We start from the raw sequence: 57,671 nt of genomic DNA on the forward strand, positions 1-57,671 counted from the left end.
CACTTTTCACATAAGTGAAAAAGTTAGTTTTTTAATGAGCAGGGCGAATTAAAACCCTTCACTTAGCTCGACAAATTCCGGTTTATCAGGATAAATTTGGAGATTGCAATTTTAAAGTTTCAAGTTGTCTATCTATAGTACGAGTTTTATGTGAATGGAGGATATAATATTGAACAGATTAACTAAATTTTCTCTTAAAAATATTTTTGTTATATTTCTTATAATAGTACTTATTGCAGCTGGAGGGCTTTATTCAGCAAAGACTATAAATATGGAATCTATGCCTAATATAAATATACCGGTTGTAACAGCTGTAACTATATATCCAGGAGCATCACCAGAGGATGTTGCAAATGATATATCAAGGCCAATTCAAAAATCAGTTTCAGGTATAAAAGGAGTACAGGATGTAAGGACTACATCAAATGAAAATGTATCTATAGTAATAGCTCAATTTGATTATTCTACTGATATGGATAAGGCAGAAAAAAATGTAGAGGATGCTGTTAATAAAGTTAAACTTCCTGACAATGCTAAGAAACCAACAATTTCAAGAATAAGTATGGGAAGCGCTCCTGTAATGACGTATTCTATAGAGAGCAGCAAAAACATAGACGAACTTACCAAAACAGTTAATGATAAAATTGAACCAAAACTTAGTGGGATTTCAGGAGTATCAAGTGTAGATGTAGAGGGAACTTCTAAAGATGATATATACATAAAGTTAGATAATGATAAGCTTAAGGAAAATGGTCTAACAATTTCAGATGTAAAGACTGCACTGCAGGGAAATAATATATCTTTTCCGGCAGGTAATGTAAACATAGGTGATAGTACACTTCCAATACAAATGACTAAAAAACTTTATACAGTTGATGATGTAAAAGCTATGCCTATAGCAGTGCTTCCAAACCAAACAAAAGTTGTGGGAGAAGCTTTCCAAAAAGTTCAAGGTGGAATGACTCAATTAGGACAGGCTGTTGGCCAACTTGGTCATGGTATGGGACAATTAGGTCAGGCAGTAGGACAGCTTGGACAAGGCATGGGACAAATGGGACAGATGGTTGGAGGAAATACAGAGGCCATTGCAATATTGAGTCAAATGCAAAAAGCACAGGCTCAAATAATATCTGAGCAGGCAATTTTAAGTAATCCAAATTCATCCGTTAAGGACAAAGCAGTAGCACAGGCAACAATATCAGGTGCACAAACTGCACTTCAAAAGGTTCAGGAGCAGCTTGATAAGCTTATGAGTGAACAGGTGCAAAATGGTAAAGCACTAACTAGCGAAGCAAAGGGTTCATCATCTTCAACGCCTTCAACATCAACGCAGGCAAGCAGTAGTTCAAGCTCAAATAGTGGCGCTTCTAATAGTTCAAGCTCTTCTATGCAGGTTAAAGTTATTTACCTTAAAGATGTAGCGACAGTAACTAGAGGGAATGCTGATGAAACCTATTTTATAAGATCTAATACAAAAAACAGTATAATAATGAATGTTTATAAAACTGATGATGGAAATACTGTAAATATTGCTAAGGATGTAGAAAGTTCTCTTGATGATTTACAAAAATCAAACAGCGGAATTAAATTTAACAAGATAAATGATTCTTCAAAGTATGTTAAGGATTCTGTAAATGGAATGGTTAGAGAAGGTGTTCTAGGAGCTGTCTTTGCAATAGTTGTTATAGCTATATTCCTTAAAAATATAAGAGCAACTATAATAGCTGTAGTTTCCATACCACTTTCAATACTTATAGCATTAATACTTCTTCCTAGGCTTGGAATAACCTTAAATATAATGTCTCTTTCTGGAATGGCGGTAGCAGTAGGACGTATAGTTGATGATTCTATTGTTGTCATTGAAAATATTCACAGGCGAATTTTAAAGGATGATGTGCCGAAAGACAAGGTAGTTCAAGTAGCAACGGATGAAGTTTCCTCTGCAATAACTTCTTCTACAATAACTACCGTAGCAGTATTCTTACCACTGGCTATGATAAGCGGAATAGTAGGAAAGATATTTGTTCCATTCGCATTAACAGTTGTAATATGTATTCTAGCATCTCTTTTGGTTGCATTAACAGTTGTTCCTGTAATGAGCAGGCTTATGATATTGAATGAAAAACCAAAGTCAGAAAAGAAAGAAGGAGCTGCAGTAGGATTATATAAGAAGGTGCTTAGCGGAGCACTTAACCATAAAGCAGCAGTTATGGGGATTTCAATAATTATATTTGCGTTATCACTTTTTCTCATTAAGGGTGTTGGAGTTCAATTCCTGCCATCTGATACATCCAATGTGCTAAATGGGACAATAACCATGGCTCCAGGAACTTCCTCAGAAAAGACCAACGAAGAAGCTTTGGAATTTGAAAAGTATTTAGTAGGGAGAAAAGATGTTAAAACTGTAGTGAGTTCTATTGGAGACAATAGTTCAAGTTCATCTTCAGCTGGGTCTATTCAAGGGAGTAATGCAGGTAAACTGACTATAGTTCTTAAGGATGGAGTTAAAAATGATAAAGTAGCAAATGAAATCATAAAAGAAGCTTCAGAAATGTCCAATAAAGATGTTAAGATTTCTGTTGCTGCTCAAAGTCTAACTAGTGGCGGTAAGGATAATGTTGAAATACTAGTAAACGGAAACAACATAAACGATATAACAAAAGCTGCAAATAAGGCTACAGAAGCACTTAAAGGAGTGAAGGAACTTACAAATGTAAGCAATACTCTTTCGGCTAAAAAACCAGAAATTTCTGTGGCTATAGATAGTGCTAAGGCCGCTAATGAAGGCCTTTCACCAATGATAGCAGCTGGAATGGTCCAAAGCATTATGAATTACAACAGTGTTACTACAATACAATCAGGAAAAAATAATATAAATGTGTACTTGGGATATGATACTAAAGATATTAACTCTTTAGATAAGGTGAAATCAATTCAGCTTCAGGGAGTATCGGGAAATTTTAATTTAAGCGATATAGCAGAGGTTAAGATAGCAGATGGACCTGTAAGTGTAGCTGAGCTCAATGGAAACCAGTATGCCTCAGTTACAGCGGATATAAATGTAAAAGATACTCAAGAGGCTTCTAAAAAAGCTATCGATACAGTTAAGGCAGTTAAAGGAATGCCAAATGGAGTTACCTTCACTCAAAATGGAAGTTCTAAAAGTATAAGTGATAGCTTCTCTCAAATGGGTATGGCAATGCTTGTAGCAATATTCATGGTTTATATAGTAATGGTGCTTGCCTTTGGAGAACCTAAAGCACCGTTTGCAATACTATTTTCACTGCCATTTGCAGCAGTGGGAGCCATATTCGCCTTACTTATAACAAGAGAGCCACTAAGTATTCCGGGACTTATAGGAATGCTCATGCTTATAGGAATAGTTGTAACTAATGCTATAGTTCTTTTAGATAGGGTACAGAGCAACAGAAAAAAAGGAATGAAGGTAAGAGAAGCTCTGCTTGAAGCGGGTTCTATAAGGATAAGACCTATATTTATGACAGCAATTGCAACGATAATGGCACTTATGCCACTTGCAGCAGGTTTTTCAGAAGGAGCGGTAATTTCTCAGGGACTTGGTATAGTTGTTATAGGAGGTCTTGTGATATCTACAATGCTTACACTTATAATAGTTCCTGTAATGTATAGCATTCTTGAAAAAGATTAATATAAAATTTAATGATTATTGTGTTTTTAAGTGTATTTGGTATTTTATCAATACACTTATTTTTTATGTTTAATGATATAATAATTTTATTACATAAATTAAAATGATATTAATTATATGACGTTAGTAATTTTAAACACTATGCATATAATGTGGTTTGCAAGATTGGAGGAAGTTATGTATAAAATTTTAGTAATAGAGGATGACAAAAAGCTTTGTAAATTTACAGAGGAATATCTTACAAGGTATAATTATGAAGTTTTTAATATAAATGATTTCAAAAAAGTTGAGGAAGAATTTGAAAAGATAAAACCAGATCTTGTACTTCTTGATGTTAATTTGCCTTACTATGATGGATTTAATTTGTGCAGAATATTTAGAAGAGAATCAAAAGCTCCAATAATATTTATGTCTGCTAGAGACAGTGAAGGTGAGCAAATAAGAGGACTTGAAATTGGGGCGGATGATTATATAACAAAGCCATTTAGCTTTGAACTGCTGCTTGCAAAGGTTCAGGCATCCATTAGAAGGACATATGGTGAGTATTCAGAGGATAGTTTGCAGGTTTTTACGGTTAATGGTATAACTTTAGATAAAAATACGTTTAAAATGAGCTATAAAAATAAATCTATAGATATCACTAAAAACGAACTTAAGCTTATAAGTAAGCTTTTAAAAAACGTAGATAAAGTTGTTACTAGAGAAGAACTACTGGAAGAGTTATGGGATGAATCTTCCTTTGTAGATGATAACACACTTACTGTAAATGTAACAAGGGTGAAAAATAAACTTAGTGAAATAGGTATAGAAAATGCTGTTAAAAATAAAAGAGGCATTGGATACTACATAACTTTTTAGAAGTAAATATTACATTATGTTAGGAGTTTTTAAATGTACAAAAAAATCATTAAAAACTTTTTAAAGGAGAATATTTTTTATAGTATAAGCTTTTTTTTAAGCTCAGGAATAATACTTTTTTATTTTTATGTTTCTAGGAATATAACAGACTTTTTTTATCCACTTCTTCTCGTATTTTCTATATATATTATTTTTATAACTGAGGAGTGGTTTAAATATTATAGATTTAATGTTAATTTAACTAGAGGAGTAGAGAGAGAATATTATAATCTTGAGGCAGCGACTCCAGAACAAAGGATGGCCCAAGAGGTCATTTTTAAGATACATAAAAAGTATGCAGAAGAAATAAGCAAAATAGATTATAGAAATTCTGATATAAAGTATTTCATTTCTCAGTGTATTCACAACATGAAAACACCTGTTTCTGTAATAAATTTAATAATTCAAAGAGAAAAAGATAATGTAGATAAAGAAGTTATAAAAAATCTTCAAGAAGAAAATTACAAAATAAAAAATGGTTTGGATCAAGTACTGAATGTAATAAGATTGGATCAATTTTCAAGAGACTATGAGCCAGAGGTAGTTGATCTTGTTGTGCTTGTTAAAAGGATAATCAATTCAAGAAAAAATCAGTTTATATATGGAAATGTATTCCCTAAAATTGAATTTAATATGGATAAAGCTTTAGTACTTACAGATAAAAAATGGAGCAGTTTCATAATAGATCAAGTGGTTTCAAATTCAATAAAATATTCTAAGATAAATAGGATAGGATATATTTTTTTTAATATAATTAGGGATGATAATAAGACACATATGATTATAAGAGATGAGGGTGTTGGAATACCTCAATATGACTTAAAGAGAATTTTTGAACCATTCTTTACAGGAGAAAATGGAAGAAAATTTGAAAATTCTACTGGAATAGGACTTTATATCTGCAAAAAGATAGCTGATAATCTTGGACACGAAATATCAGTTGAATCAGAGGTTGGTGAAGGTACTTCTGTTAAAATCACGTATATTTCCAAGGAAATTCTTTAATACTTACAAAAATGTAAGTCAATATTAATATAAAAAGATTTGTTATATTAAATAACTTTTTTATAATATATCTATAATATTTTTTATGTAAAGGATGTGAAATTTTGTACGTACTTCAAGCAGAAAATATAACAAAGGTTTACGGTGGAAGGCTTGAAATTAATTTAAATAATGCCTTAAATGGAATAAGTTTAAATATTGAAGAAGGAGAGTTTACTGCAATTATGGGTCCTTCAGGAAGCGGAAAAACAACTCTTTTAAATATATTAAGTGGTATAGATGAAGCAACCCTTGGAAATGTAAAGATAATGGGTAAGGATATAACCAATATTACAAGAGATGATATGGCTATTTTTAGAAGGGAAAACTTAGGCATAATATCTCAAGACTTTAACTTGATTGATGATTTGACTTTAGAGGAAAATGCCATTTTACCTCTTTTTATAAGAGACAATGTTGATGAAGAAGGTATAAGGAATAAAGTAGAGCAGCTTTTTAAGTTTTTTAATATATGGGAGGAAAAAGATAAATACCCTTATAATGTATCTGGAGGTCAGCAGCAGAGAGCAGCGGCTTGCAGAGCACTTATTACAAATCCTAAAATAATAATGGCAGATGAGCCCACAGGAAATCTGGATTCAAAGGCTGCTACAAAATTTATGCAGTATATGCAGATGGTAAATGAAAATAGAAACAGCACTATAATAATGGTAACTCATGATTCTTATGCAGCAAGTTTTTGTAAAAGGGTGCTTTTTATAAAGGATGGAAAAATGTATACGGAAATTTATAGAAAAGAAGGAAAAAAGGATTTTTTTAATAGAATATTAGATTGTCTTGCCATAATCTGTGGTGAAGTAGATGAAATATAAAAAGGTTTTATTTAAAAGTTTAAAGATTAATTTTTTTAGATATGTAAGTTTTATATTATCTGTAGGTTTTGCTATAATGATAAATTTTATATATTCTGCGGTAATTTTAAATAGTTATATTTTAAAAAATAATGAAAGTATCTTTATAAACGATATAGTAAGGCTTTCTATCATATACATAATGATGTGTATCTCCATATTTATTGTATATTCCTATGATAACTATATGAAATGGAGAACAAGTGAATTTAAAACATTTATCTTGCTTGGAATAACTAAAGTTGAATTAGAAAGGCTGCTTTTAATAGAAAGCACTATATTACTTACTACAGCCCTTATTTGGGGCACTTCTTTTGGTAGAATATTTTCTAAAATATTTTTTCTTTCAATAATTAAGCTGTGCGGACTTAAAAATGTACCTTTCGAAATTACATATAAAAACTATATTAATGTGCTTATATTATTTTTTTGGATATTTATATTGATAGTTCATAAGGTCTGTAGAATTTCTAGACTTCTTGATGCTAAAGAAATTTTAAGGTATAAAAATAAGCCTATACCAATGAAAAGTAAAAATAGAAAGCTAGAAATACTTATAGCAATACTAATAGCATGTGTACTTTATAAAAAAATGTCGGCACAATTTTCTAAAAGTATGGAGTTTTATGTTACAAATGTTTTTATAAGTATGCTTGTAGTTTATTTATCTTTTAATCCATTTATATGGCTTGTAAATAAGGCAATTAAAAAAAACAAGTTTAAAAATTATATACAAATAAAAAGTATTAAGAGTATATTTGATACGGGCCGCAGTCTTACATTTTTGCTTGCATTTTTAAGTTTTATGGTTATATCCTATGTTAGAATTAATTACATATATAATTTACAATATAGAAATATGGATACTTTACTAATGGCTAATAGAGTGGATTTTATATCCTTCACATATACTTTTACTGTGATTTTATGCTTTATTATTTTTTCAACTATAATTTTTTATAAGGCATCCTTTGGGATACGCATGGTGAAAAAGTTATATGATAAACTGTTTAAAATAGGAATTACCCAAAATGAGTTTAAAAAGCTCATAGCAGTTAAATTATGTGCTGCTTTTTTTGGGCCGCTTGTGTTGAGCTTGCTTATGAGTGTAGTATATATTGAAATTTCAAATTTAAAGTTTGTTTTTTCTTTTAAGACAATGCTTATTTATATATTATACTTTTTGATGCTTTTAATGGGGTGCTTAGCTGCTAAAAGAAAATATGAAGAGGAAATTTTTAAGTAAGCGAATATTTTTTGAGTTTGGTAAGACACTATTTATATTAAGAATTATGTTAAAAAATACTTAAATAGAGCAGGTGGAAGATATGATAGTTGTTTACCATGACGTTGGGGGAGCACATTCAACAGCCGCAGCGGCCAATATGCATATAAATAAATTACCAATGGATAGGATCCCTACAAAGGAGGAACTATTAAAAATGCCTACCTTTGACAAGATAACAAAAACGGATATGGGGCACCTTATTTATATTGGTGATGATGAACATAAAAATAAAGTATACACACTAGCAAGACAGTATAAACCAGACTTGGTGATACCAGCAATTAAGGATATGTACTCTATTTTGGAACCTAATATGGATGAGCTTATGATAGTTGATACTATGCCAACTGTAAATTTACTCATGAAAATAGGAGGTTTTAGTTCTAGAAGACTACACTGGGTTAGCTTTGGAAGACCTATTGTAGTTAAGGGAACTCAGCAGGCTTATATGGATATAGTCAATATAGTCAAAGGGGTAAAAAATAATTTGAAGAATTATATAAAAAGTAATTCTTAATTATTATATAGGTTAGTGATATAATATAAAAAATTTAATAAATTAGGGGGCCAATTCATGATTTTTAGGACAGTAAAAAAGGAAGAATTAGACTATATTTTTAAGCTTGGATATAAGGTTTGGAGCAAAAATAGAACCTTTGAAAAGTATTGTTTAGATAATGGTAAGGAAGACGAATTTGGGACAAGATATGCCTTGGAGGAAAATGGTGAAATAGTAACGTCTATAATATTGCTTAAATTTAAGCCAATTGAAGGTATCAGTGCATATGGAATAGGATCATTTGTTACTCCGGAAAAGTTTAGAGGTAAAGGATATGGACAAGCACTTTTGCAAAAAACTATTGGAACTGTATATAAAGAAAATCAAAGTGTAATTTTTCTCCACAGTGATTTAGAGCCTTCTTTTTATGAAAAGTACGGTTTTAAAGTATTGCCTGATAAATTTCAGAAATATGGCAAAAGCGTATATATGGCATATTGCAGCAAAGAAGTATGGAATAAAATAGTTGTTTTGGATGCAAATCAACTACCAAAGTATTTCTAAAGCGTACAATTCACAATAGTAGTTAAATTTCCTTCATTTCACCATAGAAAAAATTTGATTATATTACATATCTTTTATGGTGAAATGATGGAAGAAGTCAAGCATTAGATTATTTTATCAACTTTTTTAGATTGTTGTCCTTAAGTTCCTCTTTGTTCCAAGCAACAACTGCAAAATTACCAGAAGAAATTTCATTTACTTTATTTATCCACTTAATTTCACTTTTAGCTTTTGTCTTTAAAAAATCACTTTTTGTATTAGAAAAAAATAAGCTTGAATTTATTATCCACCACTTATTATTAATTCCTGCTCTTTTTAAATCTTTTTGTAATCTCTCTGCCTCATATACAGGAGTTGCTTCGGGAAGGGTTATTATCACTACTTCAGTTTCATTTTTATTTCTTAGCCTAGGAAGAAGCTTTAAAACTGATTTTGGAATATCGCCCTCGGATCTTTGTATTTCTTTATTGTAGTTTTGAGTAGAATCCAAAAGTAGTAAGGTGTGCCCGGTAGGTGCTGTATCTATAACCACCACTTCATTCTCTGCTTTATCAACTATATTCGCAAAGGCCCTAAATACTGCAATTTCTTGTGTGCAAGGTGAGCGCAAATCTTCTTCTATATATGCAATATCTTCCTCACTTATAGTTTCTCTAGCCTTTGATAATACTTCTTTTTTATACTTCCTAAGTTCCTCTTTCTCATCTATTTTACTTGATTTTATATTAACACTTTCACTTATGACAAATTTTAAATGAGCTGCTGGATCTGTTGTAGCTAAGTGAACTTTTAATCCTTTTTCTGAAAGCCCAATTGCTATGGCTGCAGCTAAAGTAGTTTTACCAACACCCCCTTTTCCCATGGTAAAAATAACTTTCTTTTTATTTGAATACAAATCATCAATAAGACTTTTTATACCTTTTAAGTTTTTGGTATCAAGCCTATTACTGCTTTGTTCGACAGTGTCCTTTTTTAGCATCATTCTTACATTATCAATTCCTGTAACATTGTAAGATCTTAAGGGTATTTCATAAGTGGTCATACCCTTTAAGTTTTCTGGGATATTTTTAAGGGCAAGCTGTTGTCTGTTATATAAGCTATTTGATATTTCATCAACATTAGCCTCCGTTGGCATTACGCCATTAATGACTAAAAGTTGATTATTGATACCTATACCTTTTAATTCAAGAGAAGCTCTCTCAGCCTCCTTAAGTGGAGAATATTCAGGTCTTGAAACTAGTATTAATGTAGTTGCTTTACTATTTGATAGGATTTTAACAGCATTTTTGTACATTTCTTTTTTGCCTTCCAAACCGGATAATTGACCTAAGCAAGAAGCTCCATGTGTGCTTTCACTTATAAAATTACTCCAGGCTGATGGTAATTGCAGCATCCTTAAGGTATGACCAGTTGGCGCTGTATCAAATATAACATGATCATATTTTTTATTTATTTTTTTATCAGTTATAAAAGTAGAAAATTCATTAAACGCAGCTATTTCAACAGTACAGGAGCCAGAAAGCTGTTCTTCCATATTATTTATTACAGATTCAGGAAGCTTTCCTTTATAAGGAGCTAAAACGGCTTCTCTATATTCTCTTGCTGCTTCTTCTGGATTAAGATTTACTACTATAAGATTAGGAACATCTTTTATAGCTGTTCCTTTATTATTAAGTTCAACACCAAATACATCCTGTAGATTAGAAGCTGGATCTGTACTTATTAAAAGAATGTTCTTGCCATTTTCCGCAAGTGTGACTGCTGTTGCACAAGCTGTTGAGGTTTTTCCAACGCCTCCCTTTCCAGTGAAAAATATATATTTAGTTAGTTTTATGTCTTCTGGGTTAAATAAATTGTACATTATGAACCTTCTTTCTAACAGCAGTTTTTCTTGGGTTTTTTGATACTTAAATGAGATATATCACGCTTAGATAATCCTGACCATGAGGCAAATTCATCATTTGTTGGGTATTCCTTAACTTTTACTATTTCACCATTGACAAGAGTTATTGGAAGCATATCTGCACCTTTATCCATTAAACATTCATTTATTTTTTTATTATCTATAAAAGCCTGAGGTTCACTAGAAAGATTGTGCCTAGTAACTTTAACTCCTTTTTTAAGCATATTGTTAATAACTGTAGCAACCCTTAAAAGTTCCTTGTTTATGCTAGGACCGCATACTCCTGTAGAGCAGCACATGGCCGGGTCAAAAATTTCTATTTTACTCATTTTTATCGCTCCTTATAAAGATAAAGCACTTGAAATTTGAAAATTAATTTGTACCAAAATGCTTTTCTTTGAGCATTATGGTACAAGTTGGTTTTGGAAGTTAAAATGGCTTCACTATAATTTAATCTCATTATTTTTAATTCTTTTTGCCAAACTTTTAACCTTTTCTTCAATGGCTTTTGCAGTTTTTATAAATTCATCATCATTTTTTCCTGATGGATCATCTAAGCCCCAATCTTCTGTATGCTTTGAAGGTAGGAAAGGACAAACTACATTGCAGCCCATTTTTATTGCTATATCAATTTTAGGAAGGTCTTCTAGCAATTTTGACTTTTGTGTTTTATTCATATCTATATTGTATAAATTATTTATAATTCTTACTGCATCTTGGTTTATATTAGGGCGCAGCTCAGTTCCGGCAGAGTAAGATTCAAATGTATTAGAAGCAAATAATTTACCTAATGCTTCTGCCATTTGTGATCTACAAGAATTGTGTACACATATAAACGCTACTTTGGGTTTCATTTAATATTCCTCCAGATTTAATTTTTAGATTTTATTAATAATATAAATATTTATCAGAATTTTTAAAAAGCATAACTATTGTTTAAAATATTTTCGTCCCCAATGTAGTGCTACATTTACAAGACCTATCATAACGGGAACTTCTACTAATGGTCCTATAACTGCTGTGAAGGCCTCTTTTGATTCTATTCCAAATACTGCAACTGCAACGGCTATTGCAAGTTCAAAGTTATTACTTGCAGCAGTAAATGAGAGGGTAGCTGTTTTTTTATAATCTATTCCTGCTTTGTAGCTTATAAAAAATGAAATTGAAAACATTATAACAAAATATATTAAGAGTGGAACGGCAATTCGTATAACATCTAATGGAAGAACAACTATATATTTACCCTTATAAGTAAACATAATTACAATAGTAAATAACAAGGCAATTAATGCAAGAGGGCTTATTTTTGGTACAAACTTTTTTGTGTACCATTCTGTTCCCATTTTAGGCTCCAATAGAAGTCGTGTAAGTAATCCTGCTACAAATGGTATTCCAAGATAAATTGCTACGGAACTTGCCACTTTGCTCATAGAAATATCAACTTTATAGCCAGTTAGTCCAAACCATGTTGGAAGTATAGTTATAAATATATAGCAGTACAGTGAGTAAAATATAACTTGGAAAATTGAGTTAAAGGCTACAAGTGCAGCCGCATATTCTGTATCTCCTTTAGCTAAGCTATTCCAAACAATAACCATAGCTATGCATCTTGCAAGACCAATTAATATAAGTCCAGTCATGAAGGCTGGGTATGATTTTAGAAAAACAACTGCAAGTATAAACATTAAAATTGGTCCTATAACCCAGTTTTGAAAAAGTGATAAACCTAGAATCTTTGGATTTTTAAAAACCTTATACAGTTCTTTGTAATTAACTTTTGCAAGTGGGGGATATAGCATAACAATAAGTCCTATAGCCATAGGAATAGACGTTGTACCTACTGATAAACTTGATAATGTTCTAGAAAGACTCGGCACAGCCCATCCTAAAAATATTCCTACTGCCATTGCGGTAAAAATCCATACTGTCAAATAACGATCAAGCCATGATAATTTTGATGAGTTATTATTCAAATTAATCAACTCCCTTTATACAATTATAGGAGGGTGTGATAAAGTCCATTTTATACATCAAAATGTGGAAAAGCAAAGCATGTAATTATTGATATATAAGGCTTTATAAACTGTAAAATTATAGTTAATCACATTCTCCTATATTGTGACATGCTTTGCCTTCTTTTAAATCATCACAAGTTAAACCACTGTTTTTATATTTTTTTAGCCTTTGCAAATCCTTTTTACACTGTTCTAACTTAATTGCCTGTGTTCTTAAGATTTCATCTATAAATGGAAAAGCTTTAATTGTGTCGAGATCTATTTTGTAGTATACATATTTATTTATCTTATAGTAATCGAGAATTTTAGCAGTTGTAAGCTTGGTCAAATGACGTGATGCATTAGATTGACTGATGTTTAACACAGTTTCTATTTCACATACGCACATTTCATTGTCTTTAAGCAAATTTAATATTCTCATGCGTGTTTCATCAGATAGTGCTTTCATCACTTGTATTAAATCCATTATTTTCACTCCTATCATATGAACATATTCAATTATAATCATATGGCATGTGAGTTAAATTTGCAATACTATTTTAAAATTATAGTCCAATGCTTGTTCCAGGACCTGTAATCATAAATGCAAGAACTGCTTCACAACTGTGCGCTGTGCACTTATTTTTTATAAGTTAAATGTTATTAAAAGGATTTTTGCTAATTTTACTGTTTCAATTTGTACATCTACATATTATGTAATTCTGATATGCTAAACGATATTGACAATTATTATCATTTACAATATAATATATTTAGAAAGAGCTTTAGATAGCTTTTAACAATAAACCAATATATTATAATAATTTATATATGGAGGCGTTTAATATGAGTTTATATGATTTAAGTCTTAATGGAATAGGGAAAATAAAAAGTATAGAAGGTGATGAAAGATTGTCAAAGAGGTTATCAGCTTTGGGATTTACAGAAGGAACTAGAGTTAAAATTAAAAATTTTGCTCCATTTGGTGACCCTATTTTAGTAAGTGTAAGAGGATATGATGTTGCAATAAGAAAGAATGATGCAAAGAATATTTTCTTAAAGGAGGCCTAAATAATGACCACTGCTGCACTTATTGGCAATCCTAATGTTGGGAAAACCTCGTTATTTAACATACTTACAGGCTCAAATCAATATGTAGGAAATTGGGCGGGCGTAACTGTTGATAAAACTGTAGGATTTTTAGATAAATCCGTTGAAATAGTAGATTTACCTGGTATATATGCTATGGATACTTATTCAAATGAAGAAAAGGTATCAAAAAACTTTTTACTTAATGAAAAGGTTGATGTAATAATAAATATAGTAGATGCATCGAATCTTGATAGAAACTTGTATCTTACAACACAACTTAAAGAATTTAAAAAGCCTATTATATTAGTTTTAAATATGATTGATGTGATAGACAAAAAAGGAATTATAATAAATTATGATAAATTGTCACAAGAATTAAAGGTAAAAGTTATACCTATAGTGGCAGCAAAAAATAAAAATATAGATAAAGTTAAAGAAACCTTAATTAAAGGAGAATTTTTGGGCTCTCTAGATAATGATAATTACTGTTTTCATTCCGAAGAAGAAGCCTATAAGTACATAGAAGAAGTATTAAGTAAATGTGTAGAGCACCCATCAAAAGAAGTAAAATCAACTACAGAAAAGGTAGACAAGGTATTATTAAATAAATTTTTGGCATATCCATCATTTGCAATTATTATTTGGATTATATTTAAGCTTACATTTTCTTGGGTTGGGGGGCCTCTTCAAAATTTAGCTGATGATTTTGTAAACAATTCTTTAATACCACATTTACACTCTTTATTATCTTTCACTAGTCCATGGTTTAATTCCTTACTTATAGATGGAATAGTTGGAGGAGTCGGATCAATAATTGTTTTCCTTCCAATAATACTTACCTTGTTTTTTTGTATATCAATATTAGAAGACAGCGGATATATGGCAAGAGCAGCATTTTTAATGGATGTAATTATGAGGAAAATGGGACTGTCAGGTAAAGCATTTATTCCACTTGTAATGGGATTTGGATGCTCGGTGCCCGCAATAATGTCGGCAAGAACTCTTGAAAGTGAAAAGGATAGAAAATTAACGGCTTTAATAGTACCGTTTATGTCATGTAATGCTAAGTTACCTATATACGCTTTACTTACAGCTGCATTATTTCCTAAAAATCAGGGGCTGGTTATTGGTTCTCTTTATTTATTCGGAATTATTATTGCGTTTATAATAGGAAAGGTATTTAAGAACTCATTATTTAAAAAGGATGAAGAACCATTAGTTATCGAATTACCTGAATATAAGGTTCCTGGACTTAAAAGCTTGCTTATGCATACCTGGGACAAGGGAAAAGGCTTTTTAAAGAAAGCTGGTACTATAATATTTTCAATTTCAGTTATAATTTGGTTTCTTTCACATTTTGGTGTTAGTGGTATGGTGAGTATCAAAGAAAGCTTTCTATCAGATATTGGCCGTGTATTAGTACCATTTTTTTCACCTTTAGGATTTGGAACATGGCAAAATTCAGTTTCAATAGTTAGCGGAATGGCGGCTAAAGAGGTAGTTGTAAGTACAATGAGTGTTCTATATGGAGCAAGTATTTCAACTATAATTCCAACCTTGTTTACTCCAGTTACAGCTTACGCATTTTTGGTCTTTGTGCTTTTATATCCACCTTGTATTTCAGCACTTGCAACTATGAAAAAAGAGTATGGAACAAAAATGATGCTATTTCTGATAGTTTATCAAATATGTATTGCATGGATTGCCGCTTTTGCGGTGTACAGAATTGGAAGTTTGTTGTAAAAGATGTACATTGAAATATGGTGATTTAAAAAAATTCTAATAAGTCTTGGTATTTTGTGATTCTTTTACCTTAGACTTATAGAATTTTTTTAATGTTGCAAAGCATTGTTACTTCGCAATATTTTTAAATTAATTTTTAGTGTGATATCTCCTGCGGATTGTGAATTATTAATCGTGTATGTTCTTTTGTTTAAATAGCAAATATCTTGCAGAGACTAAGGCAATATATAAATAGAAGAAAATTTGAATTATAAATACATATGTTATCTTTATTCCACCTGCAAAACCTATTATATATGTTAAAAGTGTTGCTCCAAGGTTGTTGAACATGCTCATTGCAGCTGAAGTAGAAGGTATTTGTTCTTTTGAAATATGCTGCATTATATAACCTTGTATAGCTGGGTATATTGCAGATATTGTTATGCCTATAATTGAAATTCCGATTATAGCATGGAGTTTAGTATTTCCAAGTAACATAATTAGCACACCTAAAATTGATATTATAGGAGAAATAGAAAGAAATTTAAGTTGACCAATTTTTTCTAATAAAATATCTGAAAGTGTTCTTCCAATAGTAAAAAGGATCCAGAAGCCTAAAAGTATACCTGGAACATCAAGTTTGCTCAAACCATAATACTTTTCAAGAAAATTTCCAGTCCAGTTTGTTGTGGAAATTTCTGCTCCAACATAAAAGAATATTGCTATACAAAGCATTAAAGTAAATGGATTAGAAATTACAGAAATAAATTTAGTTTCTTTAGATCCAAATTTTATTATAGAAACTTCTTCAAGTTTAGTTGCTAAAAAAATAAATATGCAAACGGTTAACATATGAAAAATATAGGTGTAGCTAAAATTTATTCCGCTCTTTAATATGAATCTATCAATTGGTTGTATTAAAATTCCACCGAGTCCAAAGCAGGCATTGTAAAGACCATATTTTTGATATTTTTTTGGTAGTAGGGAAAGTAGAGTGACAAGGCTTAAGCCAGATAATCCTAGCGCAAGTCCAGAAATAAAGTAGGCTATTAAAAGTATGTAAAATGATGTTGAAAATATTATTATAATGCTTGATAAAATGAGAAGTAAAAGCCCACAATAAAGGCTTTTTTTAAGACCTAATTTTATAATGATTTTTGCACCTATTAGACTCATAATAAATGATGCACAGTATACAACAGACGGAAGCATTGAAATAACACTATTTGATACATTATAGGTGCTTCGTATTGTTGTTATAAAAGGAGATAGGGTATTAGAAAATAAAGATAAAAAAAATGTGCCTATAAAAATTATAGCCATGTTTTTGAAGTTTTTATGCATAGTTTTCCTCCTTGTAGAATGATGAGTGCGTTAATTTATATATACGTTTACATATATGCTTATATATTATAGCATATATATATGTCAACGTATACGCATAAATGGAGCCGCTGTGCTAAAAAATGATGACCAGATTGCATGCGGTGAGTTCTATCGAGAGTGTCTGCTGAAGATTGGCTTCTAATCCATAAAATAGAGTAGTATAATATAATCTACATTTATAATTAGTATATAGTTTTTCATTATAATTGTGAAAAACTATATATTAATTATTTGCAAAATTTAATTTATAATAAAGGCAATAAGAACAGAAGAGGATGATTTAAATGTTCATAAAATCTATGGATGGTCGTCTGACTAATGTCTTAATGAAACTAAAAAGCAAGGAATTTAATAAAGCTGAAGAAGTAGCAGAATATATGAATATAAGTGTAAGAACTGTGCACAATTATGTAAAAAAGTTAAATGAGATTATGAAAAATGAAACAGCAGAAATAATTAATGTTAATGGAAAAGGGTATAAACTAAAAATTTATGATGAAAATAAATTTCAAGGACTTATTTCTTGTGTTTATAAAAATAATGTTAATCTTCAGGAGAATCCAATATTAAATACACCAGAGGATAGGAGATTGTATATTTTAAGCTTTTTAATTAAAAACAGTAATAAAATTATTAAGATAGATGATCTTTCAGCTGTAATGAACATAGGGAGGACTACATTAACTAATGATTTAAAGAAGGTAAAATCTCTTCTAAAAATATATAATATTAAATTGTTAAGTAAAACTAATTCTGGAATAAAAATTCAGGGTGATGAATTAAATATAAGAATGGTGATTTTGAATAGCTCCTGTAAAGGTTTTAATACAAATGGAGTATTATGGAATAAGTATAAAGACAAGCATGAAATTATAAAGGTGAATATAATGAATATATTTGAAAAAAACAATTTTAATACTATAGATGAGAATTTAGATAGAATATTAAATTACATTTTAGTGATGATTGTAAGAACGAAACAAAATAACCCAATAAAAATTGTAGAAGACAAATATTATCAAGTAATGAAAACAAAAGAGTACAATATAGCTTTAAATATTAAAGAAATGTTGGAACAAGTTTTAAAAATAAAGTTTGAAAATGATGAAATCTTATTTTTAACATTACCATTAGTTAGTTGTGAAGCATCAGCAAGTTCAAATGATGTTGAATTAAGCGATAATATAATATCATTGATAAAAAAGATAGTTGCTGAAATAAATTATGAGTTTGGAGTATCTATAGATATTGATGATGAAATTACAAAGAACTTAGGATGTCATCTAAAATTTATGATAAATAGACTTATTTTTAATGTTAGAATAAAAAATATGCTAACTAAAGATATTAAAAGAAATTATCCCCTATCTTTTGAAATGGGTAAAGTAGCTGGCAATTTAATTGGAAACGATCATCACTTAGAAGTAAGCGAGGATGAAATTGCATATTTAGCACTATATTTTCAGAGCTATATAGAAAAAAACAAGTTAACTAATTATAATATAAAAAAAATTGCCTTGGTTTGTGGCACTGGACTTGGAACAGCTCAGCTTTTGAAGATAAAATTAAAGAATTTATTTAGTGAAGACGTAGTATTTGATATTTTTTCAGATACACAACTTGAAAATGAAATTTTGAATCAATATAATATGGTGTTTACAACAATCAATCTTAATGTAAAAATAAAAGTTCCTTTAATAAAAGTGAATGCTTTATTTAATGAAGATGATCTTAGAAGAAACTAGGTACAGTAATAAATTTTTTATTGGGATTTATGCAAATAAAAAACTTTAACATAAATTATATTGAAATGAGAAAAAAGGGGAAAGTGGCGATAGGAAGAAAAAGAGGATATATTCAGGTGGGAATTATAGTAATGCTTCTAATCGATAATGACGGCATTATTGTAGATTGTAGAAAAATGCAAGGTGTAACTGTATTTGCTAATCCAATGACTTTATCACTAGGAAAATTTTTACCTGAAAAGTATAAGCCAAGTTATTATACAACAGCAAGTTTTAGTTGCCACACTATGAATGGATTATTTCCACATATCGATGCATCAGAGTTATTTGTATTTTTAGGTATAGCAAATGGTATAAGTAAATTAGGATTCCAAACAGGTGATTTAGCAGTAAGATATTTTTTAGTTGGTATGGTAACCAATTTTTTTAGAGGTTGGATAACTGATTTTACAACTTCATTAGTTGAAAAACAACAAGGCGTTAAACTTAAAACAGAAGTAGTTATGGAATGATAATGTGATTTTATTTAATTAAAATATTATTTATGGAGGCATGAATTATGAGCTATAACAAAGTGAAAATAACTAAAGGTTCAAGTGGATGGGGGGGGCCCAGTAATAGTTTCACCTACGGAGACAAGAAATAAGATAGTTTACATTACTGGAGGAGCTAGACCTAAAACTGCAGAAATCATATCAGAATTAACAGGGTGTGAGCTTGTGGATGGTTTTACTAAAGGAGTTAAAGACAGTGAAATAGCATGTGTAGTTATAAATTGTGGAGGAACTTTAAGATGTGGAATTTATCCACAAAAGAAAATTCCTACAGTTAATATTATGTCAACAGGGAAAAGTGGACCAATGGCAATGCTTATGAAAGAAGATATTTATGTATCAGCAGTTAAACCTGAAAATGTAGAAAAACTATAAAGGAGGATATTTTTAATGGGATACGATTCAAAAAAAAGATTAGTGAGCAAAGCAGCAGTATTTTCGCGACTATTGGAATAGCTCTTGGAAAATTTACAAGCATACTTTTTCAAGCAGGTAGGGACACAATAAATACAGTTATCGAAACGATATTACCGTTTATGGCATTTGTTGCAGCTCTAATAGGTATAATTAACGCATCTGGTATAGGCAATTGGATTGCTCATTTGTTAACACCTTTGGCAGGTAATATATTTGGGCTGGTTATTCTATCACTTATTTGCTCTTTTCCATTGCTTTCTCCATTCCTAGGACCTGGTGCTGTAATAGCACAAATTATAGGTACTTTGATTGGTGTTCAGATAGCTAAAGGAAATATACCACCAAGTTTATCGCTGCCAGCAGTGTTTGCTATTAATTCTCAGGCAGCATGTGATTTTATACCTGTTGGATTAGGACTTGCTGAAGCAGAACCAGAAACAGTTCAAGTTGGAGTTCCGTCGGTTCTTTATTCTAGATTTATAACGGGAGCGCCTACAGTTGTTGTAGCTTGGCTTGCAAGCTTTGGATTATATTCTAAATAGTTGCATTTAAATAAATGATTTATAGAAAGGACATTTGATTATGAATATAATTTATAAGACGCAAATAACTAATATAGGAAAAATGGCTCAAGATTTTTTAGAAAGCAATATGTTTATAATTTTAAAGATAATGCACCAGAGGAATTAGCTGATTACTGTTATGTTCATAGTGAAAACAATCTTAAGGAAGATATAAAAGCTAATGATACTTTGTATATAGATGATAATAAATACAACATAACTGCAGTTGGCAATGCTGTGAATGATAATTTAAAGCAACTTGGTCACATTACTTTGAAATTTACAGGTGATGAAGAAACTTCACTTCCTGGAACCTTATTTTTAGAAAAGAAAAAAATTGTACCACCACACAATGGTACAATAATAAAAATAATAAGAAATTAAAATATAACCAATTTAATTATAAAAAATAGAAAGTTATTAGTCAACATTAATAAAGCGGATATTGTAGAAATTATGAGTTTAAATATTATAATATTTTAAAATTAATATGGAGGTAAATATAAATGAAAAACTTATGGCAAAGTCGATGTTTTAGTTAATAATGCAGGAATAAATATGCCAAGATTATTGGTCGATGCAAAAAATCCTCACAGTAAGTATGAATTAGATGAAAAAATGTTTGATAAAATGGTAGCAGTAAACCAAAAAGGAACATTTTTATGTTCACAGGCAGCAGCAAGAGAAATGATAAAGAATTATAAATGTAACTTCTGAATGTGGACTTGAGGGTTCACAGGGACAAAGCTGTTATGCAGGTACTAAAGGTGCAGTTTATGCATTGACAAGATCTTGGGCAAAGGATTTGGGAGAATATGGAGTGAGAATAGTAGGAATAGCTCCGGGAATAATAGAAAAAACAGCAATGAGATCCCAGGAATATGAAGAATCATTAGCTTATACTAGAGGAATCACTATTGAAAAAATGAACAGTGGATATCAAAATTCATCAATCCCGCTTAAGAGAGTTGGAAGACTAACAGAATTAGCTGATTTAATTTGTTATTTAGCTTCTGAAAGATCAAGCTATGTGCATGGTGTTACTATTAATATTTCAGGTGGTAAGTCTAGAGGATAAGAAATAATAGAGTTTTTATAAAAAACTTTAGAAGAGGACTTACTATGATAGAATAAAAAAAATAAAAGAAGCCAACGCATTAGCATATTTTTATGTTAATGCGTTAGTCTCTTTAAACAAAACCTTGTTAAAAATCAAAAATTAAGCTTTTATATTTTTAGGATTAAAGATAAGATATTTTACTGAAACTAATATTATGTATGCATAGAAAAATATCTGAATCATAAAAACATAAGTTATTTTCATTCCACCTGCAAACCCTATTAAATAAGTTAAAAATGTAGCGCCTAAATTATTAAAGATTGCTATAATTGATGACGCAGAAGGTATATCTTTTTTTGAAACATGCTGAATAATATAACCTTGAATAGCAGGGTATATTAATGATATGGTTATACCTATAATTGCAACACCTGTAATAGCTTGAAGTTCAGTTTTACCAGATAATATTACAAATATGCCTATAATTGATATTAATGGTGAAATAGATAAAAATTTAAGTTGACCAACTTTGTCCAAGAATTTATCACCCAAAGCTCTTCCAAGAGTAAATAAAATCCAAAATCCTAATAAAATATTTGGAACCTCTGCTTTACTTAAACCATAATATTTTTCAAGGAAGTTTCCAGTCCAGTTTGTTGTTGAGATTTCTGCTCCAACATAAAAGAATATCGATATTGATAGTAATAATACCATTGGATTCTTTAGTATCGAAAAAGTACCTGTATTTTCTGACTCATTTTTTTCTATAGGTATACTATCAAGTTTAAGTGTTAGAAGTAGAAATAAGCATACGGTTACAATGTGCATTATGTAAGTGTAGCTAAACCCTATTTGATTTCTCAAAACAAATCTGTCAATTGGCTGTATTAAAATTCCACCAAGACCAAAACAAGCATTTGCAAGACTAAATTTCTGATAATCTTTTGGCAGCATTGAAATATAAGTATTTAGTATTAAAGAACCCATTCCAACTGCTAAACCAGATAAAAAATATCCAACTAAAAGTACATAAAAGGATTTTGAAAATAAAATTGTCAAACTTGCTAAAATTGCGAAAATAAAGCCTAGACGAAGACTTTTTTTAAGTCCAAGGTCTATCATAAGTTTTGCACCCAATATACTCATAATAAATGACGCACAGTATACAACAGATGGCAGTATTGCTATAAGATCGTTTGACACTTTATAGGTGGCTTTTATTGTCGTTATAAATGGGGATAGGGTGTTTGAAAATAAAGACAAAAAAAAGAAGCCTATAAAAATTATTATCATGTTTTTTAAGTTTTTGTTCATAATTTCCTCCTTGGGGGTTTTATGTTGCCATAAGGAGTAAAAATACGAGCTATTGTAATAGTATACAAATTCCTCAGTTGAAATTGGTCATAATGGCTATATTATATCATATATAGAGTACGGTTAAAACATTAAATTTTAGTGCCAACTTAAAAAAGGTTTAGAACTTTCAATTTGTTTCAGATGAAGCGAGTTATTGAAAGTTCTTAGGATTTTTTGAAATTGACACTTTAGATTTACTAATATTATTTAATATTTCAAAATAATATTACTTAACCGGTATTAGTTTGAATTTCTGATTATCTAGTCCTTTAAAATGTTGTTGTACAATACATGCAAAATCACTTAAGGTATTTTTATTAACTTCTAAGCATTTTTGACTGTGCTTAGCTACAATATTATAGTATCCATTTCCACATGGAATAAGCTTAAATCTTTTATTATTTTCAGTTTTTTTAAGAGAACATTGTAAAATAGGAGTAGAGTCATTTGTGTCATTATTCTTAATGTGTAAACATTTTTGACTGTGTTTAGCTATTATATAGTAATAACCATTACCACATGGCATAAATCTAAATTTTTCACTGTCACTTTCATCTTGGTGAAATTGAATTACTTCAGCATAATCTTTAATATCATTATTTTTAACTTTAATATATTTTTGACTATGCTTAGCTACAATATTGTAGTATTTATTTTCTTCTATATAGGAGTTAATAAACCATATTGTTCTTTCAGTTTTTTTAGATATAGTGTTTAAATAAAAGTTTCCATTAAGATATTTATAGTAAGACATATAAGGTTGATTTGAAAAATATTGATTTTCTATATAAACTGAATCTCCAGACCTTATTATATCATCAATTGAGCAATCTACTTTTTCAATTTTCCATTTCTGCTTACTCATATTAAAATCTTTTTTGTAATAATAAAATGATAGCTTTGTCCATGCACCTAAATAACAATATTCACCTGTGGTATGATCGCTTGTTTTGATTTTTACAATATCTCCTGATCTTAGAACATTATCATTTGGCTTTATAATTAATAATTTTGCAACTGTGCTTCCTAATTTGGGATATATTAAATAGTCATTTTCTGAGTTTCCTATAAATTTTCCATTTTTATTTTGAACTGTTACATTTAAAATATTTTCTTCTGGAAGTTCATCTATAAATATTTTATCTTTCTTCAAAATGTTTTTTACAAAATCAAGATGGTTTATAGCAGAAATATTAAAATTATAATAATTAGTTATTGTTTTATTAGAGCATATCTCAGCATCTTTAACCCATTTGTTTTCATCATAATCCTCAGGAATTTCAAGGTATTCGTTGTTTATCTTTATTTTTTCTATATATTGCTTCCAAGCATTTGTTTGATTATGAGTTTTTGTTTTTAATATTTTCTTTATTATACTTTCGGTTGTTTTATCTAAGGTTTCATATACATTAGTAGAAAAAGGTTTTTTGCTTCTAATGCATTTTAAAGCAGAAAGCATTTGTGTAAATGCTTTAAAGAAATCTGAAAAATTATCGCATATTAAAAATTCACTAGACCATTGAGGTTTATACTTATATTTAATATATGGATAATCTGGTATATGACCTAAACGCCTATGACCAAAATAAACATAAGAGTTGTAGGATGGTTTGCTTGGACTTGCCTCTTCACAACCTTCGTATTTGCTTACTGTAGTTAAAGGCCATGAGGTTGTAAGCTTTATTGAACTAATACTGCTATCATCTATTTCGTATATACTGCTTGCAGTATTATTAATAAACCATGCAGGTATTCCTACAAAATTTGAATGTGACCAAGTATCACACATCGCATGAAGCCTTAAGCCTATAAGCTCTAGAATATATGGCTTTTCAGTATGATTGTATATTATATCATTTATTATTTCAGAAACTAAAGTACTATTTGGAAGACAAAGAAGTTTAAACTGTTCTTTTGCTTCATCATCATAATGAAAATTGTAATTAATATGGCTTTCATCAATTTTTTTACCGGTGTATGCTTTTTTATTTAAGTTAGAACCATAATTACCAGGTAAAAAGTGAAATGGTATATATATTCTCGAAGTTTCAACAAGGTGGGTCTCAGACCAATTTCTATCAAGATCATATTTTGCAATTTCATTATAAGTTTGAGAGGTAGGTATTGGGTCTAGACCTGGAGTCAAATTCTTATTTAATTTATCCTTGTTGTAATCGTTAACATATTGAGAGGCATAAGCAATTATCTGAGAATCGTTGAAGTTATATCCTGCCAATCTTGCGGCAACATAAGTGGCATAGTAATGAAAATCCATGTTCATGAAAATTCCCCCTACATTTAGGATGAGCTCCTCATATTTATTATATTTGTTACATGAAGAAAAAATTACAATTTTATATCAATTTAATACCGATAGGATATTACTGATGTATTTTAATATACAATTATATATATACTATAAAGGGTGGTGTAATCAATTGAACAGTAAATACAATTATAAGGAAGTTACTGAAAAAATATTAGAAAGCAAAGAAGAGTTTGACGATATAGAAGAAGAACTTATACACGAGCTAATACAAGGCAAAGTTTCCAAGGATACTAATGTGGTTGATCAAAGTAGATTAAGTTTTGGAGATAAGATGTCCGATAAAATTTCATCTTTTGTTGGAAGTTGGCCATTTATAATGGTTTCAGTGTCGCTTATTATCATTTGGGTAATCATTAATGTATCGTATATAATAAAACCATTTGATCCTTATCCGTTTATTCTTCTTAATTTATTCTTATCTTGTATTGCTGCAATACAGGCGCCTATAATTATGATGTCTCAAAATAGGGAAGGAGATAAAGATAGGATAAAGGCTAAAAATGACTATAAGGTTAATTTAAAATCTGAAATAATCATAGAAGATTTACACTTAAAAATGGATGAAATTATAAAAAGTCAAAAGTTCATAATGGAAAAGATTAATGAATTGGAGAAAAGTAAAAAATAAATATATAATTAATGCAATACTCTATTATAATATTCTATGGCTTGAAACAAATGTTCTTTTGTAAAATCTGGCCATAAGGTTGGTGTTATCCATATTTTTGCTTTGGCAGATTGCCATAAGAGAAAATTGCTTATTCTATGTTCATTACTCGTTCTTATGATTAAATCTACATCTGGAAGTCCGCGAGTAAATAAATGATTGCTTAAAACCTCATCATTTATATCATCAATTTTAATTTTGTTTTCTTTAATTTGACATAGTAAGTCCTGAACAGAATTTATTATTTCTATGCGTCCACCATAATTTAATGCAATGTTTAAGGTCATTCCAGTATTATTTTGTGTAGATTCTTCTGCTTTTTTTATTTCATTTAGTAGTTCATCTGAAAGATTGTTCTTAACACCTATATGACGAACTTTAATATTATTGGAAGAAGCATTTTTGTGTAGTTTTTTAAAAAATTTCACAAAAAGCTTCATTAAAAAATTAACTTCTTCTTTTGAACGAGACCAATTCTCTGTTGAAAAAACATAAAGAGTAAGCACCTCAACACCAATTTTAGAACATATTTTAGTTATATTTTCTACTGGTTCAGTTCCTTTTTTATGTCCATATGATCTAGGCAAACCTTTTTGAGAGGCCCATCGTCCATTACCATCGCATACTATAGCTATGTGATTTGGTATTGAGTTGAATCTATTATTCATAATTTAAAATCCTTTCATTTTTGTATATAATGCAGACTTGTCAATTAATTTTGTTTATCAGTAAAATCCAATCTAATGAATTTTTTCATGTTGGGCAATAAATACTCCTCAGAAAAAATTAAGCTGTAACCTATTGTATTCATAGCTTTTACAAGAGAAGCTTTTTCTATATCTTTATGTAATAATGAAATTTCATCAAAAGACTTAATATAAGGCGAATCTGATACAAAATTAATATCAGGATTTTTTTGAATTACACAAGACACATATTGTGGGAAGTTTTTTGATAATTGTTTTATAAATATATCAATGCCTATATATTCGATAAATAGATTTGCAATTACAATATCTACTTTAGGCAAATCATTTGATAAGTTAGACAAGTCTAATTTTTTAAGCACAAGGCAATCTTTTAAGTTTTTATATTTTTCGTTACATATATCTAAATAATTTTTGTTTATATCGATTCCATAAACCGTCTTAATTCGTGAATTATCTATAAATTCTAAGCCATTACCTCCTGCTATGCCTAAAATAGCAATTGTTGAAATTTTATATTTATATATTTGTGATTTCATAATTTTATTTAATTTCTGTAATTGTTGTACTGATGGTAATTTCATATGATTCTCGTAGTCTTGAAGAGGAATTCTTTCCCAAGGATTGCTCATTTTTTCACCTTCTCATTATATAAATAATTTCTATTTTTTAAGAATTTGTATAAAGATAATATTTTATAAAATATAGCATTAATTAAACAATATAGCAAGTCCAAAGCAGATTAAGATTATTCCTACAGCATAATCTGTTATCTTTAAAAGCTTTAAATTAATAAATTTTTTTATAGAACTTCCAAAAAAACTCGCTGCACTTAAAAATACAAAGGTTGATGAAATGCAACCTATAGAATAAATAAATATATTTGAAGTCTTATTTGTGGTGATAATAGAACTAAAAGCACTTGACCAAAATACTATTGTAAGTGGGTTTATAGCTGTTAATTCTATTCCATAGATAAAACTATTTTTTGAACTTTTAGAAACTGAAGTTTTTTGTTTTCTATTAGCATTTTTTATATAATTTATGCCAAATAAAATTAAAATTATTGTTCCTAAAAATTTTATTATAGTATTTAAATAGTGCATTTTTAATAATTCGGATATAGCAGTAAAAGAAATTAATATATAAATTGCATCTACAAGGGTAACACCCAAAATCATTTTTAAGGCTTCTGAAAATCTATCGTTGATTGATTTATGAAGTACTGCAAAAAAAACTGGGCCTACAGATATCTGAAGCAGCATTCCAAAGGCAAAACCATAAAAAAAGTTCATAAAAATTCCTCCTAAGGATTTATTTCTTCTTTAATGCTTGAAAGTGATATTATTGTATTTGTTTTTTGAACTCCAACTATTTTCTTTAATTTGTTTAAAATGAAATCTTCTAGAGTTTTTGTATTGTTAAGTGCAACTTTTAGCATATAATCGTATTCTCCTGCTAGGTGATGACATTCTAGTACAGAAGAAAATTTTATGATTGAGCTTCTAAAACCAGATATGTGTTCTGGCTTATCAATATTTACAAATATAAAAGCAAGCAAGCTGCAGTTTGTTTTTTCTCTATTTATTTTTATTGTATACTTTTCAATAATGCCAGTTCCATCTAATTTTCTTATTCTTTCTGAAACCGCAGGAATAGAAAGCTTTATGCTTCTGCTTATGTCTGAAATCTGAATTCTTGAGTTCTCTTTTAATAAGTCTAATATTTTGTAATCTAAATCATCCATGAATAAACACCTACCTTAAATATTAATTTATATTATAGAATATTATTTGAGTTTGTAAATAACTTGATAAAAAATACTTAAATATTAAAGATAAATACTATATATACCTAAAATAATAATTGCAATAAAAAGTTTTAGACAATATACTTTAATATTTAAAGTGATATTTTATGAAAGGGAAAAATATTAATAATGTAGAGATGTATTATATATAGACAACCTAAGATATAGAAATTGCATATATAAAATTTATCCTGTTAAATCAGAATTTGTGAAGTAACAATGCTTCGTCGCGTTAAAAAAATCCTATAAATCTAAGGTTTAAAAATCATAAAATACTAAGATATTTCAATAACTCGCTATCGCTCAGACAGATTGAAATATCTAAGTATTTTACAATTTTTGAACCAAGATTTATTAGAATTTTTTTAAATCGTTCCTTCAGCATTGTTACTTCACTTCCACAGTAGTGCAAGGAAAAAATTCCTCCGTGCCTACGGAATTTTGGCGTGAATCTTTATAGTTCATTATTTAAACAATTTATCACTATTTTTATTGTAAAATGTCGCTAATAGTGTATTTTTTGTAGAGAAACGGAGAAAAATATTCCTTGCCTTTCGGGCCCAGTGAAGTAATGTTGACTTGGGATGGTTTAAATAAAGCTTTATAAATCTTAGATGATAAATCGTAAAAGTCTTAGAACTTTCAATCTGTTTGAGCCAAAGGCGAGTTATTGAAAGTTCTTAGAATTTTAGGATTTATCATCTTAGATTTATTAGCTTTATTTAATATCCCAAATCAATATTACTTCACTAAATTCCAGTTTGTCGAGATAAACTTGAAACTTATGATTTTTAAGTTCTAAGCTGCTCATTATATTAAGTGGGGTGATAATTTGATAAATTACATATGGTTTTTATTCATAGTTTTTGGCGCTATATTTGGCATTATAAGTGGTAGAGGAGAAGCTTTATCAAAGGCTATAGTAAATTCTTCTGGTTCTACTGTCGAACTTGTAATATCACTTGCTGGAATAATGTGCTTATGGTGCGGAGTTATGAGAATCGCACAACAAAGCGGACTTACGGACAAGCTATCAAAGATATTAAGACCAATATTAAAGTTGATTTTTAGAGAATCCAGTAAAAATGATAATGTTATGGGACCAATGATAATGAATATAACTTCTAATATGATGGGGCTTGGCAATGCAGCAACGCCTTTTGGCATAAAGACTATGCAGGAAATGGAGAAAGAAAACCGAAACAATGGAACAGCAACTAATGATATGGCAAAATTTCTTGTGCTTAATGCAGCATGTATTCAATTTGTTCCAACCACAGTTTTATCTGTGAGAGCGGCTTGTGGGTCAAAAAATCCAGCTATTATAATCCCGTCAGCTATTGCAACGTCGGTTACGGCGGCAGTACTTGGGATAATTTACTGCAAAATACTAGAGAGATATTTTTAATAGTTCACAGTGCACAGTTCACAATTTACAGTGAAGGATGATTTATCTTCCTCTCGTCAGATAAATCTAAAATTATATAAAAAACTGATATGATGTTCCAGTAGGCTGAATGAACGCAATAAAGCATTATATCAAAATGGCGTCAGCAATAAGTTTTAGATTTTCTGTAGAGAAACGGAAGAAAATCATCCTAAACTGTGCATTGTGAACTGTGAATTGATTGGGGGGATTAATTTGGATTATATTATAAAAGCCTTGATTCCAATTATAATAGTTACAATAGTTTTATATGGAATGCTTAAAGGAGTAAAGGTTTATGAGTGCTTTGTTGAAGGAGCAAAAGATGGAATTAAGATATGTATTAATATATTTCCATACTTATTGGCTATGATTTTAGCAGTTACTATATTTAGAGAGTCAAATGCTATGAATTATGTTATAGATTTTGTTAGACCAGCAGCAGAACTTGTTGGTTTTCCACCGGAACTTGTACCTCTTGCTATAATAAAGCCATTGTCAGGGAGTGGAGCATTAGGAGTTTTTGCAGAAGTGTTAAAAAAATATGGGGCTGATTCGTATATAGGCGTTGTAGCTTCTATAATGATGGGATCAACAGAAACAATTTTTTATACAATAACCGTTTATTATGGCGCTGTAAAAATAAAAAAAATAAGACATACACTTTGGGCTGCTATAATGGCAGATATGAGTGCACTCATAATGGCAACTGTAATGGCTAAGTTCATAGTATTTTAATTAGGTTTTGTTTTAAATGAGTGTTGTAAAGCAGAGACTTTAATTGAAATTTATTATACCAAGGTATATTATGTTATTTAATGTAAAGTATGTAATAGTAGCGTTATAACTTAGTCCAGCTAAGAAATGTCAATAAGAATTAAAAAAATAATTAATATTTTTATTATCTTAAAAAATGGCGACCTTAATAAGCTTTTGTTTGATTAACAAAAAGCGGAAATTATATTTATGGAATTATACTACGCAGCAAAGCCGCATTTCGCTTTGAGATAATTCTTTTGGTGTTCTTCTGGTGTAATTATTTCAAACCCTTTTCCATCACGAAGAATGGCAAATACCATATTACAAACTTATGCATAATAGCTCCAAGGGCCACCATTTTAGGCTTACTCTGGCATTTCAAAAGGTAATAATCCCTTAGAACTGGATTTTTGGCGGAGCCGTTTTTGTTTTTACTAATACTGATTAAAGCAATAGTGTGCAGGACTCTTCTGGCAATTCGAGATCCTCGTTTTGACATACTAATTTTTGTACCATTAAAGTTGCCGGATTGCTTTACTGCTGGATCTAAACCAAAGTAAGCAAAAAGCTGTTTTGGTGAGTTGAATGCAGAGAAATCTCCGATTTCGCTCATGAGACTCACGGCAGAGAGAAAACCTGCACCTTTAAATGTTTCAATCAAGTGAATTTGCTTTACAAAATCAGTATTTTCATTTTCATCAACAAGCTTATGCATTTCAGAGAGTATAGAAGAAATCTCTTCATCATACTTTCGAATGAAACTTATGTATAGTAGAATACGCTTAAAGTTACTACTTACGGAATAACCGAAGGTCTTTGCATCATTGGCAGCCTTTATAATGGCATTATACTTATTATTAGCATATGTAAGCCCAAAGCGAGCTGTATGTCTTATAGAATTAATAATATCTTCCTTGGAAGCATTTAAAAATGCATCTGGAGATGTGTATGTTTCTAATAAGTTCAACGATGTATTAGTAGTTATTTTCGAGAAAATTTTTAGGTATTGAGGAAAAACCATTCGAAGTTCACTTTGAAGCTTATTAACATAAGCAGAGCGGTTATCCATCAAATCATAATACTCCCTTGAAAGATTTCTTAAATCAAGAGCGAGGTCTGGTGGAATAAGAGATACTTTTAAATCTGGCTTTAAGCCTATTAAAGCAGCCTTTTTCGAATCAAAACGATCATTATGCACTTTTCTAATATTAATGTTTGTGCTATTCTTAGTGATGATAGGATTAATTAGGTTAACATTAAATCCAGTATCACGAAGATAGCAGAAGAGTGGGTAATGATAAATTCCCGTGGATTCCAGGAAAATGCGACTTTCCAAAGAATACAGCTCTTCTGCTTCTTTTATTTTAGAAACAGCGAGTTCAAGGGAATCAATGTTGGAATGTAGTATTTTAAAAGGTTTTCCAACAAAGGTCTGGTTAGGAAGTGCGATAGACATCCAACTGAAGTCTGCACCGACATCAATACCGACCGAAATAAATAAATTTTCAAATAAAATGTTTGACATGAGCAAAAGCTCCTTTCTGATAGGAATCCATTTCCATCTAATGAGTACACAACCTTGCGAGTTATACAGGTATAGCCTGAGGCTCCCAACCAGCCGAATCATAAAACCTCATTGAATGGACTAATTGACTAAATCACGGGTATGAGTCAGCTGATACTGACTTCCCAAGGAGGCGAACATTATTTGTCCTATCCTTGAAGATTATACTTTATGAAAAGTCTGGAGTCTATATAGGAGCCGTCAAGCATGATAATTAAATAAGATAACATCTGATAAAGGAAGAAATCCTTCTTCTGTTATCTATTGTAGAAACAATTGAATTGAGATGAGTAGTCTTAATGACTACATCATCATTATACAAGGAGATGAAAGAATGGAGAAGAGCTTAAAACAAATCAAAATGGAAGTAACCAAAGTTTTAACTATTATTTTTTCGGTCACTTATCTTATGGGAATAATATTATTTTTGGTGTATAAAAATTTAGATAAATCTGCTGGTCAATATTTTGCTTTAGTTCAAATGCTTTACCCAGCGTTTGCGGCTATTTGTATGAAATTATATTATGAAAAGAGTAATATGCCCAAAGAACTTATCAAATTTTTTAAAGAGTATATTGCATTTTTTATATTGTGTATAGTTATTTTAATTGTTGGAATTTTTGCATATAGGAAATATGTAGAGTTAGTATTAAACATGGTAGTGGGAATATTTAGCTTGATTGCTTTTGTTAAAATTATAGATGACAAGAATAAATATTTTGAAAGAATAAGCATGATATTAAGAAAAAATATAAAAATTACTATGTTGTTATCATTAGCTTTTATTGTAATTAGATTAATTGAAGTTGGAACTTCGGGAGTAATCTGTGGATTTTCAAGCAGAGAAATAAAAAATGTTATAATTACTATTTCTTTTTTACCAATAAGCCTATTAATAGGTATTGTAGCAGCTTTTATGCCATATTTTGGTGAGGAGTTAGGTTGGAGGGGATATCTCCAGCCAAGGCTTCAAGTTTTATTTGGTAAAAAGGTTGGGATTGTTGTGCTGGGAGTAATATGGGGGATGTGGCATTTACCGCTGTGTATTACATTGTATGGACCTAAAACACCTGTCTATAGCATAATATCATATCCTTTTTTTTGCACATTTCTTGCTATATTTTTTGGTTTTGTATATATGAAAACAGGAAATTTGTGGTCAACAATAATTCTTCATATAATAAATAATTCTTTAGCTTCAGGAGCTAACGGAGGACAATATGCTCAAGTATTAACATTAAAAGATTTAGTAATAGGAATAGCAATAGAAGGTGTTTTATTTGTACCATTCATATTTACTAAAGAATACAAGAATAATGAAATTAACAAAGTTTCTCAATCATTATAAAATGAGTGGCGATTATAGGTAGTAAATATTTTTTTACAAGAGGAATTTAAACTTTTTATCTAATGTCTATATATAAAGAAGAAGAGGTTTATGAGCCTCTTCTTTATTGTAAGTTGGTGTTCAAACTAAAAGTTTCTTTAAGCAGTTCATCTCCGCTAATTAGATTATCTAGTTTTGGAAGGGATATACCTAAGGTTTCCTTTAAAACATCCTCTACGGTTTCAACAGCCTTAATCTCAAGACTGTCTTTTACTTCAGAAGGAATGTCCTTTAAATCAACTAAATTATCCTTTGGTATTAATACTTTTTTTATTCCAGCTCTATCAGCAGCTATGAGCTTTTCTTTTAATCCGCCTATAGGTAATACAGCACCTCTTAAGGTTATTTCACCAGTCATTGCAAGTTTTGAATCTACTTTTATTCCAGTTGTAAGGGATGCAAGAGCAGTAAACATTGTTATTCCGGCAGAAGGACCATCTTTTGGTACAGAGCCAGAAGGAACATGAATATGAATGTCTTTTTCCTTAAAATTAAAACTATTTAAAGGAAGTCTTGATTTTAAAAGACTTAAGGAAATTCTTGCTGATTCTTTCATTACATCTCCAAGTTGTCCTGTCAATATAGTTTGTCCACTACCTGGCATGTGAGTTGCTTCAATGAATAATATTTCACCACCAACAGATGTCCAGGCAAGTCCTGTTACAACACCAGGAGGGTTATCATTTTGAGCTTTTTCATGGTTAGAAACTTGTCTACCTAGCAGCTTAACAAGATCTTGTTTTTTTACTAAAAAAGTATCATTTATTTCTCCTAAAGCAATTTTTTCGGAGGCAACTCTTGCAATGGCCGCTATTTGCTTCTTTAATCCTCTTACTCCCGCTTCTAAAGTATAGTCACTTATTATACTTTTTAATGCTGAATCATCTATGCTTAAGTTATCAGGTGTAAGTCCATGATCTTTGAGTACCTCGGGAACTAAATGCTCTTTTGCAATGTGGAACTTTTCATTTGCAGTATAACTTGAAATTTCAATAATTTCCATTCTATCTAGAAGTGGACGAGGTATGCCGCTTAGTGAATTAGCTGTAGCTATAAAAAATATATTTGACAAATCATAAGGAGCGTCAAGGTAGTGATCTGTAAATGTATCATTTTGCTCTGGATCGAGAACTTCAAGTAAAGCACTAGCAGGATCACCATTATAATCACTTGTGAGCTTATCAACTTCATCTAATACCATAACAGGATTTTTTTCGCCGGCTTTTTTTATGCTTTGGATTATTCTCCCTGGCATTGCTCCCACATAAGTTCTTCTGTGTCCTCTTATCTCAGCTTCATCTCTTACTCCACCAAGGCTTAATCTTATATATTTTCTTTGTAGAACTTCTGCAATACTCTTTCCAAGGCTTGTCTTACCAGTTCCAGGAGGACCTACAAGTAGAAGAATAGAACCACTTTTATCTTTTCTTAGCTTCATAACAGCAAGATGTTGAATTATTCTTTCTTTAACCTTTTCCAGTCCATAATGTTGTTTATTTAAAATAGCCTTAGCTTCATTCAAATCAATGTCCTTTTCTTCTGGATTTTTCCAAGGAAGTTGTACTAACAAATCTAAATAGTTTTTTATTATACTGTAATCAGAATTACTTGGATTTTGATTTTTAAGTTTATTAAGTTCATCCATAGCTATTTCTTTTATATCATCTGGCATTCCAGAAGCTTCAATTTTATCTAAGTAGTCTGTGTCCTTTGAGGAAGCTTTATTTCCATTTTCATTTAGTTCACTTTGTATTGCCTTTAGTTGTTCTCTCAAAACAGATTCTCTGTAACGTTTATTAGCCTTTTCGGAAAGTTTTTCTGCAACTTCAAATTTAAATTTAATTGATTCTTTTTCCTTTAAGAGGTAATCCAGAAAGTTTAGGCTTCTTCCTTTTAAAGATTGAATGCTTAAAAATTTATATTTTTGTTCTAAAGAAAGGGGCATAAATTGTGATATATAGCCTATTAATTTGTTAATATGTTTTATCTTATTTATTTTATCAAGATATACTTCGGCTCCATTAAAATTCTTTGCTAGTTCATTAATGGTTTTTTTGATAGAGGAAAGCATTTCGTTTATGCTGGCTTGTGATAAGTCTATAATATCAGATGCTTTTTCGTATTCACCCATAATAAATCCATTTTGAAATTGAAGCGATGTTACGCTTACACGATCAAGTACTTTAATCTTTAAATCGTGACCTTTAAATGTTTTTTCTATATTTAAAATCTTGAAAGTAACTCCAATTTTATAAAAATCATCTTCCGATAGATTATCAAATTTGTTTTTTAAAGAAAGTGCTATATTTGAAGTATTTTCATTGCCTAAATAATTTAACGATACTTTATTAAGATTATTTAACTTTAATGTATATTCCATACCCGGCAGCAAAACGATGTCTAAAATTGGGATGATTATTGCTAAATTTATATTTTCCATAATTATTTCTCCTTTCTTAAACTTTAAATGAATATTCATTTAATAATTATTAAAATTTTAGTAAACAATTTGTAATTCATAGATGTTAAATAACTAAGGCGTCTTGAATAATTTTTATTAACTCCTCTAATAGTTTCAATTTTTTATCGATACCAATACACTTATTCATGCATATAGATTTTACAGGAGAAAATATTAAGGAGATAATTGTATTATTGCTATAATCTTTAATAATTTTATTTTTCTTTATCTTGTCTAGTAAATTATCAAAATCTTTTGTACTTTTTTGTGCTTTACAGCTATTTGTTAAAGCGGGACAACTAGAAAATTGTTCTACGAATAAGAATATTTCTTTATTATCTTTTATATAATTATAGTAACTTTTTATAAGAGTGTCTATAAGTTCTAAGCCTGTCATGTGTTCTGAAACCTTATTTAGCAAATGATTTAGTATTTCTTCAGAGTATTCAAAGTAAATTTCATGAAGCATTATATCTTTATTTTTGTAATAAACATATACTGTAGCAGGTGATACTTCTGCTTCCTTTGCTATTTTAGAAATAGATGTACCGTGAAAGCCTTCTTCTAGTATTAATTTAATTACTGCTCTTTTTATATTTTCCTGCTTTTTGTCGTCCTTCTTTCTCATTTGCCCACCTCTTTATACATATAATAAATGATCATTCGTTTATTGTCAATAGAAAAAATTTATTTAAAAATAATAATTTTTAGCGTATTATTATAAATAAACCTAAAGTGTTGGAGGAATAGCAATGAAAGTTAAGTTAACTATATTAGAAAGTAGATGCCGAGGAGGATACCATAAAGCTGGAGATACTTATATTGTAGAGGATATTTGCCCTTCTATATGTCATGAGCTGTGGCAATGTATATATCCAAGTGTTTATGTACTATTAAATAATGGAGAATTAGATTATGGCAGCACAAGAGAAAAGAAATTTCAATTTAGATGTCCAGACCAAGGAAGAGTTTTGATTCAAGGAGAGGTTATTAATGAAAGTGAGTCGGAATTATGAAATTTAAAAGAAATAGATCAATATATGGATTAATCATAGTAGTTATAATTATATTTGGAATATACTCAAAAAGAGTTAATAATTTTATTCCTGATTCTTTGAATGATTACTTAGGGGATTCACTTTGGGCAGTAATGATTTTCTTTGGATTTGGTTTTATTTTTAAGGATATGGACACGAAGAAGATTGCATTAAGTTCAATATTATTTTGTTATATTATTGAACTCAGCCAATTATATCATGCTAATTGGATAGATGATATAAGAAGGACAACTTTAGGTGGGTTAATATTAGGATATACATTTTCCTGGAGTGACTTAATAGCTTATGCTGTAGGGATAGGTACAGCTGTAGTTTTGGAAATGATTTTGAAAAAATATTGTACGTAAGGATATAGAGAAGGTGTTTTTGTGAAAATTTTATATGGTACAAAAAATCCAGCAAAAATCAAATACATGAAAAAAATGCTTGAAGGACTGGATATACAATTACTCAGTTTAAATGATATAAATTTAGATACTCAAAATATAGATGAAAGCGGAAACAATCCATTAGATTCGCTTTCTGTAGATATAAATTCCAGGAAAATACTACATAGATATTAGAACGGTTTAAATAAAATCTAATAAATATTAGAGCCAAAATTTTAAAATTATAGGAACTTTCAATAACTTGCTATTTGCTTATTTTGTTTTAAGTCTCTTAAGATTTTAGCTCCTAGATTTATGAACTTTATTTAATGTTATAAAACACTATTGCTTAGCCAGCTGCTTTAGGTGTAACGTTAAAGTCTTTTTCTCCAGATGCAGTTCTAGCCCTTATTCTTAAGGTGTTTCCTACGCCTGTGTTATATAGCGCTTCTCTCAAATCAGTTACAGTTTTGACATCTTTTCCATTCATAGAAAGAATAATGTCACCTTTTCTTATTCCAGCATTATAGGCACCACTTCCACTTGATACGCTATAAATGTAAATACCTCTATCAAAGGTTGTATTTAAATATCCGGACATTGATTTGTCGAACCCAACTATTCCTATTACTGGTGTAGTAAAACTCCCAGTTGCTTTTATACTTTTTAATACTGGCTTAATTATATTAGTTGGTACAGAAAAACCTATTCCTTCTGCACTTGTAATTTTAGCTGAATTTACACCTATGACGTTCCCATTTATATTTACAAGAGGTCCACCACTATTTCCAGGATTAATTGAAGCATCTGTTTGAAGCAAATCCTCCATGAAAGTTCCTTCACTAACTTCTATAGTTCTATTTACGGCACTTATAATTCCGGAAGTGACAGTTCTTTGGAAGTTTAAGCCTAATGGATTGCCTATAGCTATAGCATTTTCACCTACTTTAACTTTTGAAGAATCTCCAAATTTTACGGTAGGAAGATTTGCAGCATTTATTTTGATTATGGAAAGATCTAAGCCTGCTTGAGCCCATACTGGTTTTGCGGAGATATCTTTTCCATTGTACAGCGAGACAGTGATGGTTTTACTGTCTGCATTGGCAACATGATTGTTTGTAAGTATGTAACCATTACTATCAATTATCATTCCAGAACCTACACCTTGTACTGTATTACCGTTATTATCAACATAAGTCGCAGTGATACTTACTACTGAAGGTATTACTTTTTCAGCAGCAGTTGTTATTTGCGAGCCAGCTGAGGAAGTAGCATTTTGAGCATTTGCAGTTTCTTTATTATTATTAATTTTAGAAGTAGTAGTTTTGCAGCCAGTAAGTCCAGAGACAAGTAAAGCGTTTATTAAAAATGTACTAATTATTAATTTGAATTTTTTCATGACATCACCACCATTATTTTTTATTATTTTTTCACAAATGTACAAATAATATTCTTGCTTAGAAATTGATATCTATGTGGTGTTTACACAATAAAGCAGTTGGTATAAAATGATTGAAAAGGAAATTGAATAAAATAAGTTATTTTATACGAGGTGTTGTAAAAATGTATTATGGAGAAAAAGTTTGCTTAAGGGCTTATAAAGAAGAGGATATAAAGGTGGCAGCAGAACTTGTAAATGATGAGGAGCTTAAAAGATTTTTGACTCCAAGAATTCCATTTCCAATAAGTCCATGGGAGGAAGAGGATTGGATAAAATCTCAAAAAGGAAATCAAAGTGGACAGTTTAATTTTGCAATAGAAGATATGAAAACAAAAAAATATATTGGAGGCTGTGGTATTCAAGACGTAAACTGGCTTGCTCGTACAGCTACAGTTGGAATTATGATTGGAGATAAAGATTACTGGGGAAAAGGTTATGGAACTGATGCAATGAAGATTCTTATAAAGTTTATTTTTGAAAACATGAATATTAACAAAATAAAGTTAAGTACATTTTCATTCAATGAAAGAGCTAAAAAATGCTATGAAAAATGTGGATTTAAAGTAGAGGGCATTCTAAAAGATGAGATATTTAAGGATGGAAAATACTATGATGAAGTACTTATGGCAGTATTTAGAGAGGAATTTCAAGAATAGGTGATGTTATTATGATAAGTGTGGTCAGAGCAAATACGAATGAGGCATATGAAATTAAAAAGTTGTTATGGAAAAAACAATTCACAATAATGGAGGAAAATAAGTGTATTATGGAAAAAAGGTATGCCTGAGGGCGTACAAAGAAGAAGATATAAAGTTAGCAGCTAAATATATTAATGATGAAGAAATGATGAAATACTATGAGGATGAGATACCTTTTCCTGTAACCTTGTGGGAAAAGGAGAAATTAATAAAATCTAAAGGTGGTATTGGAGAATATAATTTTGCAATTGAAGATAGGGAAACTAGAAAGTATATTGGAGAATGTAACATTCAAAAAGTTAATTTAATTACAAGGACAGCCTTAGTTGGAATTATGATTGGAGATAGAGAATACTGGGGCCAGGGCTATGGAACGGATGCAATGAGGGTGCTTTTGAAATTTATTTTTCAAAATATGAATATGCACAAAGTAAAGCTAAGGGTCTTTTCGTTTAATGAAAGAGCAATAAAATCCTATGAAAAGTGCGGCTTTAAAGTGGAAGGTATTTTAAAAGATGAGATATTTAAGGATGGAAAGTATTATGATGAAGTGCTTATGGCGGTTTTTGAAAAGGAGTTTAACCAATAATTCTCTTGCAATATTTTCATAAATTGCGAAGCTTAAAGTGGCTGAAGTTAGTATACTTTTAATTTTTTCCTCTATATATTGAATTTGATATTTATATTTAATTATGATAAAATTAAACAATAATTTTTAATTTTTAGGAGGAAGAAATAAATGGAATCTGACCCCGATCCTGCTACTATAGTTCCGCAATTAATTCTAATTGCAATATTAACATTAATAAATGCTTTTTTCTCTTCAGCAGAAATGGCAATTGTATCTCTGAATAAAACGAAGTTAAAGCTTTTAGTTGAGGAAGGAAATAAAAAAGCACAATTACTAGAAAAGTTAACTGAGGAACCAACTAAATTTTTATCGACTGTTCAAGTAGGAATTACTTTGGCAGGATTTTTTTCTAGTGCATCTGCAGCTACAGGACTTTCTAATACATTTGGTAGTTATTTGGAAAAAGTACATGTTCCGTATGCAAATCAAATTTCCTTAATTGTTGTAACGATTATTTTATCTTATTTTACACTTGTATTTGGTGAATTATTTCCAAAGAGAGTTGCACTTCAAAAATCAGAGAAAATTGCTATGGCATCCGCAAGGCCAATACTTTTTGTTTCGAAAATTGCAGTGCCTTTTGTTAAATTACTTTCAGCTTCTACTAATATTCTTATAAGAATTGTTGGCATGAATAGTAGTGATTTAGAAGAAAAGGTTTCGATAGAGGAAATAAGATCTGTTGTTGAGGCTGGTCAGGAATATGGCGTAATAAATGAAACTGAAAAAGAGATGATTAATAGCATTTTTGAGTTTGACGATAGAACTGCAGAAGAAGTTATGACACCAAGAACAGAGGTATATTTAATTAATATTGACAAGCCACTTACAGAATATTTGGATGAACTTCTTGAAGAAAAGTATTCTAGAATACCAGTTTTTCAAGATGACAGTGATAATATAATTGGTATTTTATATATGAAGGATTTTATGATTGAAGCACGTAAGGTTGGATTTGAAAATGTAGATATAAAGAGCATTCTCCATCAAGCCTATTTTGTGCCAGAAAGAAAAAATATAGACGAGCTATTTAAGGAACTCCAAAGTTCTAAAAAGCACATGGCTATATTAATAGATGAATATGGGGGCTTTTCTGGAATAGTAACTATAGAGGATTTAATAGAAGAAGTAATGGGCAATATTAATGATGAATATGATGAAGATGAGCCTAATATAAGAAAAGTTGATAATAACACATATATAGTTGATGGCATACTTCCTGTAAGGGAATTAAATGAAAAAATTCATTTAGAGTTAGATGAGGATTCTGAAGATTATGATACTTTAGGTGGTCTTTTAATTAAGCTTATGGGACATATACCAGAAGGTGAAGAAGAAAATGTTATTGAATATGAAAATATTAAATTTAAAATAGAAGAAGTTAAAGAAAAAAGAATAGAAAAAGTTAAAGTTTATATAGAAAAATAAAATACTATAAGGTTATTGACTCAACTATTAATTTATACATGTCTCATAATGTCCTGGATATATTATTTTGAAATGTGTATAAATTAAATTTCAGTACGGTAACCATTTAATTAAGGCTGGATATAAAGGAGGTCACAATGTTTAAATATAATGTTGAACCTATAAAATAAATTTCAGTCTTTATTTTTATATATAATTAATAAAAATATTGGAGGGTAATTATGGCGAGTAGGGAAATATTATTATTAGGAAATAAAAATTTATATAAGACTTGCAGTGAAATTTCAAAAGGTGAAATAGATAAAGCAAAGCAAGTAGTAGAGGATTTACATGATACTATAATGGAATTTAGAAAAGAGCATGGCTTTGGAAGAGCAATAGCTGCACCACATATAGATGAACCATTTAGAATAATATATATGTATTATAATGAAAAATCTATAGCATTTATAAATCCTAGACTTGAGTTTGATGAAGATGATAAATTTGAAATGTGGGATGACTGTATGAGTTTTCCGGGACTAGAAGTAAAGGTATTAAGGCAGAAGAAATGTACGGTTTATTATAAAAATCTAGAGTGGAAGGATTGCAGGCTGGAATGTACAGGAGATTTATCTGAACTTTTGCAGCATGAATACGATCATTTAGATGGAATATTAGCTGTTCAAAGAGCTATTGATGATAAGTCCTTTAGAATTAACAAGGATAAGCTCGGAAAGGATTAAAAAATGATAATAAAAGAAGAACTTATAAAGGGATTTGTTAAGAATACTCATCCTTATGGTTGTAGGCAGGAAGTATTAAATCAGATAGATTATTGTGAGAATTCTAAGAAATTTACGGGACCTAAAAAGGTTTTAATCATAGGAGCATCATCTGGTTTTGGTCTTGCTACTAGAATTTCACTGGCATTTGGAGGAGCAAAAGCAGATACGATTGGATTATCCTATGAAACTGGAGTTACAGATAGGAGACTTGGAACACCGGGATGGTATAATAATATATTTTTTAAGGAATTTGCAGAAAAGGAAGGACTAATAGCAAAAAATTTTATTGGCGATGCTTTTTCAGATGAAGCTAAAGATGAAGTAATTAAATATATAAAAGAAAAGTTTGGAAAAATAGATTTATTTGTTTATAGTGTGGCTGCTCCAAGAAGGAAGGATTATAAAACTGGAATAGTGTATAACTCAAAGATAAAAACCACTTCAGGAGAATTCGAGGGACCAACTATTGATATTGAAAAAGGTGAAATGGTATTAAAAAAAGTTAATAGTGCTACTGTGGATGAAATTGAAGACACTAGAAAGGTTATGGGTGGAGAAGACTGGGAGAATTGGTGTGATATACTCCTTAAAGAAGAATGTTTTTCAAAGGGTGCTCTTACCATATCATACTCATATATTGGTTCTCCAAGAACTTACAAAATATACAGAGAGGGAACTATAGGAGCAGCTAAAAAAGATCTTGAAAATATAGCACACGAAATTAATGAAAAGCTAAAAAAAGAAATTGATGGGAAAGCTTTTGTTTCTGTAAATAAAGCACTAGTTACTAAGGCAAGTGCATATATACCTACTTTTCCGTTGTATGCGGCAGTTCTATATAAGGTTATGAAAGAAAAAGGCATTCATGAAAATTGCATTATGCAAATGCAAAGGATGTTTTCAGAAAAGATATATTCAAGCGGTGAAGTAGAATTTGATGACGTAGGAAGACTAAGAATGGATGATTTTGAACTTAGGGAAGATGTTCAAAGAGAAGTAGACAATATATGGAATAAAATTACTCCGGAAAATTTTAAGGAGTTATCTGATTATGAAGGATATAAAAAGGAATTTATGCAGGTAAATGGTTTCGAGGCTGAAGGAGTAGATTACGATATGGATATTGATGTTGAAGTATTAAAGAAATTAGAATATTAAGTGCGATAATTGTTAGTTGAAGTTCGGAAAATTATGTGAGATATTGTGAAGCTGTATTTAAGAGATACAAAGATAAGGTGAAATATTGGCTTATATTTAATGAGATTAATTGTCTTACCGTACCTTTCGGTTTAAGAAACTAATGGTTGGAATCTGGAGTAATAATGTTTTGAAATATCTATATATAGCGGTTTTAAATAAGAAGACATGTATGTTATGTCTTCTTATTTTTGATTTTATTTAATGTGCCGCAAAGCTTTTGCTTGTATTGTGTTTCTCCTGAAAAAATAATGCAAATGCTCCTGTTAAGATTACAGTTATTATTCCAACAGATGAAAATCCGGCTCTACCACCAAAAGCATTCATAACACTGCCTACAAAGAAATTTCCTATAGGTACTGAACCAGCGTTAAAAAGACTATATATACTCATTACTCTTCCTCGGTACTCATCTTCTGTATTAAGCTGAAGAATTGAGTTACTTCCATTTAGAAAAGCTAGATTTGCAAAGCCAGTTCCAAGAATAAAAAGCGCACACAAATAATAGTTATTTGAAAATGAAACTAAAAGCTGAAATATTGCTGTAGAAAATGCAGCTGTTTTTAAGAGCTTAAAATTTAAATTTTTTTTACGTGTGCTGGCCATTTTAAATGTGCCTAAAAGAGAACCAAAGCCCATGGCTGATAACAAAAATGTATAGCCATTTGCCCCTCTATGCAAAACTGTTTTAGAGAAGACAGGGGAAATGACATCTATATTCATGCAGAAGGTACAAACTATTCCCATCAGTATAAATGTTTTAACTAGTTTTATATTATTGCGAATATATACTAAACCGTCTTTAACCTCTTTTAATAAGTTTTGGTTATGTTTAACTTGCACCTTGTCTTTTGCAGATATGAAAAATAATCCAATAAGTACAGCCGTAAAACTGAGAAAGTTTAAAAAGAAACAAAAACTTGTGCCGAATTTAACCATTATAATTCCAGCTATAGAAGGTCCAATTATTTTTGCAATGTTAAAAATAGAAGAATTAAGAGAAACTGCGTTGGGCAAATCCTCTTTTCCGACAAGTTCTATGAAATAAGATTGCCTTGTTGGCATATCAAGTGTTGTTGCAAACCCGGAGATTACAGCTAAAATAAAAATAGACCAATAGTTTATGTGGTTAGTATAAACTAATATAAACAATATAAAGGCTTGAATCATAAATGTGATTTGAGTGCAGTAAAGTAGCTTTTTCTTTGGAAATCTATCAACTATTGCTCCTGAAAATGCGGAAAAGAGAAGAGTTGGTCCAAATTGAAATACTCCAAGCATACCTAAAAGTAATGGGGATTTTGTTAGCGTGTATAAAAGCCAAGTTTGAGCAGTTTTCTGAAGCCAGGTGCCTATAACTGATATTGCTTGACCGATAATGAAACATCTAAAATCCCTATGACGCAAAGATTTAAAAGTACTTTTGTTTAGTAAAAGCATTAGCATTCCTCCGTATTGTAGATATTGTAATAAATAATTGCTAATGCACATACTTAAGCAAAAAATGTGCCAAATATATTAAAAGTGTTATTTTTAATGTTAAACATAAGTGAAATAAAGCATTGGGACCTAGGAAATCTCAACTTAAGGCATTTATCTCAAAAACAATATGTTGTAAAAATGAAATATGATTTTTTAAAGATTGAGTATAAACCTTTAAATAAAATGGAGATATATGTGTTTCAAAAATGAAACCAAAATATTATTTTGAAACATAATAAAAATATATATCGGAATAATAAGACTAAATAAATTATTCAATTAAAGGAGCAATTTAAATGAGATATGTTTTAGTTTGCAACATAAATGGAGAAGCTGCAAAATTAAACGCAAAGATTGCAGCTGACTTAAAATATAAATTTAACGCTGGACGTTCTAAATTATCAGCACACTTTACTATAAAGGCACCTTTTGAGACTGATGAGAAAAATATAGTGGAACTAAAAAACATTTTAGAAAAGTTTCAAAATGATTTTAGAAGCTATGAAATGAGTATAAATGGATTTGACAAGTTTAGAGAAGATGTTATATACATGGCAGTTAGTCCATCAAAGGAAGCTAAAGAAGTGCATGATAAATTAATTGATGAACTTAAAAGTCTGCCTTGGCTTGAATGGAAAAGGAATGAGAGGAAGGATAAGGTTTTTCACTGTACAATTGTAAGCAAGAGGGTTAAAGAAAATTTTAAAGAAATTTGGGAGTATGTAAATAAATATGAATGTAATTTTAAATCTAACTTTGATAATCTAACTTTGTATAAGTGGGAGAAAAATACCTGGGTTTTAGATGAAGGCTATAAACTTAGCAGTAGATAATAAAGGAAAAATAAATTTAAATAAAATTTATTAAGTTAAAGGTGATGCTGTTGACACTAAAGGATATTATAAATACAAAGATTGATTCGTTAAAATTATTTTTATATTATTGATTTAGGACGTCAATGTTCGAGTATATCGAAGCTTAGTACGATAAAAGAAGGATACATGGAAGTATTGGATATATAACTCCTCAACAATGTGAGGAGTTATCAAGAAAAATTGCATAAAAAGTTAGACTTTTGTGTCTAAAATATTGACGTTAATCCATTATTCAATAAATTCGTCACTTAAAATTGCATAACTTTTTAAATCAACTGGAATACCATTTTTTAGGATGTCTTGCCTTCGAGTACCTTCATATTTCATCCCTATCTTCTTCATTACGCTATATGAAGCAACATTGCTAGCCATAGCTAAAGCATATATTCTATTTAAATTGAGTTCTTTAAATCCAAATTTTAGAAGGGCTTTAGATGCTTCACTGCAGTAACCTTTACGCCAATATGGTACTCCAATCCAGTAAGCCAATTCTGCTTTTCTATGAACATTATTTATATGTAGCGCTGCTGTACCTATTAGCTCATTATTATCTTTTGTTACTATTGCATATACAACTGCTTTTTTATTAATAAAAGATTCTTTATGAAAACTAATCCACGATTCTGCCATACCATCTTCATATGGATGAGGAACATTGAGTGTTGTTTCAGCTATTTTAGGATTGCCTGCCAATTCTTTTACTCTACTTGAGTCGGATAGTTCGAAAGGCCTTAGAATTAGTCTATCTGTATTTAGTATTGGTTGACTATGCATTTTTACCATCTCCCGTTAATTTTATGTTTGATACAAATCTACAGGTATTAACAATGCAATGTTTGGCGTTATTATACATTATTTAACTTGAAAATGATATAATAATTTAATAAATGTGAGGGGAATTATAATGTGAAGAGATAAATTATTAAATATTTTAAGGGCAGTTACTTTATTAATTGCAGTAATATGTTTCATATGAAAGTTTAATAATTCCTCTTTTGAAATTGTATAATTTATTTCCATATTAAAACCCCAATTATGTTTTTCTATTATAAACTAAAGTGGTAAAATGTGACTGATTACACTATATTGCATTATGTGTAAAATTTAAACATATAATAATTATAAAATATTTTAGTTCATATTAAAAAATACAGCATCTAAAAATTTTGTATTTCTTAGATTTATAGAATTTATTTAATATCTCAAAACACAATTACGGAGCCAGTTTCCTCCATAGGGTTGTTCGTCCTATTCCTAATTTTTCAGCGGCTTTTCCATGGTTATTATCACACCTTATAATTGTTGACGCTATTATTTGTTTTTCAACACTTTTTATCATATCCTTTATATTTAAGGATGTTGGAACTTTTAAATTTATAACATCTCTATCTTCAGATTTATTCATGACCATTTCAAGTATTTCACCCCATTTTAGAGGTGCGTTATTTTTTATAAAAAGGGCGATTCTCTCCATTATATTGTTAAGTTCTCTTACATTGCCTGGCCAATTATATGTCATCAAAAGTGGTGTTAAGTTTTTGAACACAGCATCATAATCAATATTTAGTGTGCTTGATGTCTTTAAAAAGTGAATTGCAAGGAGACCTACATCTTCCCCTCTATCTCTTAATGATGGAAGCTTTATGTTAAATACATTTAATCTATAATAAAGATCTTTTCTAAAAGTTCCTTTTTCTATATGTTTGGTTAGATTTTCATTTGTAGCGCTTATTATTCTTATATTTACTGGTATAATTTTATCTCCACCTATATGCATGACTTCTTTCTCTTCAAGAACTCTTAAAAGTCGTGCCTGTAGAGGCTTAGAAAGCTCACCTATTTCATCTAAAAAAATTGTTCCGTTGTGAGCTAATTCAAAAAGACCTTGTTTTCCTTCTCTTTTAGCGCCGGTGAAGGAACCTCCCTCGTAACCAAACAATTCACTTTCAAGAAGCTGTTCTGGAAGAGCTGCACAGTTTATTGCTACAAAAGGACCATTTTTTCGATTACTGCTGTTATGTATACTTTGTGCAAAAAGTTCTTTTCCGGTACCAGATTCACCTTGTATGAGTATTGAGGAATCGGTTTTAGAATATAAAAGAGCTAAATTTTTTAATTCATTCATGTGTTCATTTCTAGTTAAAATATCATCAAAATGATACTTTGCAATAAAGCCTTTTTCATGAATTTTTTTTCTTATCATCTGCTCTAAAGTTTGAATTTTTGTAACATCTTCAAAGGTGTTTACAACACCTATTATTTTGTCTTCTACCTTAATAGGAAGCTGATTTGCAGCAATAGTTAGACCGTGCAAATCTTTAATAACTTTTGTTTCTGATTTTCCGCTTTTTAATATATTATCTATTTTATAATTTGGAATTACACAATGTATGTTTTTACCAAGCATTTTTTCGGATGTTTTATTAAACATTTTATTTGCGGAAGGATTGCTTGTTGTTATTTTTTTATGCTGATCAGTAACTATAATTCCCTCGCCTATTGAATCTAGAATTGCCTTAAAACGTGCAGAACGACTAAGTTCTGATCTTCTTACTTCTATTAAGTTTAAGGCCTCATCCACAGCTTGTCTAAGAGCTTCTTCACCGCTTTCTATAGTTATTCCTATGAGACCTTTAGCTTTTGCTATATCAGTAGAAGCCATTCCGCCTACAACAACCTTAAAGTTCTTTTCTTTTACCCCGGAAATTACTTCTTCAATTTCATATTCAGAGTTGAATTTAAATTCTGTTAGTTTAACTTTAAGCATGTTTTCTACATCTACTTTATTTATTCTAGTTTCTTTGTATGAGACTATAGCTACATTATTATTGATTCCTTTGGCTTTATAAATAGCTCTAAAAATATCCATGGAAGCTATAGGAATTGATACTACAGGTATATTTGCCACTTTTTTAATTAATTCACCAGTTGCTCCTCTGCTTATGATTGCATCTACTTCATTTTCTAGTTTTAATGCAATTTTGCGAGCTTTTGTAAAGGAAGCAGGTTTTATTATTGAATTAAATCCATTTTCTTTAGCAACTATAGGAAATAAGTTTGATAAGGTTTCATTTTGAGATATAAGTGCTATAGTTATTGGCATTGAATCACCTTCCTTTAGTTGAAGCAGTTTATATATAAAGATGTAAATTTTATTAACATTGTTTTGAAGCATAGTTTTCAATAAAATCATAAACTTTTTCATCCTCATATCTTGATATTTTTACATTGCCAAAACTCTTTTCTTTCGAGGTAAAATCAAGATATTCTTTTAAAACGTTGTAATTTTCTTTTCTGTTAATTTTAACTTTGCTTATTATTATTTTTTGACAGCAAGGTTTACTATTTGCATCTGAGGGTAAGCACAAAAGGGCTATTCCACCAACATATTTACTTTTATTTAAGCTTGGTTTAACCATCGTTATGTAAGCGCAGCCATCCTGTGAATTGTATAAATTAAAAAATATAAGATTGTCAGAAATCGTGTAACTTCCCTTAAATTCTTTAATCACAGTAGAAGAACCCAATATTGTAAAATTGACATTGCTTTCTGAAATTTTAAGAATACCCTCATGTATATTTTCTTTTTTAGATGAATTTGTGACTAGAAAGTAACAGTAGTAATTTTTTATAAATATACAATTAGAAGTATCGTCACAGTTTATAAATTTTTCAAAGTAAGATGAAGATAAAGGTACGTTTAAAAATGTGTCTATACTAATATGGTAAATTGAGCAAATATAAGCGATGGTTTCTATTGAAGGAAAGGCTTCAGAGGACTTATATTTTGAGAGTAAATCTTCTGAAACTCCTATTTTTTGAGCTAATTTTTTTTGAGTTCCTTCAAGTTGTATTAATTTTTTTAAATTATGAACAAAAATTTTTGAGACTTTTTCATATATGTTATTCTTTATTATTTTTATTTTAAGGTTATTATCTTTCAATTTATAATATCCTCCCTTTACGAGTTGAATATTTTTCAAGTTTATATAAGAAAATTATATTTAAAATAGTGAATATCTCAAGATAGTTTTTAAATTTGATATATGTATTGAGTTTGAAAACTAAATCAATTATTATTTTAATAATATTTTATGACTTATGTCTAAGCAAAGTCAAATGGTTTATCCTTGAGGAGAGATAATATGAGTGAAAATAAAATACCCGAGGTTGCACGAGCAATACTTGATGAGTATGTGTTTAACTTAAGAATATATTTTGGAAGTAAAGTATTTGGTGTGTATTTATATAATTCAATAGCACTTGGGGCGTTTGATGAAAATAAGAGTGATATTGATTTTGTTACGGTTTTGAATAAAAGATTTACGGATAGAGAGATACAGGGGTTAAGAGAACTGCATAGGAAGCTTACAAAAACGTTTAAGTTTGCTAAAAGAATGGAAGGAATGTACATAACAATAGATGAGGTTGGAAAATGTGATTTTGAATTAGATCCATATATATATTTTGCAGGAGGAAAACTTCACAGTGGTCACTATGATGCCAATTATGTTACTTGGTGGACATTAGGCAAATATGGGATTGGGGTTGAAAGCCCGGATATAAGCAAACTTTCTATAGAAACTTATTTTGATAATGTGTTGGAAAATATGGATTACAATTTAAATTGCTACTGGAAAAGTAAACTTAATTCAAAAATTGTTTTCTTTTCGGATGGATGGATTGAATTTTCAGTTTTAACCATGTGTAGAATAATGTACACAATTAAAAATGGAGATGTAGCATCTAAAGTTGAAGCGGCAAAAAATATAATTGAAGATTTACCTAAGGAGTTTAGAATCATTGTAAAAGAGGCACTGAGAATAAGAGAGAGGAGTGATTCAAAATCCCTTTATACCTCAAGGTTTAAAAGAGGAAGAGAAGCAAAAATATTTATAAAGTATGTAATAGGGTGTTTCAATAATAATTACTTTACAAATGTTAAATGGAACTCAAATGTATGAAAGTAGGTTTACTTTAGAATGGAGTTGATATTTTGAATCTTCAAATTTTACTTGTGCTAATATTTAACTTTATTATTTCGCTTATAGGGACACTTGCATATTCAGTTAGGCTCGTTGGAGTTAGAACAGGTAAGATAGCTATTTCATTTACTGTATTTAATATACTATCTTTAATATCTAGAATGGCAGTAACTTTTCAAGAACCATTACTAACTAATTATGTTGAGAAAAACTTATATTCTAATAACCTGCTGCATATATTTAATTTAATAATATTAGTTTCAGGTGCAGCGGCAGCTTTTGGAGCGTTTTTAATACCAACTTTTCAAAAGATTTTTTCTAAAGGTGTTATGGTTTTTTCTATAGAAAGGTCTATTCCAAGACTAGTCATAGATGGCATGTCTAAAAGAGGAAGATAAAAAACTGTTAAGGTTAAGCTGCACAAAATATTTACAAGAAATTTACTGTAAAATCCTTGTAAAAGTATATAGAATAGATTAAAATATTCCCTAAGGTTTTACTGCACATATATGGAGGTGTTTGCATGATCAAAGCTATTTTATTTGATTCTGGCAAGGTTTTAGATAAGCCTGTATCTGGACATTGGTTTATACCGCCGAATTTTTTTGAATATGTTGACAGAGAAGCGTTTGACTCCGTACCATCATCAAACAAAAGAGCGGCATTTACTAGGGCTGGAAATTATATCAGTAAGAAAAAACTTGTTATTAGCGCAGACGAGGAATATAGCAATTTTGTTGAATACTATAGAATACTCGGAGAAGAGCTTCCAAGGCTTAAATTAAGAGATTCAGATGCTAAAGCTATTGCAAGAGATTTGGTTTATAATTATGATAAATATAGTTTTTATGAGGATGCTGTTAGTTTAATACCAGAACTAAGTAAAAAGTATAAACTGGCAGTTGTAACAGATGCATGGCCATCATTAGAAAATGTTTTTAAGCAGGCAGGCTTTAGAGACTACTTTTCATCTTTTATTATATCATCTATGATAGGAGTAACAAAGCCAGATGAACTTATGTATAAGGCTGCACTTTCTGAACTTAAGGTTTTGCCAGAGGAAGCAGTATTTATTGATGATCATGCAAAAAATTGTGAAGGGGCTAGTAAACTTGGGATTAAATCTATTATTCTATCTAGGGAATTTAAATTTTATGTTTATAATAAATTGGTTAACCCAGGTTATCAGATAATTAGGAGTTTAAATGAGTTAAATGATGCAATTTATAATGAAGTAAGCCATACAAAAGATTAAATCTTTGTACGGCTTCACTTTTTATTATCTGTGTATAACTTTAATTATATAGCATATTTCATCATCTGTTATTGATACATCATATTCCTTTTCAAGAATAGCTGCAGCTCCTCTTACTGTATTAAATTGTTCTAAGTTTTTCAATTTAAACTGTTCTACATTTTCAAATTTTGCAAAATCACCATGAACACATCTATCGAGCATACAGCCCATATGAACTATTAGGTCCACAAGGTTATCTTCAGAGTTTTCCTCATTATTAAGATTTAATTTTTCAATGAATTTTTTTATAACGATTATGGCAATTTTAGGGTTAACATACTTTACGTATTCATAAAGCATATCTCTTGAAATTTCATAAGCGTTTTTTGGCAGCGGGTCTTGAGCAGCAGTTTTATCAGATGAAGAAATTAATTTTGTATCTATAAATTTTATAAATTCATGTTGAAAGTTTTTGGTTAAAAGCTTGTTTATAGGGAAATAAGGTATATCTGATTGAGGTCTTAAACTTCCTATGCAGGCGATAATGTCGTATTTTTCTTCTAAGCTTTTTAAATTATTCTCCATGTCAAAATAATTTATAGTTATTATTTCAACAGCTTTTTTATGATCTTCGTCTAATAGTTTTGTAATAATATCTTTGGATATAAGTCCTGCACCTTGGCCAGTAACACATACAGTTATTATAGCCTTTTTCTTTTGTTCTCCTTCTGTTTGTGGTGCTGTCATATTAATTATAGAATTATAGATAGTGTCTATATCAGATTTTTGATACAATACGCTCCTAAGGGTGTCAAGAGCAATAAGTGTGGAAATGTTACTTATAGTCCTTACCTTTATGCCGGTTTCACTCATTATTTTTTCTCCAAATCCAGATAGGGATCCCATATCTACAAGCAATAAAACGCCTTTTCCAGTATTTGAGTTTAAAACCGCAAGCTTAACTTTTTCATAGGTTTCAGGTATTTTTGCACTTAAAGGCATATCTACGGATATTATGTGCTCAACATTAAGGAGTTTGTTTGCTACATTTCCCATGCTTGTTGCAGTGCTGTCGCCGTGGCATACCAGAACAATTCCTATAGTATTATCAGTAGGATTACTTCCAGATTTATTGTTTGCAAGTAGAATTGATAAAAATCCTTTTTCGTCTTCTGGAATTGAAATGCTAAATTTGTCACTTAACATTTTAACCAGTTCTGAGGCTACTTTGAATTCCTCTTTATATTGTCTTCTAATGATTGCCAGATTAGGGTTCTTTATTGGTTTATTTTCCTCAAGTCTTTTTAGTAAGGAATAAATATGAAAAGTAAAGCCAAAAAAGAATTTATTATTAAATTTGGTATTTAGTCTATTTTGAGCAAGCTGAATTAAACTTGCAGATGAATCAACTAGTTCTTTTGGAATAATATTATATAGCTTTCGTATATTCAAATTGTCTGAACTAAACTTATTTATTACTGTGTTAAAGTGATTGTCAAGTTCGGAGTTTATATGGCGCTCAATTTCATTACTATCAAGTCCTTTACTTCTTAATTCCTCCATTTTTTGGTTTATACAATCATATAAATCTTCCTCATCATCTATATTGGAAGTTAAAATTTCATTTTTATCAAAAGAGGAAAAAGGATGTATTATTAAGTTTTCAGTAAACATGCTTAAAAAGTTTTTTACATCTGGTGGAATAGTGAGATTAAAAAGGTTTCCTTTGATTTCCTCGTTAAGCATTTTGAATTCTATATTAAGGGCCTCATTATTTTGAAGGTGTTGAAAGAAGGCTTTTGCGCAAACAAGTTTTATTTCCGAGCTAAGTTGACATATATTTCCATCTCTAAATTCATATAAAGCTAGAGCTTTAACGACCTCTGGAGAAATACTTATTGGTATATTAAGTTTTAGGGCCTCATAATAAAAAAGTTTTTCAATAACTTCAAGTCTTTCGTCTATAGTTTTCTCTCTAAAAGATGGCAGTGTTATAGTAACTGGGCTTCTTCTTAAAAATGTATTTAAGAATGTATCGTTTGGGTCTTCTGTGGTTGCTGCAATTATAAGTACATTGCTTTTTCTAGGTTTTGAGGTTTCACCGAGTCTTGAAAATTCACCCTTATCCATAAGGTAAAAAAGCATTTCCTGACCATCTGGAGGGAGTCTATGAACTTCATCCAAAAATAAAATTCCATTATGAGCTTTTTCTACAATTCCTATCTTATCACTGTCAGCTCCAGTAAAAGCACCCTTAGTATGCCCGAATAATTGGGAAAGTAAAAGTTGTGGAGCATTATAATAATCGGAACAGTTAAAAGATATGAATGGAAAGTTGTCTGAATTTGTATTTTTATTTAGCAGTACATATTTATAAACCGCAGAAGCAAAAGTAGTTTTACCTACCCCACTTTCCCCTAAAATTAGAGTATGAAGACCATGAGGCGGATACATTACAGCTGCCTTTGCTTGCTCTATCTGATGAATGAGACTGTTGTTAAAACCTATTAAAACTTTAAATGGATCATCTATATCTGATTTTTTATTGTTTTTTTCAACAAGAGTTTTAAATTCTTCAGGTGAAAATACCCTGCTAGTATTGTTTATTTTTAATTTATTTAATATAGATTTTGGTATAAAGGTTACAGGTCTGCTATTTATTTTAATAAGTTTTTCTTCTTTTAAAAGATCATTTAAAATTGTACTTGCATTATTTCTTATGATATTAAACTTTTCTTGTATCTCAGAAGCATCAACTCCAAAATTGGCTTCTTCTTGTAAACGCTTTAACAAATAGTCAGTAGTTATCTTGTCACATATATAATTATAAACAATTTCAGATTTTTTCAAGAAAATCACCTACTTAAGATTAGTGTATATTTGTTTGTAAAGGTTTAAATTAGTTTTTTGAAGTATTATTTAATTTACTAAGAACTAGCGCTGCTATAAATATAAATGTTGCAAAATAAATATTTCTGTAAAATAATGATATAGCAAAGAACAAAAAGCTCAACACTATAAGTAAGTTTAAATATAACTTTTTCATAAATCATCCTCCTAATTCTCAAAAGATAGTATTTGGGTACAAATTAATTTTCAAGTTTCAAGTGGTTTATATTTAGAAGGTTGAGTGAGACTAATAGGAATGAAAATTGGAGTAAGGATAGATATTAATATAAAGAAACTAATCTATATTATTACTTTATTATAAAATATATAAAAAATCAATATAATTTTTAGGGTTATGCACATAGTAATTGTTGATATAGATGTAATTTAAAGGAACACTTTGTCTTTTATAAATGAAAAATAATTAAATAAAATAATAATTGTCTAAAAAGTAGTAATATTTGCATATAAAAATTATGCACTAATATAAAATAAAAAAAGTAGTGCATAATTTATTTTTTGGAAGCTTCATTTATTGATGTTTTTCTCATTATGCACTAAGTTGGCACGCTAATTGCTATATAAAATGGTGTAAAGGTTTTAAAGAATAAGCAGCACTTTAAATATTAAATACAAGGCATTTGAACAATCAATAAAAATTATGTCTGATATTAAAGACATACTTACTAGGAGGGGAGAAGGTTGGAGGATAATTTATTACATGAAGAACTAATCTTTCTAAATTATGAAGCAAGCAGTAGGGAAGAACTCCTTAGAAGTTTATCATTAGAGTTGGAGAAAAGGGGGTATGTAAAGGAATCATACGTAAAAGGAATCTTAGATAGAGAAAAAGTTTTTCCAACAGGGCTCAATACAGAAGGAGTAAAGGTAGCACTTCCACATACTGATGCTGTACATGTTAATAAAGCAGCAATAGTTATCGCAAAGTTAAAAAATCCAGTTATATTTAAAGAAATGGGTTTTGGTGAAAAAGATGTGGAAGCAAAACTTATATTTATGATGGCTGTAAAAAATCCAGCAGAACAGGTTACAACTTTAAGCAGGCTTATGTCAATTCTATCTAATAAAGAAACACTTACAAACTTATATAATTGTACAACTAATTCAGAAGTAATAAAGATATTAACAGGTGTTTTATACGGTAACTAAAAAATTAAAATATAAAATTATTTAAGGAGGAATTTATTATGAGTAATGTAAGAAAAAATATTTTTGTAGCTTGTGGATCGGGTGTTGCAACATCACAAACAGTGGCATCAAAAATTGCAAGTATGTGCGAAGATGAAGGACTTAATGTAAACGTTGAAGCAGTTGATATTAAATCTCTTGAAAATATAATAGACCAATGTGATATATACGTATCAATAGTTTCAGCAGGACATGATTTTGGAAAACCTACAATAAATGGAATTGCATTTTTAACAGGTGTTGGTATTGATGAAGAATTTGAAAAGTTAAAAGAATATGTCAATTCATAAAAAAGTTTCCCAATAGAATACCTAAAAATTCTATTGGGAAGATGTTGAAATAAGTTATTATAATACAAATCAAGTTTATCACAAGTTAGAAAAAATTAATATAAAAATAAAAAAATAGGGGGAATTAAAAATGGCTGTTATCAATTATATTTTGGGCTTAGGTGCTGCAGTATTTTTACCTATAATCATGATAATCTTAGGTTTAGCTATGAGAATGAAACCTAAGAAAGCAATAATAGCGGGTCTTACACTTGGTATAGAATTTACAGGCATGAATGTGGTACTTGGCTTTATGTTCAATGCTATAAGTCCAGCAGCTACAGCTTTTGTTAATAATACAGGAATAAAATTGACTTCTATAGATGTTGGTTGGTCTCCTATGTCAGCTATAGCATGGGCATGGCCATATGCATTACTTGTTTTCCCACTTCAAATAGGAATAAATATAGTTATGCTTGCATTTAAATGGACGGATTGTTTAAACGTGGATTTATGGAATGTTTGGGGTAAAATTTTTACAGCAACGATGGTTGCAGCTGTAACGCACAGTGTTCCTTTAGGTTTTGTAGCGGCAGCAATTCAAGTTGTTTTAGAACTTAAAAGTGCAGATATCTCTCAAAAGGAATTATATAGAATTACTAAAATACCTGGAGTTGCATGTTCTCACTATATGACTATACAGGCAGCACTTCTTGCACCTATAAATAGAGTATTAGATTTTATACCTGGAATAAATAAAGTAAATATTAATGCAGAACAATTAAAAGCTAAAATAGGTGTTTTTGGTGAAAATAGTGTTATGGGGTTCATTGTTGGAGCGCTTATAGCAGCATTTGGAGGATATGATTTAAAAGGAATATTAACTACAGCTATGGAAGTTGCTACAGCTCTTGTTTTATTCCCAATGGTAGCTAAATTATTCATGCAGGCGCTTGCTCCAATAGCTGATGCTACAAGTGCAGTTATGAAGAAAAGATTCAAAGGAAGAGAAATTTATATTGGACTTGACTGGCCATTCCTTGCAGGACAATCAGAAATATGGGTTGGTGCGATACTTTTAGTTCCAGTTGAACTTGTTCTTGCAGTTGTAATGTCAAAAATGGGTTTAAACAATGTTATTCCGCTTGCTGGTGTAATTAATGTAATAGTATTTGTTCCGGCTTTAATCGTAACAGGCGGAAATTTAATAAGAATGATAATTTTAGGACTAGTTGCTACTCCTATATATTTAGCAGTTGCAACAAGCTTCTCTCCTATAGTAACTAACCTTGCGAAATCAGTTGGAACTATAAAAGTACCAGCAGGACAGTATATAACTTACTTTGGTGTAGAAATGCCAGAATTAAGATGGTTACTTGCTCATGGATTTAATGTATTAAGAGG

General features: G+C 29.9%; 52 protein-coding genes and 4 pseudogenes (1 of these 56 running past the window's edge). 34 read left to right on the plus strand and 22 right to left on the minus strand.

Annotated elements, in window-relative coordinates:
- Window positions 1-169 precede the first annotated feature (169 nt).
- The 7 genes from LQK79_RS01920 to LQK79_RS01950 all read left to right on the plus strand — a co-directional run bounded on the left by LQK79_RS01920 (window position 170) and on the right by LQK79_RS01950 (window position 8,831).
- Entirely contained in the window at window positions 170-3,667 is a 3,498-nt protein-coding gene (locus LQK79_RS01920) for an efflux RND transporter permease subunit (RefSeq protein WP_231015292.1), read from the plus strand.
- Between the two features lie 177 nt (window positions 3,668-3,844).
- Window positions 3,845-4,525 carry a response regulator transcription factor gene (locus tag LQK79_RS01925; protein WP_231015293.1) on the plus strand — a complete coding sequence of 227 codons (681 nt, stop codon included), beginning with the start codon at window positions 3,845-3,847 and terminating at the stop codon, window positions 4,523-4,525.
- Between the two features lie 33 nt (window positions 4,526-4,558).
- Complete coding sequence (locus LQK79_RS01930) at window positions 4,559-5,569, plus strand: sensor histidine kinase (RefSeq protein WP_231015294.1); 1,011 nt, start codon at window positions 4,559-4,561, stop codon at window positions 5,567-5,569.
- Between the two features lie 104 nt (window positions 5,570-5,673).
- Window positions 5,674-6,441 (plus strand): ABC transporter ATP-binding protein, encoded by a 768-nt coding sequence (locus LQK79_RS01935; protein ID WP_231015296.1) that lies wholly within the window; start codon window positions 5,674-5,676, stop codon window positions 6,439-6,441.
- Window positions 6,431-7,726, plus strand: coding sequence for an FtsX-like permease family protein (locus tag LQK79_RS01940; RefSeq protein ID WP_231015297.1), 1,296 nt, complete (start codon window positions 6,431-6,433; stop codon window positions 7,724-7,726). The genes LQK79_RS01935 and LQK79_RS01940 overlap by 11 nt, the downstream gene beginning before the upstream one ends.
- Before the next feature lie 82 nt (window positions 7,727-7,808).
- A complete protein-coding gene (locus tag LQK79_RS01945) occupies window positions 7,809-8,285 on the plus strand; it encodes a DUF3189 family protein (RefSeq protein ID WP_053240933.1) in 477 nt (158 codons plus the stop codon).
- 57 nt (window positions 8,286-8,342) lie between these two features.
- Window positions 8,343-8,831, plus strand: a complete 489-nt coding sequence (locus tag LQK79_RS01950) for a GNAT family N-acetyltransferase (RefSeq protein ID WP_231015298.1) — start codon at window positions 8,343-8,345, stop codon at window positions 8,829-8,831.
- A 109-nt stretch (window positions 8,832-8,940) separates the two neighbouring features.
- On the opposite strand, the gene arsA is transcribed toward LQK79_RS01950, so the two are convergent.
- The 5 genes from arsA to LQK79_RS01975 all read right to left on the minus strand — a co-directional run bounded on the left by arsA (window position 8,941) and on the right by LQK79_RS01975 (window position 13,215).
- Window positions 8,941-10,692, minus strand: coding sequence for an arsenical pump-driving ATPase (gene arsA, locus LQK79_RS01955; RefSeq protein WP_231015300.1), 1,752 nt, complete (start codon window positions 10,690-10,692; stop codon window positions 8,941-8,943).
- 14 nt (window positions 10,693-10,706) lie between these two features.
- Window positions 10,707-11,063: an arsenite efflux transporter metallochaperone ArsD gene (gene arsD / locus LQK79_RS01960; RefSeq protein WP_231015302.1), complete on the minus strand. Its 357-nt coding sequence runs from the start codon at window positions 11,061-11,063 to the stop codon at window positions 10,707-10,709.
- A 114-nt stretch (window positions 11,064-11,177) separates the two neighbouring features.
- Entirely contained in the window at window positions 11,178-11,588 is a 411-nt protein-coding gene (locus LQK79_RS01965; protein ID WP_231015303.1) for an arsenate reductase ArsC, read from the minus strand.
- A gap of 75 nt (window positions 11,589-11,663) precedes the next feature.
- On the minus strand, window positions 11,664-12,707 hold the full coding sequence (gene arsB, locus LQK79_RS01970) for an ACR3 family arsenite efflux transporter (protein ID WP_269144035.1): 1,044 nt from the start codon (window positions 12,705-12,707) through the stop codon (window positions 11,664-11,666).
- A 124-nt stretch (window positions 12,708-12,831) separates the two neighbouring features.
- Window positions 12,832-13,215 (minus strand): ArsR/SmtB family transcription factor, encoded by a 384-nt coding sequence (locus LQK79_RS01975; RefSeq protein WP_231015304.1) that lies wholly within the window; start codon window positions 13,213-13,215, stop codon window positions 12,832-12,834.
- A 359-nt stretch (window positions 13,216-13,574) separates the two neighbouring features.
- On the opposite strand from LQK79_RS01975, the gene LQK79_RS01980 reads away from it, so the two are divergent.
- Both LQK79_RS01980 and feoB read left to right on the plus strand, forming a co-directional pair.
- Window positions 13,575-13,799 (plus strand): FeoA family protein, encoded by a 225-nt coding sequence (locus LQK79_RS01980; protein ID WP_231015306.1) that lies wholly within the window; start codon window positions 13,575-13,577, stop codon window positions 13,797-13,799.
- Window positions 13,800-13,802: 3 nt separating this feature from the next.
- The gene (gene feoB, locus LQK79_RS01985; RefSeq protein ID WP_231015307.1) at window positions 13,803-15,563 is read left to right on the plus strand and encodes a ferrous iron transport protein B; all 1,761 of its coding nucleotides are present in this window, start codon (window positions 13,803-13,805) and stop codon (window positions 15,561-15,563) included.
- Between the two features lie 168 nt (window positions 15,564-15,731).
- Here the strand turns inward: feoB and LQK79_RS01990 are convergent, their stop codons facing one another.
- Window positions 15,732-16,886 (minus strand): MFS transporter, encoded by a 1,155-nt coding sequence (locus LQK79_RS01990; RefSeq protein ID WP_231015309.1) that lies wholly within the window; start codon window positions 16,884-16,886, stop codon window positions 15,732-15,734.
- 326 nt (window positions 16,887-17,212) lie between these two features.
- Between LQK79_RS01990 and LQK79_RS01995 the strand changes: the two genes are divergently transcribed.
- The 5 genes and pseudogenes from LQK79_RS01995 to LQK79_RS02015 all read left to right on the plus strand — a co-directional run.
- Entirely contained in the window at window positions 17,213-18,673 is a 1,461-nt protein-coding gene (locus LQK79_RS01995; protein WP_231015311.1) for a BglG family transcription antiterminator, read from the plus strand.
- 8 nt (window positions 18,674-18,681) lie between these two features.
- Window positions 18,682-19,185, plus strand: coding sequence for a PTS glucitol/sorbitol transporter subunit IIC (gene srlA / locus LQK79_RS02000; RefSeq protein ID WP_231015491.1), 504 nt, complete (start codon window positions 18,682-18,684; stop codon window positions 19,183-19,185).
- Between the two features lie 44 nt (window positions 19,186-19,229).
- Window positions 19,230-20,186 (plus strand): annotated as a pseudogene (srlE, locus tag LQK79_RS02005) (PTS glucitol/sorbitol transporter subunit IIB).
- 153 nt (window positions 20,187-20,339) lie between these two features.
- Window positions 20,340-20,591, plus strand: a pseudogene (locus tag LQK79_RS02010) (PTS glucitol/sorbitol transporter subunit IIA); the annotation flags it as partial.
- Between the two features lie 126 nt (window positions 20,592-20,717).
- Window positions 20,718-21,285 (plus strand): annotated as a pseudogene (locus tag LQK79_RS02015) (sorbitol-6-phosphate dehydrogenase subunit); the annotation flags it as partial.
- Between the two features lie 141 nt (window positions 21,286-21,426).
- Here LQK79_RS02015 and LQK79_RS02020 read toward each other — a convergent pair.
- Together LQK79_RS02020 and LQK79_RS02025 are read right to left on the minus strand one after the other, a co-directional pair.
- On the minus strand, window positions 21,427-22,581 hold the full coding sequence (locus LQK79_RS02020) for an MFS transporter (RefSeq protein ID WP_231015312.1): 1,155 nt from the start codon (window positions 22,579-22,581) through the stop codon (window positions 21,427-21,429).
- 268 nt (window positions 22,582-22,849) lie between these two features.
- On the minus strand, window positions 22,850-24,904 hold the full coding sequence (locus tag LQK79_RS02025; RefSeq protein WP_231015314.1) for an RICIN domain-containing protein: 2,055 nt from the start codon (window positions 24,902-24,904) through the stop codon (window positions 22,850-22,852).
- A 157-nt stretch (window positions 24,905-25,061) separates the two neighbouring features.
- Between LQK79_RS02025 and LQK79_RS02030 the strand changes: the two genes are divergently transcribed.
- Complete coding sequence (locus tag LQK79_RS02030; RefSeq protein ID WP_231015315.1) at window positions 25,062-25,580, plus strand: DUF1003 domain-containing protein; 519 nt, start codon at window positions 25,062-25,064, stop codon at window positions 25,578-25,580.
- A gap of 8 nt (window positions 25,581-25,588) precedes the next feature.
- On the opposite strand, the gene LQK79_RS02035 is transcribed toward LQK79_RS02030, so the two are convergent.
- From LQK79_RS02035 to LQK79_RS02050, 4 genes are all read right to left on the minus strand, one after another.
- Window positions 25,589-26,287: an isoprenyl transferase gene (locus LQK79_RS02035; protein WP_231015316.1), complete on the minus strand. Its 699-nt coding sequence runs from the start codon at window positions 26,285-26,287 to the stop codon at window positions 25,589-25,591.
- A gap of 44 nt (window positions 26,288-26,331) precedes the next feature.
- Complete coding sequence (locus tag LQK79_RS02040) at window positions 26,332-26,958, minus strand: class I SAM-dependent methyltransferase (RefSeq protein WP_231015317.1); 627 nt, start codon at window positions 26,956-26,958, stop codon at window positions 26,332-26,334.
- A gap of 78 nt (window positions 26,959-27,036) precedes the next feature.
- A complete protein-coding gene (locus tag LQK79_RS02045; RefSeq protein ID WP_231015318.1) occupies window positions 27,037-27,621 on the minus strand; it encodes a LysE family translocator in 585 nt (194 codons plus the stop codon).
- Between the two features lie 11 nt (window positions 27,622-27,632).
- Window positions 27,633-28,073 carry an Lrp/AsnC family transcriptional regulator gene (locus LQK79_RS02050; protein WP_231015320.1) on the minus strand — a complete coding sequence of 147 codons (441 nt, stop codon included), beginning with the start codon at window positions 28,071-28,073 and terminating at the stop codon, window positions 27,633-27,635.
- 895 nt (window positions 28,074-28,968) lie between these two features.
- On the opposite strand from LQK79_RS02050, the gene LQK79_RS02055 reads away from it, so the two are divergent.
- Together LQK79_RS02055 and LQK79_RS02060 are read left to right on the plus strand one after the other, a co-directional pair.
- Entirely contained in the window at window positions 28,969-29,544 is a 576-nt protein-coding gene (locus LQK79_RS02055; RefSeq protein WP_053241115.1) for a nucleoside recognition domain-containing protein, read from the plus strand.
- 234 nt (window positions 29,545-29,778) lie between these two features.
- Entirely contained in the window at window positions 29,779-30,300 is a 522-nt protein-coding gene (locus LQK79_RS02060; RefSeq protein ID WP_053241116.1) for a spore maturation protein, read from the plus strand.
- A gap of 298 nt (window positions 30,301-30,598) precedes the next feature.
- Here the strand turns inward: LQK79_RS02060 and LQK79_RS02065 are convergent, their stop codons facing one another.
- Complete coding sequence (locus LQK79_RS02065) at window positions 30,599-31,846, minus strand: IS110 family RNA-guided transposase (RefSeq protein ID WP_407928496.1); 1,248 nt, start codon at window positions 31,844-31,846, stop codon at window positions 30,599-30,601.
- Window positions 31,847-32,219: 373 nt separating this feature from the next.
- Between LQK79_RS02065 and LQK79_RS02070 the strand changes: the two genes are divergently transcribed.
- Window positions 32,220-33,233, plus strand: a complete 1,014-nt coding sequence (locus LQK79_RS02070) for a CPBP family intramembrane glutamic endopeptidase (RefSeq protein ID WP_053241117.1) — start codon at window positions 32,220-32,222, stop codon at window positions 33,231-33,233.
- A 103-nt stretch (window positions 33,234-33,336) separates the two neighbouring features.
- Here LQK79_RS02070 and lon read toward each other — a convergent pair whose 3' ends face one another.
- Complete coding sequence (gene lon / locus LQK79_RS02075) at window positions 33,337-35,712, minus strand: endopeptidase La (protein ID WP_231015321.1); 2,376 nt, start codon at window positions 35,710-35,712, stop codon at window positions 33,337-33,339.
- 85 nt (window positions 35,713-35,797) lie between these two features.
- Window positions 35,798-36,361 (minus strand): TetR/AcrR family transcriptional regulator, encoded by a 564-nt coding sequence (locus LQK79_RS02080; RefSeq protein ID WP_053241119.1) that lies wholly within the window; start codon window positions 36,359-36,361, stop codon window positions 35,798-35,800.
- Between the two features lie 124 nt (window positions 36,362-36,485).
- Between LQK79_RS02080 and LQK79_RS02085 the strand changes: the two genes are divergently transcribed.
- The 3 genes from LQK79_RS02085 to LQK79_RS02095 are packed head-to-tail and all read left to right on the plus strand — an operon-like array spanning window position 36,486 to window position 37,354.
- Window positions 36,486-36,749 carry a TIGR04076 family protein gene (locus tag LQK79_RS02085; RefSeq protein ID WP_053241120.1) on the plus strand — a complete coding sequence of 88 codons (264 nt, stop codon included), beginning with the start codon at window positions 36,486-36,488 and terminating at the stop codon, window positions 36,747-36,749.
- Entirely contained in the window at window positions 36,746-37,138 is a 393-nt protein-coding gene (locus tag LQK79_RS02090; protein ID WP_231015322.1) for a ribosomal maturation YjgA family protein, read from the plus strand. The genes LQK79_RS02085 and LQK79_RS02090 overlap by 4 nt, the downstream gene beginning before the upstream one ends.
- Window positions 37,139-37,159: 21 nt before the next feature.
- Entirely contained in the window at window positions 37,160-37,354 is a 195-nt protein-coding gene (locus LQK79_RS02095; protein ID WP_231015324.1) for a Maf family protein, read from the plus strand.
- A gap of 154 nt (window positions 37,355-37,508) precedes the next feature.
- Here the strand turns inward: LQK79_RS02095 and LQK79_RS02100 are convergent, their stop codons facing one another.
- Entirely contained in the window at window positions 37,509-38,558 is a 1,050-nt protein-coding gene (locus LQK79_RS02100) for a S1C family serine protease (RefSeq protein ID WP_053241123.1), read from the minus strand.
- A gap of 164 nt (window positions 38,559-38,722) precedes the next feature.
- Here LQK79_RS02100 and LQK79_RS02105 point away from each other — a divergent pair, with 164 nt between their 5' ends.
- From LQK79_RS02105 to LQK79_RS02130, 6 genes and pseudogenes are all read left to right on the plus strand, one after another.
- The gene (locus LQK79_RS02105; protein ID WP_053241124.1) at window positions 38,723-39,256 is read left to right on the plus strand and encodes a GNAT family N-acetyltransferase; all 534 of its coding nucleotides are present in this window, start codon (window positions 38,723-38,725) and stop codon (window positions 39,254-39,256) included.
- A 103-nt stretch (window positions 39,257-39,359) separates the two neighbouring features.
- On the plus strand, window positions 39,360-39,887 hold the full coding sequence (locus LQK79_RS02110) for a GNAT family N-acetyltransferase (protein WP_231015326.1): 528 nt from the start codon (window positions 39,360-39,362) through the stop codon (window positions 39,885-39,887).
- 150 nt (window positions 39,888-40,037) lie between these two features.
- Window positions 40,038-41,357: a hemolysin family protein gene (locus tag LQK79_RS02115; protein ID WP_053241125.1), complete on the plus strand. Its 1,320-nt coding sequence runs from the start codon at window positions 40,038-40,040 to the stop codon at window positions 41,355-41,357.
- 221 nt (window positions 41,358-41,578) lie between these two features.
- Window positions 41,579-42,082: a peptide deformylase gene (locus LQK79_RS02120; protein WP_231015327.1), complete on the plus strand. Its 504-nt coding sequence runs from the start codon at window positions 41,579-41,581 to the stop codon at window positions 42,080-42,082.
- A gap of 3 nt (window positions 42,083-42,085) precedes the next feature.
- Entirely contained in the window at window positions 42,086-43,282 is a 1,197-nt protein-coding gene (fabV, locus tag LQK79_RS02125) for an enoyl-ACP reductase FabV (RefSeq protein WP_053241127.1), read from the plus strand.
- Between the two features lie 32 nt (window positions 43,283-43,314).
- Window positions 43,315-43,413 (plus strand): annotated as a pseudogene (locus LQK79_RS02130) (family 1 glycosylhydrolase); the annotation flags it as partial.
- Window positions 43,414-43,522: 109 nt separating this feature from the next.
- Here the strand turns inward: LQK79_RS02130 and LQK79_RS02135 are convergent.
- Window positions 43,523-44,761: an MFS transporter gene (locus LQK79_RS02135; RefSeq protein ID WP_231015328.1), complete on the minus strand. Its 1,239-nt coding sequence runs from the start codon at window positions 44,759-44,761 to the stop codon at window positions 43,523-43,525.
- Window positions 44,762-45,099: 338 nt separating this feature from the next.
- Between LQK79_RS02135 and LQK79_RS02140 the strand changes: the two genes are divergently transcribed.
- Window positions 45,100-45,636, plus strand: a complete 537-nt coding sequence (locus LQK79_RS02140) for a 2'-5' RNA ligase family protein (protein WP_053241129.1) — start codon at window positions 45,100-45,102, stop codon at window positions 45,634-45,636.
- 270 nt (window positions 45,637-45,906) lie between these two features.
- Here the strand turns inward: LQK79_RS02140 and LQK79_RS02145 are convergent, their stop codons facing one another.
- The 3 genes from LQK79_RS02145 to LQK79_RS02155 all read right to left on the minus strand — a co-directional run bounded on the left by LQK79_RS02145 (window position 45,907) and on the right by LQK79_RS02155 (window position 49,622).
- Window positions 45,907-46,452 (minus strand): GNAT family N-acetyltransferase, encoded by a 546-nt coding sequence (locus tag LQK79_RS02145; protein WP_084756847.1) that lies wholly within the window; start codon window positions 46,450-46,452, stop codon window positions 45,907-45,909.
- Window positions 46,453-46,891: 439 nt separating this feature from the next.
- Window positions 46,892-48,871 (minus strand): sigma 54-interacting transcriptional regulator, encoded by a 1,980-nt coding sequence (locus LQK79_RS02150; protein WP_231015332.1) that lies wholly within the window; start codon window positions 48,869-48,871, stop codon window positions 46,892-46,894.
- The gene (locus LQK79_RS02155) at window positions 48,834-49,622 is read right to left on the minus strand and encodes a helix-turn-helix domain-containing protein (RefSeq protein WP_231015333.1); all 789 of its coding nucleotides are present in this window, start codon (window positions 49,620-49,622) and stop codon (window positions 48,834-48,836) included. Before LQK79_RS02155 ends, LQK79_RS02150 begins: the two co-directional genes overlap by 38 nt.
- Window positions 49,623-49,823: 201 nt before the next feature.
- Between LQK79_RS02155 and LQK79_RS02160 the strand changes: the two genes are divergently transcribed.
- From LQK79_RS02160 to LQK79_RS02170, 3 genes are all read left to right on the plus strand, one after another.
- On the plus strand, window positions 49,824-50,642 hold the full coding sequence (locus tag LQK79_RS02160; protein WP_053241131.1) for an aminoglycoside adenylyltransferase domain-containing protein: 819 nt from the start codon (window positions 49,824-49,826) through the stop codon (window positions 50,640-50,642).
- A gap of 32 nt (window positions 50,643-50,674) precedes the next feature.
- Window positions 50,675-51,061 carry a lipid II flippase family protein gene (locus tag LQK79_RS02165; RefSeq protein ID WP_084756848.1) on the plus strand — a complete coding sequence of 129 codons (387 nt, stop codon included), beginning with the start codon at window positions 50,675-50,677 and terminating at the stop codon, window positions 51,059-51,061.
- A 125-nt stretch (window positions 51,062-51,186) separates the two neighbouring features.
- Window positions 51,187-51,918: an HAD-IA family hydrolase gene (locus LQK79_RS02170; RefSeq protein ID WP_231015335.1), complete on the plus strand. Its 732-nt coding sequence runs from the start codon at window positions 51,187-51,189 to the stop codon at window positions 51,916-51,918.
- Between the two features lie 24 nt (window positions 51,919-51,942).
- Here LQK79_RS02170 and LQK79_RS02175 read toward each other — a convergent pair whose 3' ends face one another.
- Together LQK79_RS02175 and LQK79_RS02180 are read right to left on the minus strand one after the other, a co-directional pair.
- Window positions 51,943-54,750: a sigma 54-interacting transcriptional regulator gene (locus tag LQK79_RS02175; RefSeq protein WP_231015337.1), complete on the minus strand. Its 2,808-nt coding sequence runs from the start codon at window positions 54,748-54,750 to the stop codon at window positions 51,943-51,945.
- Between the two features lie 49 nt (window positions 54,751-54,799).
- Window positions 54,800-54,946 carry a hypothetical protein gene (locus LQK79_RS02180; protein WP_231015339.1) on the minus strand — a complete coding sequence of 49 codons (147 nt, stop codon included), beginning with the start codon at window positions 54,944-54,946 and terminating at the stop codon, window positions 54,800-54,802.
- Between the two features lie 545 nt (window positions 54,947-55,491).
- Between LQK79_RS02180 and LQK79_RS02185 the strand changes: the two genes are divergently transcribed.
- From LQK79_RS02185 to LQK79_RS02195, 3 genes are all read left to right on the plus strand, one after another.
- Window positions 55,492-55,959: a PTS sugar transporter subunit IIA gene (locus tag LQK79_RS02185; RefSeq protein WP_231015341.1), complete on the plus strand. Its 468-nt coding sequence runs from the start codon at window positions 55,492-55,494 to the stop codon at window positions 55,957-55,959.
- A gap of 38 nt (window positions 55,960-55,997) precedes the next feature.
- Window positions 55,998-56,288 (plus strand): PTS sugar transporter subunit IIB, encoded by a 291-nt coding sequence (locus LQK79_RS02190; protein ID WP_231015343.1) that lies wholly within the window; start codon window positions 55,998-56,000, stop codon window positions 56,286-56,288.
- Between the two features lie 130 nt (window positions 56,289-56,418).
- A protein-coding gene (locus tag LQK79_RS02195) for a PTS galactitol transporter subunit IIC (RefSeq protein ID WP_231015345.1) crosses the window boundary here: on the plus strand, window positions 56,419-57,671 show its 5' portion. Its footprint extends 109 nt past the window's final position; 1,253 of the gene's 1,362 nt are visible here — the first part of the coding sequence; it begins with the start codon at window positions 56,419-56,421; the stop codon falls past the right edge of the window.

The sequence above is a fragment of the Clostridium guangxiense genome, assembly GCF_021043395.1.
GTDB lineage: Bacteria > Bacillota > Clostridia > Clostridiales > Clostridiaceae > Clostridium_S > Clostridium_S guangxiense.

Coding starts and splice junctions, on each gene's coding strand:
- LQK79_RS01925 (WP_231015293.1), top strand. CDS start 3,845: ATGTATAAAATTTTAGTAATAGAGGATGACAAAAAGCTTTGTAAATTT.
- LQK79_RS01930 (WP_231015294.1), top strand. CDS start 4,559: ATGTACAAAAAAATCATTAAAAACTTTTTAAAGGAGAATATTTTTTAT.
- LQK79_RS01940 (WP_231015297.1), top strand. CDS start 6,431: ATGAAATATAAAAAGGTTTTATTTAAAAGTTTAAAGATTAATTTTTTT.
- LQK79_RS01945 (WP_053240933.1), top strand. CDS start 7,809: ATGATAGTTGTTTACCATGACGTTGGGGGAGCACATTCAACAGCCGCA.
- LQK79_RS01950 (WP_231015298.1), top strand. CDS start 8,343: ATGATTTTTAGGACAGTAAAAAAGGAAGAATTAGACTATATTTTTAAG.
- arsA (WP_231015300.1), bottom strand. CDS start 10,692: ATGTACAATTTATTTAACCCAGAAGACATAAAACTAACTAAATATATA.
- arsD (WP_231015302.1), bottom strand. CDS start 11,063: ATGAGTAAAATAGAAATTTTTGACCCGGCCATGTGCTGCTCTACAGGA.
- LQK79_RS01965 (WP_231015303.1), bottom strand. CDS start 11,588: ATGAAACCCAAAGTAGCGTTTATATGTGTACACAATTCTTGTAGATCA.
- LQK79_RS01975 (WP_231015304.1), bottom strand. CDS start 13,215: ATGGATTTAATACAAGTGATGAAAGCACTATCTGATGAAACACGCATG.
- LQK79_RS01980 (WP_231015306.1), top strand. CDS start 13,575: ATGAGTTTATATGATTTAAGTCTTAATGGAATAGGGAAAATAAAAAGT.
- feoB (WP_231015307.1), top strand. CDS start 13,803: ATGACCACTGCTGCACTTATTGGCAATCCTAATGTTGGGAAAACCTCG.
- LQK79_RS01990 (WP_231015309.1), bottom strand. CDS start 16,886: ATGCATAAAAACTTCAAAAACATGGCTATAATTTTTATAGGCACATTT.
- LQK79_RS01995 (WP_231015311.1), top strand. CDS start 17,213: ATGTTCATAAAATCTATGGATGGTCGTCTGACTAATGTCTTAATGAAA.
- LQK79_RS02020 (WP_231015312.1), bottom strand. CDS start 22,581: ATGAACAAAAACTTAAAAAACATGATAATAATTTTTATAGGCTTCTTT.
- LQK79_RS02025 (WP_231015314.1), bottom strand. CDS start 24,904: ATGAACATGGATTTTCATTACTATGCCACTTATGTTGCCGCAAGATTG.
- LQK79_RS02035 (WP_231015316.1), bottom strand. CDS start 26,287: ATGAATAATAGATTCAACTCAATACCAAATCACATAGCTATAGTATGC.
- LQK79_RS02040 (WP_231015317.1), bottom strand. CDS start 26,958: ATGAGCAATCCTTGGGAAAGAATTCCTCTTCAAGACTACGAGAATCAT.
- LQK79_RS02045 (WP_231015318.1), bottom strand. CDS start 27,621: ATGAACTTTTTTTATGGTTTTGCCTTTGGAATGCTGCTTCAGATATCT.
- LQK79_RS02050 (WP_231015320.1), bottom strand. CDS start 28,073: ATGGATGATTTAGATTACAAAATATTAGACTTATTAAAAGAGAACTCA.
- LQK79_RS02065 (WP_407928496.1), bottom strand. CDS start 31,846: ATGTCAAACATTTTATTTGAAAATTTATTTATTTCGGTCGGTATTGAT.
- LQK79_RS02070 (WP_053241117.1), top strand. CDS start 32,220: ATGGAGAAGAGCTTAAAACAAATCAAAATGGAAGTAACCAAAGTTTTA.
- lon (WP_231015321.1), bottom strand. CDS start 35,712: ATGGAAAATATAAATTTAGCAATAATCATCCCAATTTTAGACATCGTT.
- LQK79_RS02080 (WP_053241119.1), bottom strand. CDS start 36,361: ATGAGAAAGAAGGACGACAAAAAGCAGGAAAATATAAAAAGAGCAGTA.
- LQK79_RS02085 (WP_053241120.1), top strand. CDS start 36,486: ATGAAAGTTAAGTTAACTATATTAGAAAGTAGATGCCGAGGAGGATAC.
- LQK79_RS02090 (WP_231015322.1), top strand. CDS start 36,746: ATGAAATTTAAAAGAAATAGATCAATATATGGATTAATCATAGTAGTT.
- LQK79_RS02100 (WP_053241123.1), bottom strand. CDS start 38,558: ATGAAAAAATTCAAATTAATAATTAGTACATTTTTAATAAACGCTTTA.
- LQK79_RS02105 (WP_053241124.1), top strand. CDS start 38,723: ATGTATTATGGAGAAAAAGTTTGCTTAAGGGCTTATAAAGAAGAGGAT.
- LQK79_RS02115 (WP_053241125.1), top strand. CDS start 40,038: ATGGAATCTGACCCCGATCCTGCTACTATAGTTCCGCAATTAATTCTA.
- LQK79_RS02120 (WP_231015327.1), top strand. CDS start 41,579: ATGGCGAGTAGGGAAATATTATTATTAGGAAATAAAAATTTATATAAG.
- fabV (WP_053241127.1), top strand. CDS start 42,086: ATGATAATAAAAGAAGAACTTATAAAGGGATTTGTTAAGAATACTCAT.
- LQK79_RS02135 (WP_231015328.1), bottom strand. CDS start 44,761: ATGCTTTTACTAAACAAAAGTACTTTTAAATCTTTGCGTCATAGGGAT.
- LQK79_RS02140 (WP_053241129.1), top strand. CDS start 45,100: ATGAGATATGTTTTAGTTTGCAACATAAATGGAGAAGCTGCAAAATTA.
- LQK79_RS02145 (WP_084756847.1), bottom strand. CDS start 46,452: ATGCATAGTCAACCAATACTAAATACAGATAGACTAATTCTAAGGCCT.
- LQK79_RS02150 (WP_231015332.1), bottom strand. CDS start 48,871: ATGATTTTATTGAAAACTATGCTTCAAAACAATGTTAATAAAATTTAC.
- LQK79_RS02160 (WP_053241131.1), top strand. CDS start 49,824: ATGAGTGAAAATAAAATACCCGAGGTTGCACGAGCAATACTTGATGAG.
- LQK79_RS02170 (WP_231015335.1), top strand. CDS start 51,187: ATGATCAAAGCTATTTTATTTGATTCTGGCAAGGTTTTAGATAAGCCT.
- LQK79_RS02180 (WP_231015339.1), bottom strand. CDS start 54,946: ATGAAAAAGTTATATTTAAACTTACTTATAGTGTTGAGCTTTTTGTTC.
- LQK79_RS02190 (WP_231015343.1), top strand. CDS start 55,998: ATGAGTAATGTAAGAAAAAATATTTTTGTAGCTTGTGGATCGGGTGTT.